57 protein-coding genes and 1 tRNA gene (1 of these 58 running past the window's edge) are annotated in these 54,998 nt (G+C 55.0%); 25 read left to right on the top strand and 33 right to left on the bottom strand.

Annotation, left to right across the window (positions count from 1 at the left end):
- From sufS to AB6T85_RS15165, 3 genes are all read left to right on the top strand, one after another.
- Positions 1 to 322: the final stretch of a cysteine desulfurase SufS gene (sufS, locus tag AB6T85_RS15175; RefSeq protein ID WP_369896026.1), read on the top strand. Its footprint begins 902 nt before the window's first position; 322 of the gene's 1,224 nt are visible here — the last part of the coding sequence; its start codon lies off the left edge, out of view; it ends in the stop codon at positions 320 to 322.
- 24 nt (positions 323 to 346) lie between these two features.
- The gene (gene sufE / locus AB6T85_RS15170) at positions 347 to 769 is read left to right on the top strand and encodes a cysteine desulfuration protein SufE (protein WP_253454447.1); all 423 of its coding nucleotides are present in this window, start codon (positions 347 to 349) and stop codon (positions 767 to 769) included.
- Between the two features lie 70 nt (positions 770 to 839).
- Positions 840 to 1,781 (top strand): L,D-transpeptidase family protein, encoded by a 942-nt coding sequence (locus tag AB6T85_RS15165; RefSeq protein WP_369896024.1) that lies wholly within the window; start codon positions 840 to 842, stop codon positions 1,779 to 1,781.
- Positions 1,782 to 2,040: 259 nt separating this feature from the next.
- On the opposite strand, the gene AB6T85_RS15160 is transcribed toward AB6T85_RS15165, so the two are convergent.
- The 4 genes from AB6T85_RS15160 to AB6T85_RS15145 all read right to left on the bottom strand — a co-directional run bounded on the left by AB6T85_RS15160 (position 2,041) and on the right by AB6T85_RS15145 (position 6,096).
- Positions 2,041 to 2,277, bottom strand: coding sequence for a major outer membrane lipoprotein (locus AB6T85_RS15160; RefSeq protein WP_016169824.1), 237 nt, complete (start codon positions 2,275 to 2,277; stop codon positions 2,041 to 2,043).
- A 305-nt stretch (positions 2,278 to 2,582) separates the two neighbouring features.
- Positions 2,583 to 3,995 (bottom strand): pyruvate kinase PykF, encoded by a 1,413-nt coding sequence (gene pykF, locus AB6T85_RS15155; RefSeq protein WP_125289780.1) that lies wholly within the window; start codon positions 3,993 to 3,995, stop codon positions 2,583 to 2,585.
- A 509-nt stretch (positions 3,996 to 4,504) separates the two neighbouring features.
- Positions 4,505 to 4,581 (bottom strand) — tRNA-Val (locus AB6T85_RS15150).
- 141 nt (positions 4,582 to 4,722) lie between these two features.
- Positions 4,723 to 6,096 (bottom strand): MATE family efflux transporter, encoded by a 1,374-nt coding sequence (locus AB6T85_RS15145; RefSeq protein WP_253454445.1) that lies wholly within the window; start codon positions 6,094 to 6,096, stop codon positions 4,723 to 4,725.
- A gap of 94 nt (positions 6,097 to 6,190) precedes the next feature.
- On the opposite strand from AB6T85_RS15145, the gene AB6T85_RS15140 reads away from it, so the two are divergent.
- Positions 6,191 to 6,847, top strand: coding sequence for a riboflavin synthase subunit alpha (locus tag AB6T85_RS15140; protein ID WP_301253218.1), 657 nt, complete (start codon positions 6,191 to 6,193; stop codon positions 6,845 to 6,847).
- Between the two features lie 34 nt (positions 6,848 to 6,881).
- On the opposite strand, the gene cfa is transcribed toward AB6T85_RS15140, so the two are convergent.
- Together cfa and punC are read right to left on the bottom strand one after the other, a co-directional pair.
- A complete protein-coding gene (cfa, locus tag AB6T85_RS15135) occupies positions 6,882 to 8,030 on the bottom strand; it encodes a cyclopropane fatty acyl phospholipid synthase (protein WP_301253219.1) in 1,149 nt (382 codons plus the stop codon).
- Between the two features lie 298 nt (positions 8,031 to 8,328).
- Positions 8,329 to 9,516 (bottom strand): purine nucleoside transporter PunC, encoded by a 1,188-nt coding sequence (gene punC, locus AB6T85_RS15130; protein ID WP_253454442.1) that lies wholly within the window; start codon positions 9,514 to 9,516, stop codon positions 8,329 to 8,331.
- Between the two features lie 114 nt (positions 9,517 to 9,630).
- Between punC and punR the strand changes: the two genes are divergently transcribed.
- A complete protein-coding gene (gene punR / locus AB6T85_RS15125) occupies positions 9,631 to 10,539 on the top strand; it encodes a DNA-binding transcriptional activator PunR (protein WP_253454441.1) in 909 nt (302 codons plus the stop codon).
- A gap of 30 nt (positions 10,540 to 10,569) precedes the next feature.
- On the opposite strand, the gene purR is transcribed toward punR, so the two are convergent.
- Both purR and AB6T85_RS15115 read right to left on the bottom strand, forming a co-directional pair.
- On the bottom strand, positions 10,570 to 11,595 hold the full coding sequence (gene purR, locus AB6T85_RS15120) for an HTH-type transcriptional repressor PurR (protein ID WP_253454440.1): 1,026 nt from the start codon (positions 11,593 to 11,595) through the stop codon (positions 10,570 to 10,572).
- Positions 11,596 to 11,914: 319 nt separating this feature from the next.
- On the bottom strand, positions 11,915 to 12,697 hold the full coding sequence (locus AB6T85_RS15115) for a C40 family peptidase (RefSeq protein ID WP_301253223.1): 783 nt from the start codon (positions 12,695 to 12,697) through the stop codon (positions 11,915 to 11,917).
- 360 nt (positions 12,698 to 13,057) lie between these two features.
- Between AB6T85_RS15115 and AB6T85_RS15110 the strand changes: the two genes are divergently transcribed.
- The gene (locus AB6T85_RS15110; protein ID WP_253454438.1) at positions 13,058 to 13,396 is read left to right on the top strand and encodes a Grx4 family monothiol glutaredoxin; all 339 of its coding nucleotides are present in this window, start codon (positions 13,058 to 13,060) and stop codon (positions 13,394 to 13,396) included.
- A 61-nt stretch (positions 13,397 to 13,457) separates the two neighbouring features.
- Here AB6T85_RS15110 and rnt read toward each other — a convergent pair whose 3' ends face one another.
- The 4 genes from rnt to eptA form a co-directional block, all read right to left on the bottom strand.
- Positions 13,458 to 14,108, bottom strand: a complete 651-nt coding sequence (gene rnt / locus AB6T85_RS15105) for a ribonuclease T (RefSeq protein WP_253454437.1) — start codon at positions 14,106 to 14,108, stop codon at positions 13,458 to 13,460.
- 103 nt (positions 14,109 to 14,211) lie between these two features.
- Positions 14,212 to 14,619, bottom strand: a complete 408-nt coding sequence (gene gloA, locus AB6T85_RS15100) for a lactoylglutathione lyase (protein WP_253454436.1) — start codon at positions 14,617 to 14,619, stop codon at positions 14,212 to 14,214.
- 210 nt (positions 14,620 to 14,829) lie between these two features.
- A complete protein-coding gene (locus tag AB6T85_RS15095; RefSeq protein WP_253454435.1) occupies positions 14,830 to 15,927 on the bottom strand; it encodes an alkene reductase in 1,098 nt (365 codons plus the stop codon).
- Between the two features lie 60 nt (positions 15,928 to 15,987).
- Entirely contained in the window at positions 15,988 to 17,655 is a 1,668-nt protein-coding gene (gene eptA / locus AB6T85_RS15090; RefSeq protein WP_369896021.1) for a phosphoethanolamine transferase EptA, read from the bottom strand.
- Positions 17,656 to 17,786: 131 nt separating this feature from the next.
- Here eptA and AB6T85_RS15085 point away from each other — a divergent pair, with 131 nt between their 5' ends.
- Complete coding sequence (locus AB6T85_RS15085) at positions 17,787 to 18,026, top strand: DUF1289 domain-containing protein (protein WP_253454433.1); 240 nt, start codon at positions 17,787 to 17,789, stop codon at positions 18,024 to 18,026.
- Between the two features lie 74 nt (positions 18,027 to 18,100).
- Positions 18,101 to 18,619 (top strand): superoxide dismutase [Cu-Zn] SodC, encoded by a 519-nt coding sequence (sodC, locus tag AB6T85_RS15080; RefSeq protein ID WP_253454432.1) that lies wholly within the window; start codon positions 18,101 to 18,103, stop codon positions 18,617 to 18,619.
- Between the two features lie 39 nt (positions 18,620 to 18,658).
- Here sodC and AB6T85_RS15075 read toward each other — a convergent pair whose 3' ends face one another.
- Genes AB6T85_RS15075 through AB6T85_RS15060 form a run of 4 tightly spaced genes read right to left on the bottom strand, consistent with a single transcriptional unit; the run spans position 18,659 to position 22,140 of the window.
- Positions 18,659 to 18,988 carry a NirD/YgiW/YdeI family stress tolerance protein gene (locus AB6T85_RS15075; protein ID WP_369896019.1) on the bottom strand — a complete coding sequence of 110 codons (330 nt, stop codon included), beginning with the start codon at positions 18,986 to 18,988 and terminating at the stop codon, positions 18,659 to 18,661.
- A gap of 58 nt (positions 18,989 to 19,046) precedes the next feature.
- The gene (locus AB6T85_RS15070; protein WP_369896017.1) at positions 19,047 to 21,050 is read right to left on the bottom strand and encodes an FUSC family protein; all 2,004 of its coding nucleotides are present in this window, start codon (positions 21,048 to 21,050) and stop codon (positions 19,047 to 19,049) included.
- A complete protein-coding gene (locus tag AB6T85_RS15065; RefSeq protein ID WP_253454429.1) occupies positions 21,047 to 21,904 on the bottom strand; it encodes an efflux RND transporter periplasmic adaptor subunit in 858 nt (285 codons plus the stop codon). Before AB6T85_RS15065 ends, AB6T85_RS15070 begins: the two co-directional genes overlap by 4 nt.
- Positions 21,901 to 22,140 (bottom strand): DUF1656 domain-containing protein, encoded by a 240-nt coding sequence (locus AB6T85_RS15060; protein WP_253454428.1) that lies wholly within the window; start codon positions 22,138 to 22,140, stop codon positions 21,901 to 21,903. Before AB6T85_RS15060 ends, AB6T85_RS15065 begins: the two co-directional genes overlap by 4 nt.
- A gap of 149 nt (positions 22,141 to 22,289) precedes the next feature.
- Here AB6T85_RS15060 and slyA point away from each other — a divergent pair, with 149 nt between their 5' ends.
- Positions 22,290 to 22,724 (top strand): transcriptional regulator SlyA, encoded by a 435-nt coding sequence (gene slyA, locus AB6T85_RS15055; protein ID WP_253454427.1) that lies wholly within the window; start codon positions 22,290 to 22,292, stop codon positions 22,722 to 22,724.
- Positions 22,725 to 22,751: 27 nt separating this feature from the next.
- On the opposite strand, the gene slyB is transcribed toward slyA, so the two are convergent.
- Positions 22,752 to 23,219 (bottom strand): outer membrane lipoprotein SlyB, encoded by a 468-nt coding sequence (gene slyB / locus AB6T85_RS15050; RefSeq protein WP_253461006.1) that lies wholly within the window; start codon positions 23,217 to 23,219, stop codon positions 22,752 to 22,754.
- 273 nt (positions 23,220 to 23,492) lie between these two features.
- Between slyB and anmK the strand changes: the two genes are divergently transcribed.
- The 5 genes from anmK (at position 23,493) to pdxY (ending at position 28,018) form a co-directional block, all read left to right on the top strand.
- A complete protein-coding gene (gene anmK, locus AB6T85_RS15045; protein WP_301253237.1) occupies positions 23,493 to 24,614 on the top strand; it encodes an anhydro-N-acetylmuramic acid kinase in 1,122 nt (373 codons plus the stop codon).
- 20 nt (positions 24,615 to 24,634) lie between these two features.
- Positions 24,635 to 24,940: an MliC family protein gene (locus AB6T85_RS15040; protein ID WP_253454425.1), complete on the top strand. Its 306-nt coding sequence runs from the start codon at positions 24,635 to 24,637 to the stop codon at positions 24,938 to 24,940.
- A gap of 60 nt (positions 24,941 to 25,000) precedes the next feature.
- Complete coding sequence (gene pdxH / locus AB6T85_RS15035) at positions 25,001 to 25,654, top strand: pyridoxamine 5'-phosphate oxidase (RefSeq protein WP_253454424.1); 654 nt, start codon at positions 25,001 to 25,003, stop codon at positions 25,652 to 25,654.
- Positions 25,655 to 25,788: 134 nt separating this feature from the next.
- Positions 25,789 to 27,063 (top strand): tyrosine--tRNA ligase, encoded by a 1,275-nt coding sequence (gene tyrS, locus AB6T85_RS15030; RefSeq protein ID WP_369896016.1) that lies wholly within the window; start codon positions 25,789 to 25,791, stop codon positions 27,061 to 27,063.
- 94 nt (positions 27,064 to 27,157) lie between these two features.
- Positions 27,158 to 28,018 (top strand): pyridoxal kinase PdxY, encoded by an 861-nt coding sequence (gene pdxY / locus AB6T85_RS15025; RefSeq protein WP_125289802.1) that lies wholly within the window; start codon positions 27,158 to 27,160, stop codon positions 28,016 to 28,018.
- A 33-nt stretch (positions 28,019 to 28,051) separates the two neighbouring features.
- On the opposite strand, the gene AB6T85_RS15020 is transcribed toward pdxY, so the two are convergent.
- The 3 genes from AB6T85_RS15020 to AB6T85_RS15010 all read right to left on the bottom strand — a co-directional run bounded on the left by AB6T85_RS15020 (position 28,052) and on the right by AB6T85_RS15010 (position 30,494).
- The gene (locus tag AB6T85_RS15020) at positions 28,052 to 28,792 is read right to left on the bottom strand and encodes an NADPH-dependent oxidoreductase (protein ID WP_369896015.1); all 741 of its coding nucleotides are present in this window, start codon (positions 28,790 to 28,792) and stop codon (positions 28,052 to 28,054) included.
- Between the two features lie 86 nt (positions 28,793 to 28,878).
- Positions 28,879 to 29,484 carry a glutathione transferase GstA gene (gene gstA / locus AB6T85_RS15015; protein ID WP_253454421.1) on the bottom strand — a complete coding sequence of 202 codons (606 nt, stop codon included), beginning with the start codon at positions 29,482 to 29,484 and terminating at the stop codon, positions 28,879 to 28,881.
- A gap of 86 nt (positions 29,485 to 29,570) precedes the next feature.
- Positions 29,571 to 30,494, bottom strand: coding sequence for a LysR family transcriptional regulator (locus AB6T85_RS15010; protein WP_301253240.1), 924 nt, complete (start codon positions 30,492 to 30,494; stop codon positions 29,571 to 29,573).
- A gap of 94 nt (positions 30,495 to 30,588) precedes the next feature.
- Here AB6T85_RS15010 and AB6T85_RS15005 point away from each other — a divergent pair, with 94 nt between their 5' ends.
- Together AB6T85_RS15005 and AB6T85_RS15000 are read left to right on the top strand one after the other, a co-directional pair.
- A complete protein-coding gene (locus tag AB6T85_RS15005) occupies positions 30,589 to 31,206 on the top strand; it encodes a glutathione S-transferase family protein (protein ID WP_253454419.1) in 618 nt (205 codons plus the stop codon).
- A 2-nt stretch (positions 31,207 to 31,208) separates the two neighbouring features.
- Positions 31,209 to 32,084: a pyridoxamine 5'-phosphate oxidase family protein gene (locus AB6T85_RS15000; protein ID WP_369896013.1), complete on the top strand. Its 876-nt coding sequence runs from the start codon at positions 31,209 to 31,211 to the stop codon at positions 32,082 to 32,084.
- 33 nt (positions 32,085 to 32,117) lie between these two features.
- Here the strand turns inward: AB6T85_RS15000 and dtpA are convergent, their stop codons facing one another.
- The gene (gene dtpA, locus AB6T85_RS14995; protein WP_253454417.1) at positions 32,118 to 33,581 is read right to left on the bottom strand and encodes a dipeptide/tripeptide permease DtpA; all 1,464 of its coding nucleotides are present in this window, start codon (positions 33,579 to 33,581) and stop codon (positions 32,118 to 32,120) included.
- 606 nt (positions 33,582 to 34,187) lie between these two features.
- On the opposite strand from dtpA, the gene AB6T85_RS14990 reads away from it, so the two are divergent.
- Positions 34,188 to 35,639, top strand: coding sequence for a flagellin N-terminal helical domain-containing protein (locus AB6T85_RS14990; protein WP_301253243.1), 1,452 nt, complete (start codon positions 34,188 to 34,190; stop codon positions 35,637 to 35,639).
- A gap of 102 nt (positions 35,640 to 35,741) precedes the next feature.
- Here AB6T85_RS14990 and AB6T85_RS14985 read toward each other — a convergent pair whose 3' ends face one another.
- Entirely contained in the window at positions 35,742 to 36,122 is a 381-nt protein-coding gene (locus tag AB6T85_RS14985; RefSeq protein ID WP_253454415.1) for a winged helix-turn-helix transcriptional regulator, read from the bottom strand.
- Positions 36,123 to 36,221: 99 nt separating this feature from the next.
- Between AB6T85_RS14985 and AB6T85_RS14980 the strand changes: the two genes are divergently transcribed.
- Entirely contained in the window at positions 36,222 to 36,953 is a 732-nt protein-coding gene (locus tag AB6T85_RS14980) for an SDR family NAD(P)-dependent oxidoreductase (RefSeq protein ID WP_301253246.1), read from the top strand.
- Between the two features lie 200 nt (positions 36,954 to 37,153).
- On the opposite strand, the gene AB6T85_RS14975 is transcribed toward AB6T85_RS14980, so the two are convergent.
- Complete coding sequence (locus AB6T85_RS14975; RefSeq protein WP_369896011.1) at positions 37,154 to 37,741, bottom strand: CGNR zinc finger domain-containing protein; 588 nt, start codon at positions 37,739 to 37,741, stop codon at positions 37,154 to 37,156.
- A gap of 88 nt (positions 37,742 to 37,829) precedes the next feature.
- Here AB6T85_RS14975 and AB6T85_RS14970 point away from each other — a divergent pair, with 88 nt between their 5' ends.
- Positions 37,830 to 38,750 carry an alpha/beta fold hydrolase gene (locus tag AB6T85_RS14970; protein WP_369896010.1) on the top strand — a complete coding sequence of 307 codons (921 nt, stop codon included), beginning with the start codon at positions 37,830 to 37,832 and terminating at the stop codon, positions 38,748 to 38,750.
- Between the two features lie 64 nt (positions 38,751 to 38,814).
- On the opposite strand, the gene AB6T85_RS14965 is transcribed toward AB6T85_RS14970, so the two are convergent.
- Positions 38,815 to 39,429: a TetR/AcrR family transcriptional regulator gene (locus tag AB6T85_RS14965; protein ID WP_369896008.1), complete on the bottom strand. Its 615-nt coding sequence runs from the start codon at positions 39,427 to 39,429 to the stop codon at positions 38,815 to 38,817.
- Positions 39,430 to 39,528: 99 nt separating this feature from the next.
- On the opposite strand from AB6T85_RS14965, the gene AB6T85_RS14960 reads away from it, so the two are divergent.
- Positions 39,529 to 40,536 (top strand): NAD(P)-dependent oxidoreductase, encoded by a 1,008-nt coding sequence (locus AB6T85_RS14960; protein ID WP_253454388.1) that lies wholly within the window; start codon positions 39,529 to 39,531, stop codon positions 40,534 to 40,536.
- 362 nt (positions 40,537 to 40,898) lie between these two features.
- Positions 40,899 to 41,597, top strand: coding sequence for an aspartate/glutamate racemase family protein (locus AB6T85_RS14955; RefSeq protein WP_301729636.1), 699 nt, complete (start codon positions 40,899 to 40,901; stop codon positions 41,595 to 41,597).
- Positions 41,598 to 41,702: 105 nt separating this feature from the next.
- On the opposite strand, the gene AB6T85_RS14950 is transcribed toward AB6T85_RS14955, so the two are convergent.
- Entirely contained in the window at positions 41,703 to 42,314 is a 612-nt protein-coding gene (locus AB6T85_RS14950; RefSeq protein WP_253454385.1) for a TetR/AcrR family transcriptional regulator, read from the bottom strand.
- A gap of 150 nt (positions 42,315 to 42,464) precedes the next feature.
- On the opposite strand from AB6T85_RS14950, the gene AB6T85_RS14945 reads away from it, so the two are divergent.
- On the top strand, positions 42,465 to 42,866 hold the full coding sequence (locus AB6T85_RS14945; RefSeq protein WP_301253262.1) for a RidA family protein: 402 nt from the start codon (positions 42,465 to 42,467) through the stop codon (positions 42,864 to 42,866).
- Between the two features lie 168 nt (positions 42,867 to 43,034).
- Here the strand turns inward: AB6T85_RS14945 and AB6T85_RS14940 are convergent, their stop codons facing one another.
- The gene (locus AB6T85_RS14940; protein ID WP_369896006.1) at positions 43,035 to 43,937 is read right to left on the bottom strand and encodes a LysR family transcriptional regulator; all 903 of its coding nucleotides are present in this window, start codon (positions 43,935 to 43,937) and stop codon (positions 43,035 to 43,037) included.
- Positions 43,938 to 44,037: 100 nt separating this feature from the next.
- On the opposite strand from AB6T85_RS14940, the gene AB6T85_RS14935 reads away from it, so the two are divergent.
- Positions 44,038 to 44,868: an SDR family oxidoreductase gene (locus AB6T85_RS14935; protein WP_301729635.1), complete on the top strand. Its 831-nt coding sequence runs from the start codon at positions 44,038 to 44,040 to the stop codon at positions 44,866 to 44,868.
- Between the two features lie 175 nt (positions 44,869 to 45,043).
- Here the strand turns inward: AB6T85_RS14935 and AB6T85_RS14930 are convergent, their stop codons facing one another.
- The gene (locus tag AB6T85_RS14930; RefSeq protein WP_369896004.1) at positions 45,044 to 45,379 is read right to left on the bottom strand and encodes an EthD domain-containing protein; all 336 of its coding nucleotides are present in this window, start codon (positions 45,377 to 45,379) and stop codon (positions 45,044 to 45,046) included.
- Here AB6T85_RS14930 and AB6T85_RS14925 point away from each other — a divergent pair.
- A complete protein-coding gene (locus AB6T85_RS14925; protein ID WP_369896003.1) occupies positions 45,366 to 46,427 on the top strand; it encodes an AraC family transcriptional regulator in 1,062 nt (353 codons plus the stop codon). The two genes, AB6T85_RS14930 and AB6T85_RS14925, sit on opposite strands and share 14 nt — an antisense overlap.
- A gap of 129 nt (positions 46,428 to 46,556) precedes the next feature.
- On the opposite strand, the gene AB6T85_RS14920 is transcribed toward AB6T85_RS14925, so the two are convergent.
- A complete protein-coding gene (locus tag AB6T85_RS14920; RefSeq protein ID WP_301253264.1) occupies positions 46,557 to 46,937 on the bottom strand; it encodes an ArsR/SmtB family transcription factor in 381 nt (126 codons plus the stop codon).
- Between the two features lie 130 nt (positions 46,938 to 47,067).
- On the opposite strand from AB6T85_RS14920, the gene AB6T85_RS14915 reads away from it, so the two are divergent.
- A complete protein-coding gene (locus AB6T85_RS14915; RefSeq protein WP_301253259.1) occupies positions 47,068 to 48,501 on the top strand; it encodes an MFS transporter in 1,434 nt (477 codons plus the stop codon).
- Positions 48,502 to 48,820: 319 nt separating this feature from the next.
- Here AB6T85_RS14915 and AB6T85_RS14910 read toward each other — a convergent pair.
- The 5 genes from AB6T85_RS14910 to AB6T85_RS14890 form a co-directional block, all read right to left on the bottom strand.
- A protein-coding gene (locus AB6T85_RS14910) for an IS3 family transposase (protein WP_369896001.1) occupies positions 48,821 to 49,968 on the bottom strand; the annotation gives its coding sequence in 2 pieces (ribosomal slippage) (positions 48,821 to 49,731 and positions 49,731 to 49,968; 1,149 coding nt in all).
- Positions 49,969 to 50,178: 210 nt separating this feature from the next.
- Positions 50,179 to 52,299 carry a peptidase domain-containing ABC transporter gene (locus tag AB6T85_RS14905; RefSeq protein ID WP_253454401.1) on the bottom strand — a complete coding sequence of 707 codons (2,121 nt, stop codon included), beginning with the start codon at positions 52,297 to 52,299 and terminating at the stop codon, positions 50,179 to 50,181.
- Complete coding sequence (locus AB6T85_RS14900; RefSeq protein WP_369895999.1) at positions 52,292 to 53,578, bottom strand: HlyD family secretion protein; 1,287 nt, start codon at positions 53,576 to 53,578, stop codon at positions 52,292 to 52,294. Before AB6T85_RS14900 ends, AB6T85_RS14905 begins: the two co-directional genes overlap by 8 nt.
- Before the next feature lie 101 nt (positions 53,579 to 53,679).
- Positions 53,680 to 53,925 (bottom strand): hypothetical protein, encoded by a 246-nt coding sequence (locus AB6T85_RS14895; protein WP_253454399.1) that lies wholly within the window; start codon positions 53,923 to 53,925, stop codon positions 53,680 to 53,682.
- 2 nt (positions 53,926 to 53,927) lie between these two features.
- Positions 53,928 to 54,686: a hypothetical protein gene (locus AB6T85_RS14890; RefSeq protein ID WP_369895998.1), complete on the bottom strand. Its 759-nt coding sequence runs from the start codon at positions 54,684 to 54,686 to the stop codon at positions 53,928 to 53,930.
- Positions 54,687 to 54,998 lie beyond the last annotated feature (312 nt).

Below are 54,998 nucleotides of genomic sequence, written 5' to 3'. Positions count from 1 at the left end.
CATTGCGCAGCGCGAGCAGGCGCTGATGCGCTACGCGATGGACAAGCTGGCCTCCGTGCCGGATCTGGTCATTTACGGCCCGCAGCATCGCGCAGGCGTGATCGCCTTTAATCTGGGCAAGCATCACGCCTATGACGTGGGCAGCTTCCTGGATCGCTACGGTATTGCCATTCGTACCGGTCACCACTGCGCCATGCCGCTGATGCATCACTACGACGTCCCGGCGATGTGTCGTGCTTCCTTTGTTTTGTATAATAGCGAGGAAGAGGTCGACCGCCTGGCGGCAGGCCTGACACGTATACATATGCTGCTGGGCGGTTAAACCGCCCAGGCAAAGGAGAACTGCATGGCAACACTGCCCGATAAAGAGAGACTGGTTCGCAACTTTTCCCGCTGCGCCAACTGGGAAGAGAAGTATCTCTATGTGATTGAACTGGGCGCGAAACTGCCTGCGCTGCCGGACTCGCTGCACCAGCCGGAGAATACCATTTCCGGCTGCCAGAGCCAGGTCTGGATCGTGATGGAACTGGACGAGCAGGGCCGCGTGCTGCTGCAGGGCGACAGCGACGCCGCTATCGTTAAAGGGTTGATTGCCCTGGTGTTTGTGCTTTACCAGCAGATGACCCCGGCGGAAATTCTCGATTTTGACGTGCGGCCGTGGTTCAGCGAGCTGGCGCTTACCCAGCACCTGACGCCGTCGCGCTCGCAGGGTCTGGAAGCGATGATCCGTGCTATTCGCCAGAAAGCGCAGGACAGTATCAGCCGCTAAGTTGCTACACTTCTCGACAGGCTTCCCGTCATGATGACGGGAAGTGTTGTTTACCTGGCGAGAAATAAAAATGAAAACTCTACTCCTCTCTTCGTTATTTTTTTTCTTCTCTCTGGCGCGTGCGGCCGATTATCCGCTTCCCGCCGCCGACAGCCGTTTAATTGGCGAAAACCAGCTTTATACCGTGCCGGATGACGGGCGCTCGCTGGAAAGCATTGCCGCGCACTTCCAGACGGGCCTGTTAGGGATGCTGGAAGCCAACCCCGGCACCGATCCCTGGCTGCCGAAAGCGGGATCGAAACTGGTTATCCCTACGCAGATGCTGCTGCCCGATACTAAAAGGGAAGGGATCGTGGTCAACGTGGCCGAGCTACGGCTCTACTATTATCCAAAAGATGAAGATAAGGTGGTCGTTTACCCGATAGGCATTGGCCAGCTTGGCGCCAACACGCCTGCGATGGTGACGCGCATCAGTCAGAAGATCCCTAACCCCAGCTGGACGCCCACGCCGAATATCCGCAAGCGCTACGCGGCGGAAGGCAAAACCTTGCCAACGACCATACCCGCCGGGCCGGATAACCCAATGGGGCTGTATGCGCTGCGCCTGGCTTACGGCAAAGGCCACTATCTGATCCACGGCACCAACGCGGATTTCGGCATTGGGATGCGGGTCAGCTCCGGCTGTATCCGCCTGCGGCCTGACGATATCGAAAACCTGTTTAACAGCGTGCCTGAAGGCACCCGCGTGCAGATTATCAATCAGCCCGTTAAGTACGCCACAGAGCCGGACGGCAAGCGCTATATCGAAGTCCATCAGCCGCTGTCCCACAGGGAGAAGGACGATCCACAAACGATGCCGATTGCGCTGACCGCGCAAACCAAAAAATTTGTAGGCAGCGCGCTGAGCGATAGTCAGGTTATTAAGGAAGCATTAAAAAGACGTGCGGGATTGCCGGTGCTGGTGAATAAGGGCGAAACGTCGGCGTCTGAGAGCGTCCCAGAAGCGCTTTAAGCGATTATCTTCGTGAAGCGAGGGCGGAAGTGGGCAGAAAGCCATAAAAGGGCTGCAACGCATTCTGAAGCCTTCGCGCTTTCAGCGCTAACGCAAAGCGATGGCCAGAGCTGGGGGCAGGGCCCGTAACGCACTCTGCAGCCGCGAAGCGAGGCTGGACGGGGAACAGTTATAAACGGCCCGGAACGCTTTCTGCAGCCGTGAAGGCGACAGGCAAAAAAAATGGCGCACAATGTGCGCCATTTTTAAACCAGAACTCTTACTTACGGTAAGAGTGAGCCTGGTTGTCCAGACGCTGGTTAGCGCGTGCTGCGTCGTCTTTAGCAGCCTGAACGTCAGAACGGATTGCGTTCACGTCGTTGCTCAGCTGGTCAACTTTAGCGTTCAGAGTCTGAACGTCGGTAGACAGCTGGTCGATTTTAGCGTTGCTTGAGCAACCGGCCAGCAGAGTAGAACCCAGGATTACCGCGCCCAGTACCAGTTTAGTACGATTCATTATTTATACCCTCTAGATTGAGTTAATCTCCATGTAGCGTTACAAGTATTACACAAAGTTTTTTCCAATGAGAATAAATTTTTGGTTAGAACGTGCTTAAATTTGATCGTTCGCTCAAAGAAGCACCGTCTTTACGAAAAAGCCCAAAAAATTTAGCGAAAACAGACGATTTCAATCGGACTTATCTCGCCTTACAGCGCAATTGAATAGTTAATCTCGATTGGAATTTTTAGAAAAACCTTTGAGCTAAGCTGTAAAAAAAGCGCCACTCAGGGCGCTTTTTCACTACAAGGCGTAATCTTTGATTACAGAACGTGCACAGACGCGGTATTCGTGGTTCCGCTTGGCACCAGTGCGCCAGAAACCATCACCACGACATCGCCTTTACGACCGTAGCCGCTGGCGATAGCCGCTTCTTTACCGATACGGTAAAAATCATCGGTAGAAGCGATTTCTTTTACCACGGACGCCACAATGCCTTTGCTCAGGATCAGCTGACGCGCGGTCTGTTCGTTGGTGGTTAACGCCAGGATAGTCGCGTTCGGGAAATATTTGCGTACGGACTTGGCTGACTTACCGCCTTCGGTTGCCACCACAATCAGCGGCGCTTCCAGCTTCTCGGCAGTTTCTACTGCGCCACGGCACACGGCTTCCGTGATGCGCATTTTGCGGCTGTCATGCTGAGAGTCGATACGGCTTTTCATCACGCGATCGGTACGTTCGCAGATGGTAGCCATAATGGTGACAGATTCCAGCGGGTATTTACCCTTGGCGCTTTCGCCAGAGAGCATAACCGCATCGGTGCCGTCCAGGATGGCGTTAGCCACGTCGCCCGCTTCTGCACGGGTAGGGCGTGGGTTTTTGATCATTGAGTCCAGCATCTGCGTAGCGGTAATCACCACTTTGCGTGCGCGGTTACATTTCTTGATCATCATCTTCTGCGCGAAAATCACCTCTTCAACCGGGATTTCCACACCCAGGTCGCCGCGCGCCACCATGATGCCGTCGGAAGCGTCCAGGATCTCATCAAAATTGTTCAGGCCTTCCTGATTTTCAATTTTAGAGATGATCTGAATATGCTCGCCGCCGTTCTGCTTCAGGTGCTCGCGAATTTCCAGCACGTCAGAACGCTTGCGGATAAAGGAGGCGGCAACAAAATCCACGCCCTGTTCGCAACCAAAAATCAGGTCACGCTTGTCTTTTTCGGCCAGCGCTGGCAGCTGGATAGAAACGCCAGGCAGGTTAACGCCTTTGTTTTCGCCCAGATCGCCGTTGTTCAGTACCTTACAAACCACGTGGTTTTCGGTCACTTCGGTGACTTCCATGCCGATCAGGCCATCGTCCACCAGGACGGTGTTGCCGATAGAGAGATCGGAAGTGAAGCCAGAATAGGTCACCGCCACGCGCTCGCTGTTGCCGATAACGGACTGGTCGGTGGTGAAGGTAAAGGTCTGACCGGCTTTCAACGACACGTCCGCGCCGCCTTCCAGCTTCATGGTACGAATTTCTGGCCCTTTGGTGTCCAGCAGAATAGCGGCCTGCTTGCCGGTTTTGCTCATCACCGCGCGCAGGTTAGCGATACGCTTACCGTGCTCATCGTAATCGCCGTGAGAGAAATTCAGACGCATAACGTTCATGCCCGCGTCCAGCAGGTTGGTCAACATTTCTTCCGATTCGGTTTTTGGACCGATAGTACAAACAATCTTGGTCTTTTTCATGACGAGTCATCTGTTAAGTTGTGATGGATGAAATAAAGCGTAATCCCGGTGATTGGGGGTGCGACCGCCCGAGCGGCGAACTGCGATACAGCTTAAGGATAGGTGACAGAAAAAAAGCGTGCAGAGGAAGTTTAAACGCGGTTTTGGCGCAGGCGCAAAGATCGGTTGCGCAACCAGCTATCGTTTTTGCTAAAGGGCCAACCATACGCTGAAACCATTCAAGTGAAACAACGTTTCGTATTATAGCTACTCAGCCCATTGAAAACCAATTAAAAAGTAGGCCGGAACGGGCGAAAGCTTGCACCAGATCAGATTGTTGCGCAAAAAAAGGCGGTGGCCGGGCGCAGAAACAGCCATTCGGGCGCGAGAAAGGGCAGCGCGGTGAAGCAAAGCGTTACGGGAAAAATCAGCAGACCGAAGCGAAAGATTATGGGAGATAAATAGCGCGTTGAAACAAGTGATTACACAAAACAGCGGCGTGGAAAGACGTGACGGGAGAAAGCAGAAGATGGTGCGTTCTAGAGGACTCGAACCTCCGACCCCCACCATGTCAAGGTGGTGCTCTAACCAACTGAGCTAAGAACGCATCATGCTGTCTGAGTGACAGCGGGGACGAATATTAACGACAGCCCTGGCGGCTTGCAAGCAGAAATCGCTATTTTCGGTGCGACTGCTGCGCAACTGTGCGAAGCGCAGCATTTTTAAACATCCGGTTTAAATGAAGATGTTAGCGGGCCGCGCGCGCCAGCAGCTGCGCTTCAGGCTGCCGCTGCAACCGCAGAATACGCCAGACCATCATAATCGCGCTGGAGGTCAGGCCAATAATAAAGCCTGTCCAGAAGCCCGCCGGGCCCATCGGCGCCACCACCCAGTCCGTCAACGCCAGAATGTAGCCGCTGGGCAGGCCCAGCACCCAGTAAGCGATAAAAGTGATAAAAAAGATGGCGCGCGTATCTTTATAGCCGCGCAAAATGCCGCTGCCGATAACCTGAATCGAATCGGAAAACTGATAAATTGCGGCCAACAGCATCAGCTGAGCCGCCAGCGCCACCACGGCCGGATTCTGATTATAAAGCAGCGCGATTTGCTCGCGAAACACCACCGTGAACAGCGCCGTCAGCAGCGACAGCGACATGCCCACGCCCTGCGCCGTCCATGCCGCTACGCGAGCGCCTTCGGTCGAGCCCTGACCAAGCCGGAAACCCACGCGGATAGTGGTGGCTGCGCCAAGAGAAAGCGGCAGTACAAACATCAGCGAGCTGAAGTTCAGCGCTATCTGGTGACCCGCCACCTCGACGATGCCCATCGGCGACACCAGCAGCGCGACGACGGCGAACAGCGTCACCTCAAAGAACAGCGCCAGCGCGACGGGAAGGCCGAGTTTAAAGAGGCGGGAAAGCGCCTTCGCATCGGGCGGACTGAACCGATCCGCCAGGCGGATATCGCGCATGGAAGAGGCGCGCGAAACCCATATTTTCATCGCGATAAACATTACCCAGTACACGGACGCCGTCGCCACGCCGCAGCCGACGCCGCCAAGCGCGGGCATCCCGAAATGACCGTAGATAAAAATATAGTTAACCGGAATATTCACCAGCAGCCCGAGAAAACCCATCACCATGCCCGGCTTGGTTTTGGCGAGGCCTTCGCACTGGTTGCGCGCGGTCTGGAAAAACAGATAACCTGGCGCTCCCCACAGCAGCGCATGAAGATAGCCTACGGCTTTATCCGCCATCACGGGATCGATATTTTGCATAGAACGGATAACATAGCCGGCGTTATACAGCACAACCATAACCAGCAGGGAAGCGAAGGCGGCCAGCCAGTACCCCTGACGAACCTGGAAAGCGATACGATCGCGGCGGCCCGAGCCGTTGTACTGCGCCACAACCGGCGTGAGCGAAAGCAGCAAACCGTGGCCGAACAGAATGGCGGGCAGCCAGATAGATGTGCCGACCGCAACGGCAGCCATATCCGTTGCGCTGACGTCGCCGGCCATCACCGTATCCACAAAGCCCATAGCGGTTTGCGCAACCTGCGCAAAAATTACCGGAATTGCCAGCGCCAGCAATTGACGCGCCTCGGTCAGATACTTCTGCACATATACACCTGTTTTTTAACTGAAGGGAGAAAGACTATTTGGTATAGTTTTAAGATCAGACAAGAATAGCGAAAAATCCACCGAGGTCATAATTATGTTTACCGGTATTGTGCAGGGCACCGCAGAGGTGTTGGCAATTGAAGAGAAACCGAATTTTCGCACGCATATCGTCCGCCTGCCGGACGAGCTGCTGCCGGGACTGGAGCTGGGCGCTTCCGTATCTCACAATGGCTGTTGCCTGACGGTGACCGGGGTTGACGGCAACCGCGTCAGTTTTGACCTGGTAAAAGAGACGCTGCGTATTACCAACCTGGGGGATTTAAAGCCCGGCGATATTGTTAACGTAGAGCGCGCGGCGAAATTCAGCGATGAAATCGGCGGCCATTTAATGTCCGGTCATATTATGACTACCGCCGAAATCTGCAAAATCCTGACGTCTGAAAATAACCGCGAAATATGGTTTAAGCCGCAGGACAGCGAGCAGATGAAATATATTCTGCACAAAGGCTTTATTGGGATTGACGGCATCAGCCTGACGGTTGGCGAAGTCACCAAAAGCAAATTCTGCGTGCATCTGATCCCGGAAACGCTGGCAAGAACCACGCTGGGCGGCAAGCGGCTGGGCGACAGAGTGAATATTGAAATCGATCCGCATACCCAGGCGATTGTGGAAACCGTTGAGCGCGTGCTGGCGCAGCGTGAAGCGGCGCTGCTGGCGGCGGCCGCTGCGGAAATTCAGCCGGAAGAGTAATAAACAAGGTCGGCTTAGTGGCCGACCTTGTCCGCTAGTGCGGCACCCGCAATCCGCCCTCTTTACCGTGGGTAAAGACCACCTGCCAGAGCTGAATATCCCGCGCGCGGAAAGCGCCCGCACAGGCGTTAAGGTAGTAGCTGAACATGCGCTTAAAGCGTTCGCCATATTTATCCGCCAGCTGCGGCCACGCGGCTAAAAAGCGCTGGTGCCAGGCCATCAGCGTCAGATCGTAATCCGCCCCAAAGTTGTGCCAGTCTTCCATCACAAAATGCGGTTCGTGCGCCTCGGCAATATGGCGTACGGAGGGCAGGCAGCCGTTAGGGAAAATATATTTATCGATCCACGGATCGACATTATCGTCCGTTTTGTTCGCACCAATGGTATGCAGCAAAAAGATGCCGTCCGGCTTCAGATTGCGATCGACCACGTTAAAGTAAGTGGCGTAATTTTTTGGCCCGACGTGCTCAAACATACCAACGGAAACGATGCGGTCAAACTGCTGATCGAGGTCACGGTAATCCTGTAGCAGGATGGTGACGTCCAGCCCTTCACCACGTTGCTGCGCCAGCTTCTGCTGCTCGGCGGAGATCGTCACGCCAGTCACCTTGACGTTGTAATGCCGCGCCGCATAAGCCGCCAGCCCGCCCCAGCCGCAGCCGATATCAAGCAGCGACATCCCGGGTTCCAGCTGAAGTTTCTCGCAGATCATTTTTAATTTAGCCTGCTGCGCCTGCTCCAGCGTTTCCGCCTCTTTCCAGTAGCCGCAGGAGTATTGCATGTAGGGGTCAAGCATCAGCGTAAAAAGGTCATTACCAAGGTCATAATGCTCTTTGCCGACAATCCAGGCGCGCTTGCGGGATTGCAGATTAGTGAGGCGCGCGGCGGCGATGCGCAGCGTATCTTTAAAATGGCGAGGAAGCTGCTGATCCAGCTTAGCCAGCAGCACACGGTGAAAAAACATATCCAGCTGCTCGCACTCCCACCAGCCGTCCATATAGCTTTCGCCCAGGCCCAGCGACCCTTCCTGCATCACGCGTTTAAAAAAATCGGGATGGGTCACCTGAATATCCCAGGGACGGGTGCCGTTAATTTCGATATCCGCGTTGCGTAACATTTCCTGGGCGATTCGATACCACTGATTTTCTTCCAGGCTCACTTCTTCTATACACGATGAACTCATAGCTTCTCCATCACCCTTCGTGATTGAAACCTGAGAAAAAGAATCATCAATTTCCACAGGGTTTGAGAAAACGCACGCTTAGCCGTGCGCCTGATATCCGGCGTTACAGAGGATTGAACTGAAACCTACAGAATGAGGGTGACACCTGCCACAAAAGAGAACACCCGGACAACCCTGTCAGGAATCAAAAAAATGATACAAAGTTGTTATGAATTATTGCCTGAAATTGAGTATATGCTCACCTCAGGCAATATTCAACGCCTTATCGTTAGGACGCTAACTAAATAGATTCAGCCAGTTAACGACGGCTCTGAGCGTGGGTCAGGGGAGCGTTGGCTAACGTCGTCCTTTGTAAAATATAGCCAATAATTGTCAAAAACACAGTACTGAGCATGACCAGCGACGTGGTGGCGAGCGGGTTAGCAATAAAACCGGAAACAATCATGCTGGCGACGAAGCAGAGACCAAGCTGCAGCGTGTTTTGCAGCGCGGCTGCTTTACCGCTGGCCTGCGGAAAAGGCAGCAGCGCATTCGCCACCACAATCGGATAGATAGCGCCGTTGGCCAGCGCCATACCGCAAAACGGCAGCAGCAGCGCCCAGGTCGAAGGCGTTTCCACCTGTGCGGCGATGAAAAACGCGCCCACGCTGAGGGCATACAGCGTCAGCAGCCAGGGCAGCAGCGAAGCGCCTTCGGTCTGCTTCAGCAGCGCCCGACAGCCGTAGCCGCCGGCGAGAAAGGCCAGCGTCTGCGGCACGTAGCTAAGGCCGATATCGCCCGGCGACATGCCCAGTTCGGCCAGAATAAATGGCGAACCGGTCAGCCAGGCGAAAAAGCTGGCGGAGCAGGCGGCGTAAATCAGCACGTTGCCGCTCCAGATCGGTGACTTCAGCAGCGTGAAGAAACCTACTTTCGCCTCTTCTTTATGCTCTTTTGGCGCAGGCGTCGACAGAAAAAGCGTGGCGACCAGCAGGATCAGGGCCAGCAGCAGCAGCGCCAGGAAAATCGACCGCCAGGCAAAGTGGTTCAGCAGCCAGGCACCCAGCAGCGGGGCCAGCGCCGGCGACAGCGCCACCAGCGGCATAATAGTGGCAAACACGCGGTTGGCCTGCGCGCCGGAATAGCGATCGATCACCAGCGCCTGCCAGCTGACGGCGGCGGCGCAAATGCCTACCGCCTGTAAAAAGCGCAGCGTCAGCAGCATTGTGGTGGATTCCGCCCACCACATTGCGCCGCAGCTGACGGCAAACAGCCCCAGCCCCATCAACAGCACCGGCTTGCGGCCAATGCGGTCGGAAAGCGGCCCCCAGAACAGCTGCGCGCTGGCAAACCCGGCCAGGAACAGGCTGAGGCTGGCGCTGATGACGCCCGCTTCGGTTTGCAAATCCTGCTGCATCGCCGTAAAGGCGGGCAGATACATATCGGTGGCAAGAAAACCCGCAACGCTGAGCAGCGCGAGGTAAAGTAAAAATCCTTTCGACGGCATGAGATTTTGCTCTTTTTTATCAGGTGAATAGCGGACGGCAGTGTAAAAGAGTGCGATAGCGGTTGTGAAACGGTAATATTTGCGTCTTGCGTTCAAAAATTTTGCAGGAAGAATATGTGGTCAGAACACTCGCTTGAGGTGATTGATGCGGTCGCCCGAACCGGCAGCTTTACCGCCGCCGCGGCGGAGCTGCATCGCGTTCCGTCCGCCATCAGCTATACCGTGCGCCAGCTGGAAGAGTGGCTGGCGGTGCCGCTGTTCGAACGGCGTCACCGGGACGTGGTCTTAACGGCGGCGGGCGAGGTCTTTATCCAGGAAGGGCGGAGTGTTATCAAAAAAATGCTTGCCACGCGACGCCAGTGTCAGCAGGTCGCCAACGGCTGGCGCGGCCAGCTGAATATCGCCGTCGATCGTATTGTTAAAACCGCGCGTACGCGCCAGCTGGTGGTGGATTTTTACCGACATTTTCCCGATATGGAACTGCATCTTTCGCCGGAAGTATTCAACGGCGTATGGGATGCGCTGGCCGACGGCCGGGTCGACGTGGCGATAGGCGCGACGCAGGCTATTCCGGTCGGCGGACGCTTCGCTTTTCGCAATATGGGAATGCTCAACTGGCGCTGCGTGGTGAAGGCGGATCATCCGCTTGCGCAACACCGGGAGAAGGTTAGCGAGGAGGCGATCCGGGAGTGGCCTTCGCTGGTGCTGGAAGATACCTCGCGCGCGCTGCCGAAAAGAACCACCTGGACGCTGGATAATCAGCGACGGCTGGTCGCGCCGGACTGGGAGAGCGCGTTTGATTGCCTGCTGGCCGGGCTGTGTGTCGGCATGGTGCCGGGGCATCTTGCGCAACCGCTGCTGCAAAACGGCTCGCTGTGCGAACTGAGGCTGGATCCGCCTTTTCCGGATAGCCCCTGCTGCGTCAGCTGGTCGGAACAGCAGGCGTCGCCAGCGCTGCGCTGGCTGCTGGATTATTTAGGCGAAACGGAAACGCTGAACAGCGAATGGCTGCGGGAGGCGTAAAAGACGGGCGGCAGATGGCCGCCCGTGCGCTTAGCGACGGTAGTCGAGGAAAGGGCCGTCCGCTACGGAGCGACGTTCAATCAGCGTCGGATGCACTTCAATCGTCTGCGGCTCTTCGCGTTTGCTGGTAATACGATCGAGCAGCATATTGAAGGCCGTTGCGCCCAGACGCTCTTTCGGCTGGTGGACGGTAGTCAGCGCGGGGGTAAAGTAGCGCGAGTTGCGCACGTTATCATACCCGATCACCGAAATATCCTGCGGTACGCGCAGGCCCATCTCGTCTGCGGCGCAAATCGCGCCCATTGCCATTACATCGCCGCCGCAGAATACCGCGGTAGGACGCTGTTTTTGCGCCAGCAGCTGCTGCATAGCGCGATAGCCCGATTCCGGCTCAAAATCGCCCTGAACCAGCCACTCTTCGCGCAGCGTAATCCCCGCTTCGTTCAGCGCCTTGAGGAAGCCGGCATGACGACCGCCGCCGGTATTGCGCTCCATATGGCCCGGGATCACGCCGATATCGCGGTGGCCGCGATCGATCAGATAGCGGCCTGCCAGATAACCGCCTTCAAAAGCGTTATCGAGAATAGTGTCGGTAAAATCGCCGCGCGACTCGCCCCAGTCCATGACGACCATCGGGATGTTGCGGTGATCTTCCAGCATCTTAATCAGCTCATCCGGGTACTCGGCGCACATAACCAGCAGGCCATCGACGCGTTTTTGCGCCATCATCGACAGATAGGCCTGCTGCTTTTCCAGTTCGTTATGCGCGTTGCCCAAAATCAGCGTATAGCCTTTGGCAAAACAGCTGTGTTCGACCGCCTCAATAATTTCGGCGAAATAGGGCGCCTCGCTGGAGGTCGCCAGCAGGCCAATGGTTTTGGTGTTATTGACCTTCAGGCTGCGGGCCACGGCGCTGGGCGAATAGTGCAGCGCTTTGATCGCTGCCCAGACGGCTTCCCGCGTGTCTTCAGCGACAAAGCGGGTTTTATTAATGACGTGGGACACCGTGGTGGTTGAGACACCGGCGCGTTTGGCCACATCTTTTATGGTTGCCATGGAAAAAGACTCCTGCGCTGTTCAATAAGTCACTGAAAAGCGGTTTGTTAAACGATTGCCTGGAATGATGATAATCCTGATATAAGTTGCGCATAATTTGTTGCGGAATGGTTATACCAGGAGGGAGTTCAGGGTGGCGAAACAGACTTGAGCAGAGCGTCATGTCGGCTAAATGCCTGTTGCGCAACAAACCGTGGATTCTAACAAGAGCAGGCGCAGAACACGAGGGTTTTAGGGCAACAGGCGAACATTTTGCGCAAATAAGAGTAAACCGGCCCGGATCGTTTGCGCGATTCGGGCCTCCAGCCTGCTGAGTGGGCTAGCGGATAGTTTTCGGCGTCATGACGCGGCGAGCGCCGACGTAGTGCTGCTCCCAGTAATCTTCGCTGAGCATACTCACCTGGATATCCTTGCCGGTACGCGGCGACTGGATAAACTTGCCGTTGCCCAGGTAAACGCCAACGTGATCCGCCGAGGCGCGGCCGTTGATGCTGAAAAATACCAGATCGCCTTTTTCCAGCTCGTTGCGCTTGATCGAAGCCGCATCCCGCAGATGGTACATTTCGTTAGCGGTGCGAGGGATCTTAAACTTCACCAGATCTTTATAGGCATACCAGACCAGACCGCTACAGTCGAAACCGGTCTTGGGCGAGGTGCCGCCCCAGAGATAGGGCTTGCCCAGCTGGTTCATCAGCTTGCTCATCGCCGTTTCGCGGGCTTTCTGATAGCGGGCGCGATGCGCTTTGCTGAGCTTAAGCGGGGCCGAGGCCGAGCCGCTGGTTAAGGCTTCCGTCTCTTCGTTGCGCAAGCGATGACGACCATAGCGTTTCTTGGGCGGCAGCGCAGCGGCGACGGTCTGCGTTTTTTTGCGCAGCTTAAACTTTTTAGCAAGGGGCGAACGGCTTTTGGTTGGGCTGGCTTCTTTTACTTTACGTGTAGAGGTTTTCACCGGGCGGCGCTTGCGGCGATCGTCTTCACGAGCAGGCGTGGCGCTGTCTGCTTTGTGGTGGTCCGCTTTAACGGCAGCGTGTGGCGATGCGTGCGCCACAGACATAAACAGCTGGGCAAAGGCCAGCATCAGCAACGTGATGAGTAAACGCATCTTTACCATTAACAGTTTGTGCTCCCGCCAGTGGCAAGAGCATGGCTAAATAAGGAGATCTGCGCCTGGGCAGTCAGTCAGGACGATTCTAATCGAACTCTTTACTAAAAAGTAAGGCCTTTTTTGTTTCAATCGTCGCAAAGCGGTAAAAGCTGTAAAATTTAGCCTGTTCAAACATTTATCTGCGCAAATTTGCCGCTGATATTTACAGTTAACGCAGCACCGCCGGACCGAAAATGGTATTTTAACATTTTGTTTTCCGACCGTAGCGTCAGCGGGCGACTGAAAATGACATTTTCATCACGCTCGCAGACTCGCTACACTATACAGACACGAAGTAGCCGATTGAGGAAGGCATTTATGAGCACCATTGAGAAGATTGAGCGCCAGATCGCAGAAAACCCGATTCTGCTGTATATGAAAGGTTCCCCAAAACTGCCAAGCTGCGGCTTTTCCGCGCAGGCCGTACAGGCGCTGTCCGCCTGCGGCGAGCGTTTCGCCTATGTCGATATCCTGCAGAATCCGGAAATTCGTGCTGAGCTGCCTAAATACGCCAACTGGCCGACTTTTCCACAGCTGTGGGTAGACGGCGAGCTGGTCGGCGGCTGTGACATCATTATTCAGATGTTTCAGGCGGGCGAACTGCAGCAGCTGATCAAAGAGACGGCGCAGAAATATCCTTCCGACGCAACAGAATAAAACGTTGCGCTAAGCGAAGAGACTATCGGACAGGCCTGACAATGCGTCAGGCCTGTTTTTTTTAGTCGAGGTTCGCCGTTTCCGCCAGCGGCCAGCCGCCCAGACGTTTCCAGCGATTAACCAGCTCACAGAACAGATCGGCCGTCTGCACGGTATCATACAGCGCGGAATGCGCCTGAGAACTGTCGAAAGGCATTCCGGCGGCCGTACAGGCTTTCGCCAGCACAGTTTGCCCCAGCACCAGGCCGCTCAGCGCGGCGGTATCAAAGGTGACAAACGGGTGGAAAGGATTACGCTTCAGCCCGGCTCTTTCCGCCGCGGCATTCATAAAATTCAGATCGAAAGTGGCGTTATGAGCCACCATGACGGCACGATTGCAGCCCTGATCTTTGATACCTTTGCGAACGGCTTTAAAGATGGCGTGCAGCGCTTCGTACTCGCTGACCGCGCCGCGCAGCGGATTGGCAGGATCGATGCCGTTAAAGGCCAGCGCTTCGGGTTGCAGAACAGACCCTTCGAACGGCTCAACGTGAAAATGGAGCGTTTCGTCTTTCTCCAGCCAGCCATCGTCGTTCATTTTCAGCGTGACGGCGGCCACTTCCAGTAAGGCGTTGGTTTTGGCGTCGAAACCGGCGGTTTCAACATCGATCACTACCGGATAAAAACCGCGAAAACGGCTGCTGAGGGCGTTAAGTTCGTTCGATTCGGACATCAGGATCTCACAGGCGAAAATTGAGCGCGTATTATGGCAAATTTCGGCATGGGTTGCAGCAGGGGAAGGGGAAAGAAGGGTGCCGGGAAGGCACCCCGACGCGTTACGCGCCCAGGCCGTGGCCCGCGTGTTTGTTTTCGATCAGTTCGATTTTATAGCCGTCCGGATCTTCCACAAAGGCGATAATGGTGGTGCCGCCTTTAACCGGGCCGGCTTCACGAGTTACGTTGCCGCCTTCGTTGCGGATACGGTCGCAGGTAGCCGCCACGTCGTCCACGCCCAGCGCGATATGGCCGTAGGCATCGCCCAGGTCATATTTATCCACGCCCCAGTTATAGGTCAGCTCAATCACCGCGCCTTCGCTCTCTTCGGTATAGCCTACGAAAGCCAGCGTGTATTTATATTCGGTGTTTTCACTGGTGCGCAGCAGGCGCATGCCCAGAACTTTAGTATAGAAATCAACGGAGCGTTGCAGATCGCCAACGCGCAGCATGGTGTGAAGTAAGCGCATAACATCCTCTTTGAACAAACGTTATCATCCGATAACAAGCATAGCCTGAATTCCTGCCGTTACGGGAACCAGCAGGCATTCCCGGCGGTAAAACGGCCTTCAGGCCGTTTTACCCGCGTGAGAGAATAGCAGCTATAGCCTGGCGGAAACCAGGAAATGCGTGCTTTCTCGCGCCGTCAGACGTCGGACGGCGATAAAACCCGCAGGCGCTTACAGGAACGGATAGTCCGTGTAGCCTTCCGCGCCGCCGCCGTAAAAGAGTTCCGGGCGTTGCTCGTTCAGCGGCGCGTTCTGCCGCAGGCGCTCGACCAGATCCGGATTGGCGATGTAGTCGCGGCCAAAGGCTACGGCGTCGATCAGGCCTTGTTCAATCAGTGCTTCCGCTTTCTCAGCGCTGTAGCCGCCTGCGCCCACAATCACGCCGGGATAAGCGGCGCGGATCGCCTCGCGGAAGGCATCGCTGTAAGGCTTGCCGCCCGCCCAGTCCGGTTCTGAAATATGCAGATAGGCCAGATTGCGCTTCGCCAGCTCGCCGATGTAGTAAAGCGCGGCGGCTTCCTGATCTTCGCCGTTATCCAGACCGTTAAACGGCCCGAGCGGCGAAATACGAATGCCGATCCGGTCGGCGCGCCAGCCGTCAATGGCCGCATCCACCACTTCCAGCGCAAAGCGCGTGCGATTTTCCACGCTGCCGCCGTAGGCATCCGTGCGCTGGTTAGACGCGGGCGAAATAAACTGATGCATCAGGTAACCATGCGCGGAATGCAGCTCCACCAGGTCAAAATCCGCTTCGCGCGCGTTGATCGTGGCCTGACGGAAATCGTTGATCACGTCGTCGATCTCATCCAGACGCAGCTCGCGCGGCGTGGAGGTCGCTTCACGGATCGTCCGGCCCTGGTCATCGCGCAGAGAGGTGCGGGTTTCGGCATTAATGGCGGAAGCCGAAACGGGCGCTTTACCTTCCGGTTGCAGGCTGCTGTGGGAGATGCGTCCGGTATGCCAAAGCTGTACCGAACTGTGGCCGCCTTCCTGATGGATACCGGCATTAATCGCTTTCCACGCGGCGATCTGCTCGGCGGTATGCAGGCCTGGCGCGCCGGCGTAGCCTTTTGCCTGGAAGGAGATCTGCGTGGCTTCGGTGATCACCAGCCCGGCGCTGGCGCGCTGGCGGTAATATTCACCCATCAGCGGCGTAGGAATATCGCCCGGTTCGATGCTGCGCAGGCGCGTCAGCGGCGCCATAAAGATGCGGTTAGGCACCACAATCGCGCCAAGTTTTAAAGGGGTAAAAAGTTTTTTCAGCTGCATTTATCGCTCCTGGGAAACCGGCTGCCAACCGCCGATACGGCGGTGGCAAAGCCAAAATTTTCAGTGACTATTGAGCGTAGTAGAGAAATTGCCGCTACCTGCAACGGTACGGCACGATCGGATCATATCCAGCGCGGGCTGGTACTCTTTGGTTTCAATATTCATCATTCCCAGCAGCGTATGGAAAACGTTGTCCTGCGACACCGCCGCGCCGGAAGCCTGCCGCAGGCAGGTACTATTGATGCCAAAGGCGCTGGCGTAGCCGTCAGAAAGCCACAGCAGAAAGGGAATATGCGTCTGCTGAGTGGGCGCAATCAGATAAGGCGCGCCGTGCAGATACATCCCACGCTCGCCCAGCGATTCACCGTGATCGGAAAGATAAATCAGCGCGACGTTGTAGCGGCTGCTGTAGGTCTTCAGCAGGCCAATGGTGTCATCCAGCATCGAATCGGTATAGACGAGCGTATTGTCATAGGTATTGACCAGCGCCTGGCTGTCACAGTCCTGGATCTGGTTACTGTCGCAGGTCGGAGTAAAGGGCCGCTTGTCTGCCGGATAGCGCCGGTAGTAAGCCGGGCCGTGGCTGCCCATCTGATGCAGCACAACTACCGTGTCGTTTTTCATGCTGTCCAGATAGCGATCCAGCCGCCACAACAGCACGTCGTCAAGGCAGTAATCGTCACGGCAAAAGTTCTTCAGCTGCCAGCGCGTCATGTCGGTATGCGGCACGCGGTCACAGGCGCCCTTACAGCCGCCGTCGTTTTCCCGCCACAGCACGCTGACGCCCGCATGGGCCATTACGTCCAGTAGCCCTTCCTGATGGCGCGCCAGGCTGGCATCGTAATGCTCGCGCGGCATATTGGAAAACATACAGGGTACGGAAATGGCCGTTTCCGTTCCGCACGAAGTGGCGTTGGGATAATAGATGACGTTATCTTTTGCCAGCTTCGGATTAGTGTTGCGCACATAGCCGCCGAGTGAAAAATTTTCCGCCCGCGCCGTTTCGCCCAGCACAAACACCACCAGCGTTTTTTTCTGCTGCGCTAAAATCTGCGGGCCTTTGCGTGCATCCTGGCCGATGCTAATCAGCGTGCGATCGCCGTCAAACCAGCGATTATCAATATAGTGGCCAATGCCGCTGACGATATTGACCGGCGTAATCATCTTCACCAGGCCTTTATTGTTACGGATAAGCGAGGCGTAATCTTTATAAAACAGCGCGGCGACCAGCAGGATCGCCAGCAGCGCAGCCAGGGCCGTGCCGGTGCGAAAAGCGATATTCATCCACCATGGACGCCGCGTTACAATCCTGACTCGCCAGATAAGCAGCGCGGGTAGCAGGCCCAGCAGAAGCAGCCAGAGGATATAGCGCAGGCTGAACAGGGCGGTCGCTTCCTGCAGATCCGTTTCAAACACGTTCTGGATCATATTGGTGTCGATAACGGTGCCAAAGCTGTAAATAAAATAGTTGGCCGCCGCGCTGACGATAGCCAGAAAAATTAACAGGGGTTTTCTGATCCACGGCAGGGCGGCCACGCTAAAAATAAACAGAAATCCGCAGAACAGCACCAGCGGCATGGTGGCAGCGAAAAAATAATCCTTCAGCTCGCTGTAAGGGATACGCTCCCACGCGTGAAAAAAGAACAGCGCATTCGGGATAAGCGTAAAAAACAAGGCAGCATAAAAGTTAAAACTGATTTCATTGCAGCGTAAAGCAGTCAGCTTCATAAAGGTTCATCAGCAGTAAGCGGTGAATGAGCATAGCTTTGTTAGCACAATTAAACATTAACTGAGGCTAAACGATGTTAAAAGACTAACATTAATATTACATTTAAATTTTCCCTGCATAAGGAGCGACGTTGGCCGAACAACTGGAGTTTTTCCCCGTTCCCAGCCCGTGCCGGGGGATCTGTCAGAGCGACGATCGCGGCTACTGCCGTGGCTGCCTGCGTAGCCGCGAGGAGCGCTTTAACTGGATGAAGTTCAGCGATGCGCAAAAACGCGAGGTGCTGCGGCTTTGTCGTCTGCGCTGGCAACGACTGTATCGTGTCGGCAAACCGGCCGAGCCGGACGAACCGGAACAGCCTTCTTTGTTTTAGTAGACAGATTCTTATGCAGTTCTGCAAATAGCGGCCAGGCTTATAGCTTCCACAGCAAAATGTGAGGAAGTGTAATGAGACGTATAAACCTGCTTATGGTATCGCTGGCCTTTTGCGGCCTGGCCCAGGCCGCCAGCGAAAAAGTCGATATCAGGCTTGCCACCCCTGAAGGCGCGGGCGACAGTATTGGCCAGGTAACGATAGCAGAAACGGCCTATGGCCTGAGCTTTACGCCGCAGCTGAAAGATTTACCTGCGGGTATTCACGGCTTTCACGTACACGCCAACGGCAGCTGCGATCCAAAAACCACCGACGGGAAAGCGGTTGCCGCAGGCGCGGCGGGCGGCCATCTCGATCCGCAAAAAACCGGCAAGCATCTGGGACCGTGGCAGGATGGCCATCTGGGCGATTTACCGGCCCTTTATGTGAGCGCCGACGGCACGGCGACCTATCCGGTGCTGGCGCCGCGCATTAAAAAACTGTCGGATATTAAAGGCAAAGCGCTGATGGTGCATGCCGGCGGCGATAACCATGCCGATCATCCTGCGCCGTTGGGCGGCGGAGGCGGCCGTTTCGCCTGCGGGGTGATCTAACCAAACCGCCGCCGCTCGTCGCGGCGGCAGGTTTATTGCTTAACGCACCACGCTAATATGATCGACTTCGATTTCGGTATGCCCGCCATTTTTATCCACGTCGCCGACCACGCGCACGGTTTTGCCAATCGCTAGGTGATTGTCTTCCCACTCGTCATCATCAATGTCGATGCGGATTTTCCCGGTGCTGTCCTGCAGCCAGTAAAGATCGTCGTCGCCTGCATGTCCGGTGATTTTGCCTGTCAGCACCACGCGAGTATCATCGCGCAGCGTTTTCGCCTCTTTAACCGTGACGGTTTTTGCCGCGTGAGCATAAGCCGGCAGAGAACAGGCGAGCAGAAGAACGGTAGCCAGAATTTTTTTCATCATGATCCCTCATTCGTTAAACTCCATGTAAGCGTGGCCAGTATAAATGAAAAATTCGGTGTTATGTCAATGTCGAAGCCTGCTGAAGCTGTGAGAGCGAGCAGTAAAGCCGCCAGGCAATACCCGCCAGTTCCGTTTCGCTTTTTGTTTTGCCCGCCGCCAGCAGATCCAGATTTTCCTGCAGTTCCTTTAGCGTCTCTTCCAGCGCGGGCTGCTGTACGCCTTTACCGCTGATAATACGATGCAGATTGCTCAGCATGGCGTCCCGCACCGCCAGCAGCGCGGGCGAATCGCATTGCCAGTCGCGCAGCTGCCAGACAATATGCGAACAGTTCAGCAGCACCACGCCCCAGCGCAGCAGCCACAGCCTGGCCGGCTCGTCACGGCTGGCGTTCAGCTGGTTGACCCGATAGTAAATCAGCGACTCAAAGCGGCTCTGGCTAAGGTGCGGCCTGCGGCTGAGCTGATCGAGAAACTCGCGGCGCAGCGCCCGGATATGGCGGCGGCTGCGCCGCTTGTCGGAACTGGGCCGCAAAATAAGAAAAGCCAGCCACGCAAGCAGCACGCCGCACACCTTGGCGATATTATTGTTAATAAAGCTTTGATAGTCATAGGTGGGCGGATTGGTAACGGCAAGAAACGAGCCGCCAAACACAATCAGCTGGCCCCACAGCGCGGCGCGCTTTTTCTGCTGCACCTTGAAAAGCTGTAGCGTGACCAGCAGCGGAAACAGCAGCAGCAAAAACTGCCACAGCACGCTGATTTGCACCATCAGGCCGAACTTGATGATAAAGCTGAACACGGAAAGCAGCAGCAGCGTTTTCAGCAGCAGCGACACGCTGCTGACGGGCGAAGGCACGGAGGAGTAGAGCACGCAGCTGATGGCGGCCAGCGTTAACGCTGCCGAGCCCGCATCCCACTGGGTGGCGATGGTAAAAGCGCAGCCCAGCACGATCACGCTAAAGGTGCGCAGGGCGCTCCAGCTGGCTTCCGCGCTGTCGCTGTGCCTGGCGAGCGCCGGGGCGGCGGGCGGTGCGAGGCGGGTATCGTCGTCGGCCTGTTCAAACAGCCGCAGCCAGCGGCGGATATTCAGCCACAGCCAGCAGAAATAGCGCAGACGATGCCAGAAAGCCTGATAGCGATAGTCGCTTTGATCCTGCGGCGCGGCGCTGGCGAGCAGTCGCGCCAGACGATATTTATCGCAGTCGGCGCTCGCCAGCTCATCCAGCAGCTGCTGTACAACGGTATAGAGGCCTTCCGGCGCGTCGGGCCAGTTCAGCAGCATTCGGCGCAGGCTGGAGATCACGCTGGTGAGGCGCAGCTGCTGATGCAGGATATAGTTCAGCACGTTGTTTTGCCGACGAAAGCGATAATGGCTCCAGAACGCCTGAATACGCAGCAGATTAAGCGTGAGGATCTGCCCAATAACGTTTTCATGCGCGCTACGCACATTATCGGTGCTTTCGCGTTGCAGCAGCAGTCGTCCATGATCCAGCAGGCGAAGATGCATCTCTTTCAGCGAGTTAATCAACGTCTCGCCGTCCGAGGTGCTGGGCAGGATCATCATCATCAGGCCGCCGCACAGGATGCCGGTAATCACTTCGCAAACGCGCGCCTGGGTAATCTCCCACAGATCGCCGATTTCCGTAATATTAACCGTGGTAAACACAATAATGGCGGCGGTGTAGCCCGCCAGGGAAAACGCATAGGCAACGTTATTTTGATAATGGTTCTGGATCCAGGTGCAGAGCGCCAGCCAGCCCGCGATAGCCAGCGCAAACAGCCAGGGTTCGTTCAGCGTATAGCCCGCGATCAGCAGCGCCGCGCCCGCGCCCAGCAGGCTGCCCGCAATCCTGCCCAAACTTTTGCTGATTACGCCGCCGACGGTCGGAAAACTCACCACAGCGGCGGAAGTCATCGCCCAGTAAGGCTCGTCCAGCGCCAGCGCATAGGCGATGCTCAGCGCCAGACACATCGCGAGGGCATTGCGCAACGCGTAGCGCCACTGGCCTCGGGTCGCTTTGATCCACGGCAGGTTTTGCCACTCCAGCCACTGCCAGTTCATGGCGCAACGGTGATGGTGCAGGTGGTGCCCGCTACCAGCGGCAAATCTTTTGGCCACGCGGCCAGGCGAATACGCACCGGCACGCGCTGCGCAAGGCGCACCCAGGGCACGTTCGGTTTGATATCGGGAATGAGTGAACTGTCGCTTTCCACGCTTTGATCGTAAATAGCGCGGCCAATGCTTTCGACCTCGCCGTGCAGCACGCGGTTATCGCTGTAAAGCCGCACGGTCGCGCGATAGCCGGGACGAATATGGCGCAGCTTGGTCTCTTCAAAATAGCCCATCACATAAAAAGAGTGGCTGTCGACCAGCGCGAAGACCGGCGTTCCGCTGGTGGCATAGTTACCGGGCCGCACCACCAGATTGCTGATCCAGCCGTCGGTTGGCGCGGCGATTTGCGTCTGGGTCAGGTTCCAGCGCGCCTGTTCCAGCTGCGCCTGAGCGGCCTTTGCCGCCGCCGCCAGCGACTTCGCGTTCAGCTCGGCCGCATCCAAATCTTCTGCGGAAATCACGTTGCGTGGCAGGCTCTGACGCCGCCGCGACTCATGCTGAGCCTTCAGCAGATCGGCCTGTGCCTTCGTCAGCTGCGCCTCGGCGTTCAGCACCGCGATGCGATAAGGCTCGGCGTCCAGCGTCAGCAGCGGCGTGCCTTTGGTCACGAACTGGTTATCTTTTACCAGCAGCGTTTCAATGCGCCCGGAAACCTGCGGCGTGATATTAACCAGCTCGGCGCGCACCTTACCGTCCCGCGTCCACGGTGACTGCATATAAAAATTCCATAGCCACCAGCCTGCGCAAAGCGCGGCGGCGAAGAAGATCAGCGTTGAAAAATATTTTAGCGAGTTGAATTTCATACGAATGCCATCAGTAGCCACAGCGAAGCGCTGACGCAGAGAATAAACAGGGAAAGGTCGAGCAGGGTGGGATGCCAAATCTCGCCGGAATAGATCCAGCTGCGCAACACGGGGTGGATCAGCAGCCAGAGGAAAAACCCGGCCAGCACGGCTTTAAACAGCGGCGGAAAATAGAGCGACGCGCCGAAAACCAGGTCGGTTAGCGGCGAAACAGCCGCCGTAAAAGCATTGTTCACTTAAAGCACTCCTTGTTACCCAGGTCACAGCATAGCTGTAGATTGGCATTACGCTTAATGTGAATGATATTTGTATTCTGTCCTGTAAACTCGCAGAATAGCCTGGAATGAGGCTTGATAGCTAGCAAGCTAATTATAAGGAGAGGAAATTGGATACCCCATTAGGAACGGATCTCGCAAGACTGGTGCGCATCTGGCGATCGCTAATCGACCAGCGCCTGAAACCCCTGGAGCTGACGCAGACGCACTGGGTCACGCTGCACAATATTCATCAGCTGCCGCCGGAGCAGTCGCAGATCCAGCTGGCCAAAGCCATCGGCATTGAACAGCCTTCGCTGGTACGCACGCTGGATCAGCTGGAAGAAAAAGGGCTGATTACCCGCACCACCTGCGCCAGCGATCGTCGCGCCAAGCGCATCAAGCTGACCGAGGAAGCGGCGCCGATCATTAGCGAAGTCGAGCATGTTATCGACGCCACGCGGGATGATATTTTGGCTGGTATCTCCCAACAGGAGATCGACCAGCTGGTGACGCTAATCGCCAGGCTGGAAAAGAATATTCTGGATCTGCAAAACCGCGAATAAAAGAACCGGCGATTGCCGGTTCCTCGGTTAGCGTGGCGAAACGGTGATCTGGCTGCCGTTGGAAGCCAGCGCGACACGCTGTCCTACAGCGAAACGGCTGTTGCCCTGTTTCTGCACGACCATAATGGTGTTGCCGTCATCCTTACGGATCTCCAGCTCCACGCCCTGAGTTTTGTTTATGGATCCCTGTACGCCCTGACCGGCCACGCCGCCGGCAATTGCGCCTGCCGCCGTCGCCAGGCTGCGGCCCGTGCCGCCGCCAACGGTATTACCCAGGAAGCCGCCGAGCACCGCGCCGCCGAGCGCGCCGATCACATTGCTGTCGTCGCCGCCCTGGATCTGGACGGGACGGACGCCAACCAGCGTGCCGTAAGTGACGCTCTGCACCTGTTTCGCTTCCGAGGCGGTGTAAACGTCGCCGGAAAGCGAGCTGTCATTGGCGCAGCCTGCTAAAGTCACACCGGTCAGTGCTACGATCATCATGCGCTTCAACATCATCAAACTCCTTTCTTTTCCATGTGCTGCAGTCAATTGCGCAGCGATCAATAACCTAATTATATGGTACAGGCAATGCCTGCTGTGTGGTTACGTCAAAAAATTGCTTTAAGCATAGCGCAGTGCGGGTAAACCTGAAATCAATGCCGGCGCGGAAAGCGCAGTAAAAAGTCTGTCATCATGTAAAAATGCACAGTTAATCATAGAATTGCTGCACCGTTTTTGCGACGCTGTACCCAGGTTTGATATTCCCACAGCGGGTAAGGGACTTTGATGAGATCGGGACGTTATATAGGCGTAATGTCAGGAACCAGTCTGGACGGCGTGGACGTGGTGCTGGCCGCAATTGACCCGCAGATGGTGGCGCAGCAGGCCAGCTACTGCCATCCCATGCCGCTGGCGCTGCGCCAGGAGATCCTGGCGGTCAGCCAGGGGCAGTCGCTGACGCTTTCCCGGCTGGGGCAGCTGGATACGCGGCTGGGCCGGCTGTTTGCCGAAGCGGTACAGGCATTGATCGAGCGCGAAGGGCTGGAGAAAGAGGATATCGCCGCCATCGGCTGCCACGGGCAGACCGTCTGGCACGAGCCGCTGGGCGACGCGCCTAATACGCTGCAAATCGGCGACAATAACCAGATAGCCGCGCTGACCGGCATTACGGTGGTGGGGGATTTTCGCCGCCGGGATATGGCGTTAGGCGGACAGGGCGCGCCGCTGGTGCCCGCTTTTCATCAGGCAGTGTTGATGCATCCTGAAGAGCGGCGGATGGTGCTGAATATCGGCGGCATTGCCAACCTCTCGCTGCTGCTCCCCGGCCAGCCGGTGGGCGGCTACGATACCGGGCCGGGCAATATGCTGCTGGACGCGTGGATCTGGCGTCACCAGGGTCAGCCCTACGATCGGGACGGCGCCTGGGGCAGCAGCGGCCAGGTAGTGTATCCTTTATTGCAGCAAATGCTGGCGGATCCCTGGTTTGCGCTGGCCGCGCCCAAGTCTACCGGCAGAGAATATTTCAATCCGGCCTGGATCGACCGGCAGCTGGTTAACTTCCCCGGTCTGCCGCCGCAGGACGTGCAGGCCACGCTGGTCGAGCTGACCGCATCCACTATTGCGCAGCAGGTGATGCTGAGCGGCGGCTGCGAGCGGCTGCTGGTGTGCGGTGGCGGCGGTAAAAACCCGCTGCTGATGGCGCGGTTGAAAGCACTGCTGCCGGGCATTGAAGTCAACGCCACCGATGAGGTCGGCATTCGCGGTGACGATATGGAAGCGCTGGCTTTCGCCTGGCTGGCCTGCCGTACGCTCTCATCGCAGCCGGGCAATCTGCCTTCCGTGACCGGCGCGCGCGAAGCCTCCGTGATCGGTGCAATCTTTCCCGCTAATGTTCAGCGCTGCCGCTGAGTTATCTGAATGGAGCAAAGATGAAAAAATGTTTATTGCTGATGGCCGCGCTGCTGCTGAGCGGGTGTCTACATCAGACGCCTGAAAAAATCAGCCGGCTGCACTATCGCTGCGGCACGCTGCCGCTGTCGGTGCTGCTGGATAACGATCGTGAGGAAGTGAATCTGATTCTGGACGGCAATCCGCTGACGCTGAAGCAGCAGCCCGCCGCTTCCGGCACGCGCTATGCCGATGAAAACTACGTTTTCTGGTCAAAAGGCGACGGCGCTTTTGTGGAGCGCAACGGCAAAATCATCATTGACGACTGCCGGCTCGAAAACCGTTAACTCGTTGAAATTGATTGTGATGAGGCGCACAATGCCTCAACTCTGATAGCGGAAAATCCCATGAATGACGACAGCCTACAGCAGATTGCTCATCTGCGCCGTGAATATACTCGTGGCGGCCTGCGCCGCAAGGATCTGCCTGACGACCCGCTGGTGCTGTTTGAACAGTGGCTGAGCCAGGCGGTTGCCGCGCAGCTGCCGGATCCTACTGCCATGAGCGTGGCGACCGTGGACGAGCACGGGCAGCCTTACCAACGCATCGTGCTGCTGAAGCATTTTGATTCGCGCGGCATGGTGTTTTACACCAATCTGGGCAGCCGCAAAGCGCAGCATCTGGAAAAAAATCCGCGTATCAGCCTGCTGTTTCCGTGGCATATGCTGGAGCGCCAGGTGATGGTGCTGGGCCGCGTTGAAAAACTGTCAATGATCGACGTGATAAAGTACTTCCACAGCCGCCCGCGCGAAAGCCAGATAGGCGCATGGGTATCGAAACAGTCGAGCCGCATTTCCGCGCGCGGCGTGCTGGAAGGCAAGTTTCTGGAACTGAAGCAGAAATTTCAGCAGGGCGAGGTGCCGCTGCCGAGCTTTTGGGGCGGCTATCGCATTACCATAGACTCAATGGAGTTCTGGCAGGGCGGCGAACATCGTCTGCATGACCGCTTTTTCTACCAGCGCGACAACGAGGCGTGGAAAATCGATCGTCTGGCGCCCTGATTGCGCGAAATAATCCGTTAAGCGCTGGCACAGAGCCCGTCGGCGCTTTATTCTATACCCCTTTTTTTCATCCGCTAGCCAGCGGAGAGCTGTGTACCAGCAAAGGTGCAGACTTTTTTTACACGGAGTCACAGATGGGCAGCAGTAACCTGATTAAACAATTGCAAGAGCGTGGCCTGGTCGCCCAGGTAACGGATGAGGAAGCGTTAGCAGAGCGGCTGGCGCAAGGGCCAATCGCGCTCTATTGCGGCTTCGATCCGACCGCGGACAGCTTGCATTTGGGCCATCTGGTCCCGCTTCTCTGCCTGAAGCGCTTCCAGGATGCCGGTCACCGTCCGGTGGCGCTGGTGGGCGGCGCGACCGGTCTGATCGGCGATCCGAGCTTTAAGGCGGCCGAGCGCAAGCTGAACACCGCGGATACCGTTAACGAGTGGGTGGAAAAGATCCGCGGCCAGGTCGCGCCTTTCCTGAACTTCGACTGCGGCAACAACAGCGCCGTAGCGGCCAATAACTACGACTGGTTCGGCAGCATGAACGTGCTGACTTTCCTGCGCGATATCGGTAAGCACTTCTCCGTTAATCAGATGATTAATAAAGAAGCGGTGAAGCAGCGTCTGAACCGTGACGACCAGGGCATCTCCTTTACCGAGTTCTCCTACAATCTGCTACAGGGCTACGACTTCGCCTGCCTGAACGAGCGCTACGGCGTGGCGTTGCAGATTGGCGGCTCCGATCAGTGGGGCAATATCACCTCCGGTATCGATCTGACTCGTCGTCTGCATCAGAACCAGGTGTTTGGCCTGACCGTTCCGCTGATCACTAAATCCGACGGCACCAAGTTCGGTAAAACCGAAGGTGGCGCGGTGTGGCTGGACGCGAAGAAAACCAGCCCGTACAAATTCTACCAGTTCTGGATCAATACCGCGGACGCCGACGTTTACCGCTTCCTGAAGTTCTTTACCTTTATGAGCATTGAAGAGATCAATGCGCTGGAAGAAGAAGACAAAAACAGCGGTAAAGCGCCTCGCGCCCAGTATGTGCTGGCGGAGCAGGTCACGAAGCTGGTGCACGGCGAAGAAGGCCTGACCGCCGCGCAGCGCATTACCAAAAGCCTCTTTTCCGGCAGCCTGGCGGAAATGACCGAAGCGGACTTTGAGCAGCTGGCGCAGGACGGAATGCCGTTTGTTGAGCTGGAAGCCGGTCAGGATCTGCAACAGGCGATGGTCGACGGCGATTTAGCGCCGTCTCGCGGCCAGGCGCGTAAGCTGATCGAATCGAAAGCGGTAAGTATCAACGGTGACGTGCAGCTCAGCGCGGAATACGCGTTTGCACCGGCAGATCGCCTGTTTAATCGCTTTACGCTGCTGCGCCGTGGTAAAAAGAACTACTGTCTGATCGTCTGGAAATAATGCTTCAGGCGTGAACAGACAAAGGCGCGTCCTGAAGCAGGGGCGCGCCAGCCCGCTTTTAAGCATCCCGTCCCTTTTTTCCGGCAAGGTTTCCATGAAAAACATTCTCTCCGTCCAGTCGCACACCGTTTTCGGCCATGCCGGCAACAGCGCCTCGGAATTCCCGATGCGCCGCATGGGCGCAAACGTTTGGCCCCTGAATACCGTACAGTTTTCTAATCATACCCAGTACGGCCAGTGGACCGGCGTGGTCATGCCTGCCAGCCACCTGACCGATATCGTCAGCGGCATTGCGGCTATCGACCGGCTGAAAACCTGTGATGCCGTGCTCAGCGGCTATCTTGGCTCCGCAGAGCAGGGCGAGCAGATCCTCGAAATCGTTCGTCAGGTGAAAGCGGCTAATCCCGACGCCTGGTACTTCTGCGATCCGGTAATGGGTCATCCTGAAAAGGGCTGCATCGTTGCGCCCGGCGTGGCGGAGTTTCATGCCCGCAGCGCGCTGCCCGCCAGCGATATTATTGCGCCGAACCTGCTGGAGCTGGAGCTGCTCAGCGGTCATGAGGTCAACAGCGTGGAGCAGGCTATCGCCACCGCGCGCGAGCTGATCGCCAAAGGGCCGAAAATCGTGCTGGTGAAGCATCTGGCGCGGGCAGGCCAGCGCAGCGATCGCTTTGAGATGCTGCTGGTCACGGCGGATGAGGCCTGGCATATCAGCCGTCCGCTGGTGGATTTTGGCGTGCGTCAGCCGGTAGGCGTCGGCGATCTGACCAGCGGGCTGCTGCTGGTGGATCTGCTGCACGGTCTGGGGCTGAAAGAGGCGTTAGAGCACATTACGGCGGCGGTCTATGAAGTGATGCTGAAAACCCATGAGATGGGAGAGTACGAGCTTCAACTGGTGGCGGCTCAGGACAGTATCGCCAATCCCCAGCAGCATTTTGATGCGGTAAAACTCTGATATTGCCGGGCTGAAAGCAGCCCGGCAACCTCATTATTTCTCGTTGCCGAAGCCCTGCTTAAGCAGCGCGGACAGCACGTGCGGGAAATAGATATTTTGATAGTAGCCGGAAACGCTCTCGCTCCAGCTTTCGCCGTCCTGGCGGCCGATATTCTGCCAGTGCTGCACCATCTCCTGATTATAAGCCGCGATATTTTCCTTCAGGCCTTCGGTGCTGTAGCGCTCTTCGTGACGGAAAGTGCTCAGCGGCAGGCGCGGTTTCTGATGCGCCGGCTCATCCACATAGCCAAGCGCCAGCCCGACCACGGGGAAAGTCAGCTCGGGAAGATGCAGCAGCTCAATCATCGCCTGCGGATCGCGACGGATGCCGCCAATCGGCACAATGCCCAGGCCTTCAGCCCGCGCGGCCGTCATCACGGCGCCCAGCGCAATGCCGACGTCGGTCGCGCCGGAGACCACGCTTTCAATACTCTGCTGGGCAATCTGCTCTTTATCGATGGCCGCCATCGCCTGCTGGCTTTTATGCATATCCAGCACAAAGGTGATAAACAGCGGCGCTTTGGCAATCCACGGCTGGCCGCCGGCAATAGCGGAAATCTTGCCGCGAGCTTCGGCATTGCGCGTAATAACCAGCGACACCTGCTGTGAGTTCACCGAGGTTGGCGCACGGTAGGCGGACGCAACAAGACGATCGAGGATAGCGTCATCAATCGGACGATCGGTAAAGCTGCGCTCGCTTTTATGGGCGGTAAGGATATCAATTACGGAACTCATAGTACCTCCAGATGTAATAGCCGCAGAGTATAAGGCATTGCCGCTACGCGGTTTAACACCTTATGCGCTGGCTCATCCGCAGGCCTTCAGTTCAGTCCTTCCGCCTCTAAGGCCTCAATTACGGATGGTCGTGCCGCAACGCGCTGAAACCAGCCTTCCAGCGCCGACAGGCTGGCTATATTCAGCTTCAGCAATTTCGCCCAACGCATTACGGTAAACAGATAGGCATCTGCGGCGCTGAAATGCAGGCCAGACAGCCACTGTTTGTCTTTCAGCTCGCCATCGATCCAGGTGAATTTTTCCTCCAGCTGCTGGCGCAACACGGCTTTATAGTCGTCCGGCGCGGCATCGCTGAACAGCGGCGAAAAGCCTTTATGCAGCTCCGATGAGATAAAGCTCAGCCATTCCAGCGTCTGATAGCGCGCCAGCGTGCCGGTCGGCGCCAGCAGCTGACGGTCGGGTTTCAGATCCGCCAGATACTGGACAATCGCTACGCCTTCGGTCAGCACGGTGCCGTCGTCAAACTGTAGCGCGGGGACTTTTCCTTTTGGGTTTATCCGGCGGTAATCTTCCTGTTGCTCGGTGATCCCGGCGGCGGTATCGACCCTGACCAGCGTGAAATCCAGGCCCGTTTCCAGCATCACGATATGCGGCGAAAGCGAACAGGCACCGGGTTTAAAGAACAGTTTCATGGCGTACTCCCTGACTCAGAGGAAAAGATGTTCTTAGCTTAGTGCCGTCTGCTCAAAAAGTCAGCGGCTTTGCGTACGCGGCTGGCTTAATCGATCTCTTTTTCGGGCTGGCCCGGCTTATTGGTCTGAAAACAGGCAAGCTCGGGCAGCGCGGCGCGAGCCAGCTCCCAGAATGCCCGCACGCGGGCGGGCATATATTTGACATTCTGCGTCACCAGCTGCACCGGAACGGCGGCGCAACGAAACGCGGGCAGCACTTCGCACAGCGTTCCCGCCTGTAGATCCTCGTAAACCTGATAGGAGAGCAGGCGGGCGATGCCTTTTCCCGCGCGGGCGGCGATCAGCTGGGTTTCCACCTCGTTAACGGTTAGCCTGGGCGTGATGCGAACGCGCTCCTGCAAGCCAGCGGCGGTAAAGCGCCACGTTTTACTGGCTGTCACACCGGCAATCAGATGGTGATCCGCCAGCGCGGCAGGCGATAAAGGCTCGCCCATGCGGGCCAGATAGTCCGGGCTTGCGACCAGCAGGCGCCGCACGCGGCCGACCTCGACGGCAACCAGCGAAGAGTCGCGCAGCTGCCCAATGCGCACCGCCATATCCAGCCCTTGCTCAATCAGATCCTGATAGCCGTCGTTGAGCTGTAAATCGATTTGGATATCCGGATAGCGCTCCAGAAACGTCAGCACCAGCGGGGCGACATGCCTGCGGCCAAACTGCACCGGCGCGGTCAGGCTAAGCTGGCCGCTGAGCGGATTGCCGTCGCTGGCGGAAAGCGCCTGTTGATAAGCGTCCAGCACGCCTTTTGCCCGTTCAAACAGCGCAACGCCTGCGGGCGTCGGCGCCAGGCGACGCGTGGTACGCTCTATCAGCGTACAGGCCAGGCGCTGCTCCAGCGCGGCCAGCGTGCGGGTTATCGCCGCCGGAGAACGCCGCAGCATGCGGGCCGCCGCCGCCAGGCTTCCCTGCTGCACCACGGCGACAAAGACCGCCAGCTCGTCGAGTTTATCCATCACCGTTTCACTTTATGAAATTATGAATTGCTATCTTTGCCGGTTTACGCCGTTTTCAGCAAGAGTATGCTGGAAAAAACAGAGGAGAAACGTCATGACTACCTTAACGCTTTATGGAACGGAACTTTCGGGGCACGTGCATCGCGTCCGGCTGCTGCTGGCTATGCTGAACCTGCCGACCACCCTGAAAGAGGCTGGTGCCGATGTCAGAAAAAGCGCCGCTTTTCTGGCGCTGAATCCGCTGGGACAGGTGCCGGTGCTGGTGGATGGCGAGCACGTCATTACCGACAGCAACGCGATACTGATCTGGCTGGTAAAACGCTATGCGCCGGACAGCCAGTGGCTGCCGCAGGATCTGCATCAGCAAGCCCAGGTGCAGCAATGGCTGGGCAAGGCCGCAGGCGAAATTCGCTACGGGGTTGCCTCGGCGCGGCTGATTAAACAGTTCGGCACGCCAGAGAATTATGACTCGGCAGTGGCGACAGCGCGTAAATTTTTACCGCAGATGGAGGCGCATTTAGGCGGCAAAAGCTGGCTGGTGGGCGACAGCGCGACGCTTGCCGATTTGGCCTGCTATGCCTACGTGGCCTGCGCACCGGAAGGCGGCATTTCGCTGCGCGACTATCCGGCTATTCGCCAATGGCTGCAAAACGTTGAGGCGCTGCCGGGATTTATTGCGCTGCCGCCGCTGCCGCATCCACAGGAAGCGTAACCATGTTCCACTCCGGCGAACGTCTGGCGCAGCAAAAGGCGGGCTTTAGCCCCGAAAGCGCCGCCATCTATACGGCAATGCCGCAGCAGCACCAGCTGTTTTACGCCGGGCTGAGCCAGTTTTATTTCAGCACGATCGATGCCGCTGGCTATCCGGTTGCGGCCGTTTTGCAGGGCGAGCCGGGATTTGTGCAGGCAACGGATGAGAACCATCTGCGCATAGCCACCGCTTCCTTAACGACCTTTCCCGGCCTGCCGGCTTTAAGACCCGGCATGACGGCGGGCGGCCTGGGCCTCGATTTTTCCAACCGGCAACGCAATCGGGTCAACGGCACGATCGCCAGCGTTACGCCAGATTTTGTGACGCTCGCCGTGCAGGAAAGCTTTGGCAACTGCCCAAAATATATTCAGCGGCGGATTTTGCCTGAGCACCAGCCGCTGCGACAGCCGGAGCGGGAGCTGCTGGCCGCGCTGGATGCCGATGCGCGCTACCTGATCGCCGCCGCGGATACCTGCTTTATCGCCAGCCGCGCGCCGCAGCAGGGCGCGGATATTTCCCATCGCGGCGGGCCGCCGGGTTTTATCGGGATGACGCAGGGGAAGCTGGCGATCGTTGACTACGCGGGCAACCGTTATATGAATACGCTGGGGAATCTGCTGCTGGCGCCTCGCTGCGCGCTGCTGATTATGGATTTTCATCAGGGCGCGGCGCTGCATATTCAGGGAACGGCGGAGCTTGTCTGGCCACAAAAGGAGGGGGAAGAACGTTGCCTGCTGATCGCGCCGGAAAAAATAGTGCGTTTTCGCCAGCTGCTGCCCGCCGCCGGGCTGGCGGTGGAGTTTGCCGCCTCGACGTTGGCCGTCAATAAAAAAGGGTGACGTGGCGTCACCCTTTTCAGCACTAAGTCGATATCAGTTCTGCGTCATGCGGTTCAGTTTAGGCGCGGTCAGCATCATCAGAACAGCAATAACGCCGGTCACGATACCGATCTGCAAAAAGACGTCGCCATAAACGTGCAGCGACTGCAGCGGATCGGTGATGTTTTCCGGCACCGCCATCATGTTGGCAACTTTACCGGCCACCATGGCAGCGCCTGCCGTGGTCAGGAACCAGGAGCCCATAATAAAGCCCATCAGACGCTGCGGCACCAGCTGGGCGACCATCGCCAGGCCCAGCCCGGAGATCATCAGCTCGCCCACGCTTTGCAGCGCATAGCTCAGGATCAGCCAGCCCACCGACACGATACCCAGATCGTTGGCGAATTTCGCACCCAGCGGCAGCACGAGGAAAGCGATGGAGCAAAGCACCATGCCCAGCGCAAACTTGTGCGGCATCGGCAGGCGGTCGCCCATCTTGTTATAGATTGCCGCCAGCAGCGGGCTGAAAATCATGATCCAGAAAGGATTCAGCGCCTGATACTGCTCGGGCTGGAAGGTCAGGCCCAGGATGCTGTGCTCGACGTTGCGGATGGCGAAGAAGTTCAGCGAGGTCGGCATCTGCATATAGAGCACGAAGAACACGATGGCTTCCACCATCAGCAGAAACGCGACGATCATCTTGCGGCGCGGCGCGCCCTGTAAGGCAAAAGTTTCTTTAGCGAACAGCAGCACGATGCCGATAGCGACCACTGCCAGCAGCAGACGCGCGACGCCCTGATTGTGTAGCATCCAGGTTGCAATGACGATCAGCACCGCGATACCGACTATCGTTGCCAGCAGCTTGCCTACCTGCAACGGCTGGAAGTCAGGCTTAGAACCGTGATCTTTCACCCAGCGGCGGCAAATCATAAAGTTCACCAGGGTGATCAGCATGCCGACAAAAGAGAGTGAGAAGGCGACGTTCCAGCCATAGTGCGCGGCCAGCCAGGGCGTGGCCAGCATGGAGAAAAAGGAGCCGATATTGATCGCCATGTAATACATGGTGAAGGCGCCGTCCAGGCGGGGATCGTCTTTTTCATAACAGGTAGAGAGCAGCGAAGAGGGATTCGCTTTAAACAGGCCGTTACCGACGGCAATCGTTGCCATGCCGATATAGACCATGCTGACGTCATGGCCTGACCAGGCCACCAGCGCGTAGCCCAGCGCCAGCACCAGCGTGCCTAGCACGATAACGCGTTTGGTGCCGAGCACCTTATCGCCCAGCCAGCCGCCAACGGCTATCAGGCCGTAAACCAGCGCGCTGAAAGAGGCGAACAGCGTAATAGACTGCTCTTCGGACATGCCCAGCATCTTGACGAGATAAACCGCCATGATGCCCTGTAGGCCGTAGTAACCAAATCGTTCCCAGAGCTCAATCGAAAAAATTAAATAAAAGGATCGGGGCTGTTTAAACGCGTTGAGACTGGTGTTCTCAGGATGTTTGTTTGCAGTTGACACGGATACCTCTGGAGTCAATCGCCTGATTTGAAGCGAAAATTAAGTCGGTTTTCATCAGGACGGGCTTTAGCCGCATAGTTATAAATTCGGAAAATCGGCGGTTAATTTCGCCGATTGCGTGCTGTCAGGCAAGCCTTTTTTCAAATAAGGTCAAGCGCAGTTTTATTAGTGTTTATTACATTTGAAAAGCCCGTGCCTGCTATAAACTGCTTTTTTTACATAAATGTTAAACATATTGCTCTGTATCAAGGTTAAGGGTTGCGCAAAAAGCCCTATTAATAACCTGTCTGTAACAGCTGGATATTTCTCTTACCGCAGCAAACTTAAGCAATATTATGCGTGGTTTATGCACGCCATTTCACAAAAAATAGAGGATTATCACGTTTCTGCCGTCATCTGGCGCGACTTAACGAGCTAAAACCGCGCAGTTAAGTGCATCATAAGTTATTAATGAGTGAAAAATAACTTATCCAACCGTGCGCCATGTTGGCCTCTGGCGCGGAAAGGCGGGATTTATTTGGGTTGTGTAAAGATTAATCGTGCCGTCTAAAGCCGTCCTGGCCGCAGCCGATAACTTCACTACCTCAATAATTGTGCAGAGTGATAATGCTAACGATTTACAACAATGAAACTGCGCTGGCCACGGGCAATGCCCGAGCGGCGAACAGCTCGCTGCTGGCGCAATCTATTGAGCGGCTTTCCTCTGGTTTGCGCATTAATGGCGCGCGCGACGACGCGGCGGGGCAGGCTATCGCCAACCGTATGCAGGCGAACGTCAACGCCGACAGCGCGGTAACACGCGGCCTTAACGACGCTATCAGCTACGCGCAGACGGCGGAAAGCGCGCTGGGCAACATTGGCGATATGCTGATCAAGGCAAAAAGCCTTGCGGTACGCGCGGCCAACGGCACTATGTCAGTGTCCGACCGCCAGAGCTATAACGCGGAATATCAACAGCTGCTGGCAAGCATCAACGGCATCGCCAGCGGCACGGAAATTTTTGGGCAGTTTCCTCTGGCGACCGATAAGCCGGAGCTGCCGCCGGTGCTGTTGGGCAACGTTGCGCCTATCGGCACTAAATTCCCGATAGCCGGACAGAACTACTCCTTTAACTCCGGCGTGATTTCGCTGGCGTATATTCCGGCCGGCACCACGAATATTTCTATTACCGTTGATTCCTTGAGCATGGATGACGATGTGCAGCTGTTCACGCGCGACGGCAAGCATCTGGCCGGCACGCCGATCGAAGGCGGCACGCCCGACTTTACGTGGGCCAGTAAAGGCGTCACCGATGCCGCCTCCGCGACCAGCAAGCTGATGAGCGTCAGCAACGGTTTCAGCAGCGGCGCCAGCTACGACGCTTCAGGTCTGAATGAAGGCGGCCCGGCGTGGGCGTTGAACGGCAGCGAAACCTCCAGCTATAACGGGATGAGCATCACCTATAGCGGCGACGGCGATCGCTATGAAGATGCGGCCACGGGCGCGGCGAACGACGGCACGGTAACCAGCAATACCCTGGAACGGGTCAGCATTGATAACGTCAGCGAAGATCTTATCGTGGTGGTGGTGGGCAACGGTTCGTTTAACAGCAACCTGACGTGGGGCTCGTTGCCGCAGCCGACCGCCACGCCAGCGGTGCCGCCGAAACAGAGCCAGCCTTTAGAGGTGATCACCAGCGCCAACTATGGTCAGCCGATCCAGTCGGATACCCTGGGGCCGACGCCGTCCGATACCAAAACGCTGGGTCTGGACAACACCAGCCTGCTGACCGATGGTGCCATTCGTACGGCGATGGGCGCGCTGGATGCGGCATTGAACAAAGTCAGCAGCTACCGTTCCGATTATGGCTCGAAGATCAACCGTTACGAGTCCAACAAATCGGTGCTGTCACAGCAGAGTATCGCGACGCAGGCGGCACAGAGCCGCATTCAGGACGCCGACTACGCGCAGGAAGCCAGCAAGCTGGCTATGGCGCAGATCAAAGAGCAGGGGCAAAATGCGGTCACGAAGATGGCCAACCAGCAGGCGCAAAACGTGCTGACGCTGCTGCGCGATTAATTCTTCGTAACAGAAAGCAGCGGATGCTTTCGCCTCCTTAAAGCCTGCAACAACCCGAAAGGCCAGGCGGCTCATCGCAAGGTTACCCAACGTTTCGCTGATTCAGCAAAGTTTTTCCGCATGTTTAGCGTCATATATCAACTGAGCCTGTGCCATTTCAGGGCCATATTTTAGTGCCCATTCGTACAGCGCATTAAAAGGGTCCTGGAGCGTCTGCGCGAGTGCGGTAAGACTGTACTCCACGCTCACTGGCGAACCAGACAGTACCTTTCGATGAACCAGTCCATTGCGCTCAAGCCGCTTAAGCGCATCAGCCAAAGCCTTGTGCGTAATGCCGTCCAGTCGGCGGCGCAGTTCATTAAAGCGCACTGGTTCACTACAAAGCACGGTAAGAATTAAAATCGACCATTTATTGGTTATATTCTCAAGAACCGGGCGGGTTTTTCCTATTTCTTTCAGGTCATTACAGTCAGTCTGATTCATAGCGATATACTCCGGAATACCTGGTATAAACAAAGTGCGTAATTGTTATTAAGTATAAAAATTATATCATCTGTTTTCCATCCCGACAGGAGTGAGCAGATGAGTAGGTTAAATAATAAAGTTGCCCTGATACTCGGCGGCGCCAAAGGCATTGGTCTTGCTATCAGCCAGCGATTTGCCAGTGAAGGGGCAACAACCTGGTTCACCTCGCGCCGCAACGAGGAATTAGCAGCAGCCAGCCACACCATAGCCGGCGATGGCAGGCCGCTACGTGCCGATGTCAGTCAGATAAGCGAACTAACGCGTATAGCTGAGCTGATTAAGACGGAGTCCGGCCAGATAGATGTGCTGGTGATCAATGCCGGCATGTCGACATACTCGACCCTTGATGAAGTCACCCCAGCGCATTTTGATACTACTTTCGGTTTGAACGTGCGCTCACCGCTGTTTGCTCTCCAGGCCGCACTTCCCCTGATGAAAGCGGGCGCGAGCGTAGTATTGATAGGTTCTGTCGCCGATGTCCTTGGCACTCAGGGATATGGCGTATACGGTGCCAGTAAGGCGGCGCTTCGTTCTTTTGCCCGCACATGGACACGTGAACTCTCCGAGCGGGGCATTCGCATTAATGTTGTCGCCCCTGGCCCTGTTGATACGGAGATGATGCAGGCAGCCTCTGAAGAGCTACGCAACGGGATAATCAGCGCCATTCCTTTAGCAAGAATGGGCAGGCCTGAAGAAGTTGCCAATGCAGCATTATTCCTCGCGAGTGACGAAAGCAGCTATATAGCCGGAGCGGAAATTTGTGTGGATGGTGGGCTGACACAAGTTTGAGCGAGGTAGTTTAAGTTTCACCAGGCTCTGACGTTAACGGCTGATTGCGGCCGGTTGAGTTGACCATACGGCCCCCCTGGGAACCCACGTCTGCTTTTCGCACGGAGCGCCCTGACGTGCAGGCCGATGTCCACTTTGAGCAAGAGGCGGAGATGCTGCCACAGCTGACGGGAACGCAGTGCAGGCCCGGAAGATCTGCCTTATCCGGGTTTCTTTCTGGCACGAAATGCCGCCACTTTCATGCGATTACCGCAGGTTGTCATGCTGCACCAGCGGCGGCGATGAGATTTACTCAGGTCATGGAACCACAAAATGCAGTCATGGGCCTCACACTGACGAACGAATTCGAACTTATCGCTGGTGACCAGATTGATCAGAGCCTCGGCAATCGGCCAGAGCAGGCCGGACGGGCTGGTGGCATTTTGATACACGGCGATGCGAAATTGCTGCAAATCGCCGTCCCATTCCAGCTTCCTGACAGGGCGGCCCAGCTCAAGCACCCGATTAATCACAGCCAGATCCACCGGAACACTGTTAATGGCGGCGTTCACCACGATCTTTGCCGCGTCGCGAAGTTCACGAGCCTCAGTAAGCAGTCCATCCGGGACCTGCCGATCGTTGATGTCGGACAAGAGTCCGGCTCTCATCAGCCAGCTTGCGACGCTGCGATCGTCGATAAGCGTGTCATGACGTTTACCCTCCACAACATACTCGCTGTTAATAAAATCGAGGGCCAGGTTATCACCCAGAAACGGGGCGTCGGAAAAAGCGTTGTCAGAATCCAGCATGCTATGTAACCCACAAATTTAATTTGGCAGGTTACCAAAAATGCATGTAACCTTCAAATTCTAACTTTAAAGGTTACAGGAGACGATCGTGACTGCTTCTAAATCAGCATCTGCTGCCCCTTTGCTTAACGACACGGCATCCGCCGTGGCGAGCCAGGTTCATTACCGCTACGAGCAGGTGGATAACGTAAGGATTTTCTACCGTGAAGCTGGTAATCCAGAAGCGCCCGCCCTATTGCTGCTTCACGGCTTTGCTGCCTCATCATTTATGTTCCGCGACCTGATACCTGAACTTGCCGGACGCTATCACGTCATTGCGCCAGATCTGCCGGCGTTCGGCTTTACCGAAGCCCCTGCAAGAGGCGAGTACGCCTATACGTTCAGCCAGCTGGCAAAGACCATCGGACAGTTCACCGAACAGCTTAAGCTCAATAGCTACGCACTTATGGTTCACGACTACGGCGCCCCGGTAGGCTGGCGTCTCGCTGTCGCGCATCCGGAGCGCGTGACCGCCATCATTTCCCAGAACGGCAACGCTTATGAGGAGGGACTGGGCGAGAGCTGGGCGCCTATCCAGAGATACTGGCATGACCCTGGACAGCAGAACCGGAATGCGCTGCAGGATTTTCCGACACCGGCCTCAATTAAATGGCAATATCTTGAAGGGGTGACCGACAAGAGTTTGATTTCGCCAGATGGATATACGCTGGAGGGGCTGCAAATCTCACGGCCGGGCAATGCGGATATTCAGCTCGATCTGGTGCTGGATTACGCCTCGAATGTGGCAATGTATCCTGATTTTCAGCAGTACTTCCGTGATTATCAGCCACCTTTGCTGGCAGTTTGGGGGCAGAACGATCCGTTTTTCCTTCCGGCTGGCGCAGAGGCATGGAAACGCGACCTTCCCAATGCGGAGATTCGCTTCTATGACACCGGACACTTTGCACTGGAAACCCACGGCAAGGAAATCATTCCTGCTATTCGTGATTTTCTGGAAGAGAATATGTAAACAACACGTCCGCCCCCGGGCCAGGCGAAAAGCTGATATCCTGGCCTGTTATCTGCGCAGACCTTCAGCCTTCGCCCGTCTGTATGAGTCCGCCAATCAGCGAGGCGAAGGCTGTAACCGCTTCCGTTTCCTTCAGTCGCCCACGGGTAAGGGCCACGGACAGCGCTTCTCCCGCGCCGACCAGGCCGATGCAGCATTGCTGTAGTGATTGGGGCGTCATATTGACATGGGGTGTCAGAATTGACGCAAACATGGCGACACAATTGTCCAGAAGTTCCTGGAAAACGACCGCCTTTTCTTCACTCCCCGCCAGCGCCGCTCCCACTGCGTGAAACTCGTCCGTTTTGTCTGCGGCGCAGTGTATATAGGCGCTCGCCAGCATCTGTACCGTTTCCTGCTGGCTTCGGGGAGTCGCGCTCATGGCCTCAGTAAACGTCCTTACCCGTTCCATATCTATCCACCTGTACAGCTGGATCAGTAACGTCGAACGAGTCGCGAAATGATCGTAAACCACAGGTTTCGAGACGCCTGCACGCACGGCCAGATGGCCCAGCGTGAGGCGATCCGCATTTTCCTCGCGCACGATCAGAAGCGCGGTATCGAGAAGCTGTTGTCGCCGTTCTGCCTTCGACAGGCGCCGGGCAGGCGACCCGGTAGCCGGAGCCTTGTGTTCTTTCATTCTCTCTTTCTCATTAAACCTACTAAAAGTAGCTTATGTTGCTGTGGAGTGCTATCTTTCCTACCAATAGTAGCTTATCACACACAAGGAACCTCGCTTATGTCATTTGCTCCTGTCTTACTGCTGGGCGGCTCCGGATCTATTGGTGGTCAGACTGCCCGGGCAATACGCGCTGCTTATCCCGATCTTCCCTTGCTGATAGGGGGGCGCGACCTTGCCAGGGCGCAGCACGCCGCCGCAAAAATGGGAGGTGCGGAAGGTATAGCGATTGACACCGCCCGTGCAGACCTTGGCCTCGGCGAGCGAAAAATCAGTGCGGTGGTCGTCCTCTATAAAGACCATACGCTTGCTGCACTCCGCTTTGCTCAGTCACGAGGCGTACCCCATCTGAGTATTTCTTCTGGCGTGTTCGAGATTGCTCCGGAAATCGCAAGCTTTATGCACGCTCCGGGCGCGTCGGCAGTGGTGCTCGGCTATGAGTGGCTGGTCGGTGCCACGACGGTGCCTGCGCTTCATCTGAGCAAAGCGTTTGGCCAGGTTCATGAAATCCGCATTGGGGCGTTAGTCGATGAACAGGATGTTGGCGGGCCTGCGGTCGCCGCTGATTTCGACCATCTGCACCACCTGTTGCCCGCAGCGCTCACGCGGCGGGCCGGCGTCTATCTGTGGCGCGAGGGCGATGAGGCTAAGGGCACCTTCTCAGCGCTCGACGGCACCAAAATCCCCGCCACGGGCTTCTCGTCGATTGACGTGGTTGGGCTGGCAACTGCTACGGGTGCGCACAGCGTCCTGTTCGATCTCGGCATGGGTATCAGCTCAAGCCGGCGCAAAGGAGGAACATTCTCCACCGAAATCATTATTGAGATTTCAGGCCTGGATCAGGCCGGGCAGGCTCTTCGTACCCGCAATGCGGTCGTTCATCCGGGGGGAGCAGCACCGTTGACAGGCATGAGCATTGCCCTGCTTCTTGAACGACTGATCGGGCTGGATGGCAAACCACCGGTGGCGCCGGGTCTCTACTTTCCTTATCAGATTCTGGAAGCGTCGCACTATTTAACGCGGCTTGCGGAAGAGGGAGGGCAGCTTCTGGAACTGCCGCTGTTATAACTGTCGGGTGGCGTACTAAAAGTGCGCCACTTTCCCCTTAGTATCGGGCAGGCTCCGGGCGAAAAGGCCTGATCCTTAAAAAGGATGCCGGGAAAGGCGCTCGCTGGCAGACCTGCATGATTATTTGCCACAGGCCGGGCGACATACATTTTCAGGTAAGTATGCTATTGCTTTACTGCGCTTTGGTATCACCCGGATTACGGCTTAAAATAAGGATCCCAAGGCTATGGCAGTAAACGATGGGCTTACGTGCTCAGGCCTGCTTTAGTTCCAAAACAGATATGAACTGGCGCACTCTGCCCGCTATCAGCGATAAGCTGGAGTAACCACCCTGAACAGGTAAAAAAATTTAAGGAAACGCAATGCAAACGATTGGGATCCTGGGAGGGATGTCAGCAGCCTCAACACAAATTTATTATCGGAAAATGTGTGAGTTGGTTCGTCAGCGTCTGGGCGGTTTACACTCGCCTGAATTGCTTATCCGTTCGCTGGATTTTGCCAACATTGAACATTTGCAGGCCAGCGGAAAATGGGACGACGCCGCAACCCTTTTAAATAAGGAGGCGCTGGCGCTGGCGCGCGGCGGGGCCGACTTTATCGTACTGGCGACAAATACCATGCATAAACTGGCGGACCAAATGATGAGCGGCGTTTCCATTCCGCTGCTGCACATTGCTGATGCAACGGCGGCTCGGATCCTTGCAGCGGGCCTTAAAGCGCCAGGCCTGATGGCAACCGCATTTACGATGGAACAAGCTTTTTATCTTGATCGGCTCAGGGCGGTAAAACTTCAGCCCGTTATACCGAATGATGCCGATCGGGCTGAGGTTCATCGCATCATTTATCAGGAGCTGTGCCAGGACGTTATAAACCCGGCCAGTCGCGCTGTTTATGAAAATATCGCACAGCGTTTAGCTGACAACGGCGCTGACTGTGTGATCCTTGGCTGTACCGAAGTCGGCATGTTGCTTAACAGGGATAACGTTTCCGTCCCTGTCTTCGATACCACGCTGATCCACTGCGAAGCTGCCGTTGATAAAGCGCTGGGTGCGAGTGTCTGAAGCGGGAAGTTTGCTTCAATATCACCTCTGGGCTGCAGGAGAAATTATCGCTTTGCTCCTGCGGCTATCTTTCTGCATGCAAAAGCCTGAACCGGCGACAGCGTTCTAATCAGACTCCTCTTTACCCGAGCGGGTGAGTAAGCTACTTGCCAGTAGCCTGAATACCTCAATAACTTTTGGCAGCGCCTGCTGCGGATCGTCGCTGGCTGCTATCCACAAGGCCGCATTGAGCGCGGCACCATTTAAAAGATGTGCGGCGGCATCGGCATCGACGGGTTTTATGACGCCGCTTGCGCTCATTTTTATAATGCTCTGGCGAGTGGATTCCAGGCAGCTATTTTGACCAGGCCACTGAGAAGGGTTGCCAAGAAAGGCCGGACCATCAAGCAGCACGATGCGCCGTACTTCTGCGTCCATCGCCATTTCGATATAGGCGATGCCCTCAGCTATTAACTTTTCCCAGTCATTGCCAGCCGTAGCCGCCGCAGCTTTAGCACGTTGCGCCATTTCACCATCTAACTGTTCGACAACCGCCGCAAGCAGCCCCTTTTTATCGCCAAAATTGGGGTAAAGCGCGCCACGCGTCAGGCCCACGCTGGCAGTAAGCTCATCCATTGATGCGCCTGCGAACCCTTTTTCAGCAAATGCTTTTCGTGCCGCCGCAATCAGTTTTATGCGGTTTTCTTTCATCAGTTCGGCGCGGCTCTTGGTGGCCATACGATATCCTTGTGCCATACGCGGCGTATGTTATTTGACATACGACGCGTATGTGTGATTAATTGTACATACGCAGCGTATATTAGATCATTCCTGTGCGCTGCGCATCCCGCATTCCAACCCGACCTAATCAAAGGAAATCGTATGGCCATCGCCCATCGTGAACCGGTTTTCCCAGCTAGTCGACATGCTCTTTATGAGGAACATGGTTATTCTGCCGCAATCCGTTCTGGTGATATGCTGTTTGTTTCCGGCCAGGTCGGTAGCCGCGCCGACGGTACGCCGGAGCCTGATTTCGCCGCGCAGGTGCAGCTTGCGTTTGATAATTTGGCCGCCACGCTTGCCGCAGCGGGGTGTACTTTTGACGATCTGATTGATGTCACGACTTATCATACCGATCCGGAAAATCAGTTTTCGACAATTATGCAGGTGAAGAAATCGATTTTTCCCCATCCCCCTTATCCAAACTGGACTGCCGTTGGCGTGACATGGCTTGCGGGATTCGACTTTGAAATTAAGGTCATTGCCCGCATTCCAACCCATCAGATATGAAAAATCATATCTGAACAGGCAAAAAATATTTCCCTGAATTCACGGGCCAGAGGCATAAATTAAGGTGGCTCTACCGACTGTTAAATGAGTAATTCGATTACTCAACCCACCTTTCTTATTCTCTGGCCCGTGCCTGGCCTCTTTTCTGAATAAAATAAAGCGATTAGGCTATGCCCGGTCGCGCATAACGGCTTTTACCGTGTCGATAAACAGGCGTAATGCGACAGACATATGGCGATGTTGCGGAAAGTAGAGCGCGATGCCCTGTGACGCAATCGTCCAGTCGTCCAACAACGTCACCAGCCGCTGCGTGTCCAGCCACTGTCGGGCGTAGCGCTCCGGGACATAGGCCACACCCAGCCCGGCGACAGCCGCTTCCACCATTAAAGCGCTGCTGTCGAGGGTCAGGCTGCCCGGCACATCCAGCGCAAACTGCTGCTCATGCTGCTGATATTCCCAGTGATACCGTTTACCGCCCGGCAAGCGCTGGCGCAAACAGGTATGCTGCATCAGATCCTGCGGATGCATGATTTTGGGCCGCCCGGCTAAGTAACCGGGCGAGGCCACGGTAATAAAGCGCAGCGGCCCGCTCAGAGCAATGGCAACCATGTCTTTAGGCACATCTTCAATCAGCCGAATGCCCGCATCAAACCCTTGCGCCACGATGTCTATGAGTTGCCCCTGCGCCACTAAATCAATTTCAATCCCCGGCTTTTGCTGGATAAATGTCGGCAGCACCTTTTCCAGCATAAGGCTAATCGCTGCATCGCTGGCACTGATGCGCAGCGTGCCATAAGGCTGCTGACCGCTGGCGGTAACGTCGTTCAGCAGGTCATCCATTTCCGCCAGTAACGGCGCCAGGCGCGCGATCAGTATTTCACCCGCTTCTGTCAGCGCAACGCTGCGCGTTGTGCGATGGAACAGCTGCACGCCAAGTGTTGCCTCCAGTCCTTTGACAGTATGGCTAAGCGTCGAGCGTTTAAGTCCCAGCACCTCAGCAGCGCGACGAAAACTGCGCTGCCCGGCAATGGTTTTCACCGCCTGCAATTCATTCCAGGAAGGTCGTTTCATTGTTGAATATTTCCCACCACCTCATGCTGATTTGCGGAGATTATGCCACCAATTATTCGGTTTATGCTGTCCTTCGGTTCACTGAATGGAGAAGACCCTAATGAAAACCTGGCTAATAACCGGTGCATCCAGCGGCCTGGGCCGCCTGATGTGTGAAACGCTGCTGGCCCGAGGCGACAGAGTATTTGCCAGCGTCCGCGATCGAGCAGTATTAGACGGTCTGTCAGCAATATACGGCGATCGTTTGCAGGTAACGGTGCTTGATCTCAGTATGGCAGCGACGATAAAACCCACCGTTGAGGCGGCGTTCGCTCAGGCGGGAAGCATTGATATTGTGGTCAGCAACGCGGCTTACGGCCTGTTTGGCGCAGCGGAAGAGCTAAGCGATAGGCAAATTGAGCGTCAGATTGCCACCAATCTTACCGGGTCGATTCAGCTTATCCGCGCGGCGATTCCCTTTTTGCGGCAGCAGGGTGGCGGGCGCATTATGCAGGTGTCGTCGGAAGGCGGCCAGGTCGCCTATCCTGATTTCAGTTTGTATCATGCCACTAAATGGGGAATTGAAGGTTTTGTCGAAGCGGTGCGGCAGGAAGTAGCGGCGTTTGGCATTGATTTTTTGCTGGTCGAGCCGGGGCCGACGGCGACGCGGTTTGGTGCGGGGCTGGATATCGCTGATGCCTTACCGGCCTACCGTGATACGGCAGCGGGGAAACTGCGGGCGGCACTGATGTCCGGAGAGTTTGTGATTAAAGGCGATGCTGAAAAATGCGTGACGGCTATGATCGCGGCGGCAGATGCTGCCAGCCCTCCATTACGTCTGCCGCTGGGCAGCACAGCCTACGACAATATTGAAGCCGCGTTAAAAATGCGTCTGCACGCGCTGCAAGCAATGAAAGCCGTGGCATATGGCGCAGATCGCCAGGAAGGGTAGGCAGCCAGGCCCGATGAGGTGGAAGACCAAACAGCTATGAGGCGTTCCACTTCGGTTCTAACCTAAAGCACCGCTAGCTGCTTTTGGCACGAGGCGGACATGATTTATCCCTGATAAGGCCGGGGCGATCGCCGTTCCAGACCACGCTTTTCGTCCTGCGTCCCCGGCGGGGTCGTTATTCAACGACGATGAGTTCTTCGGTCACGAGCCGGACTACGGAACTCAGGTCGATAAAGTTTACGTGGTCCGGATCCACCCGGGTTGCAAAGTTGTCTGACAGAAAGAGTTTATCCATCTCTTCAGCGTTGTCGAACCACGCCTCCACCATGGCGTCAAACCGGGGTAGCTCTGAAGACGCATAATCCATGGGGTATGAAATAACAAAGCGGCGGATCTTCTTTGCTTCAGGAATGGCAAAAAGCAGTGGAGCATGAACGTCGCGACGATAATTCCTGAATTCCTCTATGCTCATACCTTGCCGACGCTTGAAAGCGATAATGACTTTGATCATGAAAATATCCTTTGACGGGGAGCAGCCGGTGCGTCTGCTTCGAAATAAGGATAACCATGGAAGTCGAAACAAACTATGTTTGAATATCCCTATTACTTTCGAGATTGTCCCCATGATTGCTGATCCTTTATCCGATATCATCTCGCTATTGACGCCGAAAACCTACATCGCGGGTGGATTTGACTTCGGGGGGGAATGGGCGCTTCAGTTCGGGAAGCATTCTGGCCTCAAGTATTTTGCGCTCGTATCGGGTAGCGCCTGGCTGGCCGTCGATGATGGGCAGGATCCGATAAAGCTTAAGGCGGGTGATTGCGTCCTGCTGCCTAACGGACGTCGGTTCCTGATTGCCCAAGACCTCGCCTTCGAGCCGATCGGCATTGCTACCATACCTGAAGAAGACTGGAACGGCGGGATCGCAACGGTGAACGGCGGGGGAGAAACGACAATGCTCGGCGGCCATTTCGGCTTCGCTGGTGACCATGTCGATATGCTTCTCGGCTCAATGCCAGCCATCATTCGGCTCCGCGATGAAGACGACAAGACAGGTCTGCGATGGGCCCTCGATCGTATGCGCCAGGAACTGTTCGGAGCACAGCCGGGCGCCAGGCTTATCGTGCAGCATCTCGCGCATCTGATGCTGGTCCAGGCGCTGCGGCTTTATCTGGATCACGGCTTGGGAAAAGACGTCGGCTGGCTGTTTGCACTTGGTGATAAGCGGATCGCGGCTGCCATTGGCGCAATTCATGCCAGCCCGGGCAGACGATGGACCTTGCCGGCACTTGCGCAGGAGGCCGGGATGTCTCGATCCAAATTCGCTCTCAGGTTTAAAAGTCTATCCGGCGCGTCGCCAATCGAATATCTGACACGATGGCGGATGATGATTGCATGCCACCGGCTCACCAGTGGCACTGAATCTGTCTCTGCAATCGCGCACTCACTAGGTTATGAATCAGAAGCTGCGTTCAGTACGGCGTTTCGACGACTCAATGGATGTTCGCCACGACGGTACTCGTTGAAAAATCCGTTACTAACCGAAACTGATAAGTAGTATTTTTCCGGCTGATGAAGTGACCTGGCTCTATTAACTGGCATAAGCCAACGTCCGCTTATGGCACTGAGCGGACTGACACGTATGCTGATGTCCGCTATGAGCGAAAAGCGGACATATACACTCAGTTCACTTCATCTTTGCATGTGCCTGTTGTTCCGGGGATGACGGCGGCAGATTCTTTGTCGTTGATTCCTGAGTTAGTGCATCGTTTTTCACCACCCCTAACAGGACATCAAGCAATCCGGGGAAGCGGGCATCTAGGTCTTCCCGACGTAGCGACAATAAATTTTCGCGGCCAAAGGGACGCTGCCAGATAACGCCACTGTCTCGTAGTACACGCCAGTGGTGAGTCAGAGTTGATTTGGGTATACCGCTTAGCACGGCGCTACAGGCATGCTCACCCCCCCCAGCCAGTACGCGTACCACAGTCAGACGTAGCGGATTTCCTAAAGCCGTCAGCACATTCTCAAAGCGTATTTGTTCCTTATCAGGATGCCCAGCAAGCATTAGTTTTCTCATCAGGTTAGCAACATACCAACACTCTACTTTAAATTTTATCTGTTGACTAATGTACGAGTACATACATACATTAATTGTACGTATGTACTCGTACATTAGTCTATATGGAGATTATCAGATGGCTATAGCCTTACCGGATTCAGATACCCCTCGCTTACAGCACTGGAGCCTTGCGCTGCTTGCTTTTGCCCAGCTTATGTACTCCCTGGATATCAATATTGTGTTTGTCGCTCTGCCGGAAATTGGCGCGGGACTGGGCTTTTCAGAGCATACACTTCAGTGGGTGGTCAGTGCTTATACGGTATGTTGCGGAGGATTTTTACTGTTCGGTGGGCGTGCTGCCGATCTTATGGGGCAGCGTCGCGTGTTTATCGGTGCGTTATGGCTGTATGCGCTATCCTCGCTTGCCGGTGGGTTAGCGTGGAGTCCTGTGGTCATCGTCATTGCGCGAGCCATACAGGGCATCGGCGCAGCATTACTGTTTCCAGCCACACTTTCGCTTATAAACAGACTCTTTGAGGAAGGGCCGTCACGCAACCGGGCACTGGCTGTCTGGGGCGGCGCAGGCGCAAGTGGGCTTACCCTGGGATCGCTCGCCGGGGGGGTACTCACCAGTACCTGTGGCTGGCCGGCGGTATTTTTCGTCAACGTTGTGCTGGCGGCCGTCGCTATTTTTGCCGCTTTTTTTGTCTTACCGAAAGACAGCTTTCGGAACGAACGCCGCAACTTCGATTTACCCGGCGCCGTAACAGTAACCGTGGGATCAACCCTGCTGGTTTATGCACTGATTCAGGGGCCGGAAGAGGGCTGGTTGACGGCACATGTTCTTTTATCGCTGGGTCTGGCAGCGGCATGCCTGCTGGCGTTTATTGCTATTGAATTTCGCAGTCACGATCCCCTGATGCCGGTACGCTTATTCAGAAACCGCAGTCTGGTCACAGGCATGGTGATCACGTTTATTTATATGGGAACCTTTGGTGCTCTGCCTTATTTCCTGACGGTTATGTTTCAAAGCATTATTGGTTACAGCGCTTTGCAGACCGGCCTTGCGTTTATTATTCCTTCGCTGGCCATTTTTGCCGGAACGCAACTTGGAGCCCGACTTGCAAATGGCCTGCCAGTGCGCACGGTATTACTGACCGGATTTGTCACAGGAATTGCGGGTACGCTGGCACTGGTACCAGCAGCCTTTTCAGTTGCATCCTATGCGACCATAATGCCCGGGCTGGTTATTTCAGGAACAGGCCAGGGGATTGTCTGGACGGCAATGTGGATAGCTTCTGGTTCAGGGGTAAAGCTTAACGAACAAGGGATCGCTTCGGGTATGGCTTCTACAACGCTGAATGTGGGTAATGCTGTTGGTATTGCTTTGCTGATAGCTCTATCCGGAAGCGGGGCTGAAAATCTGCAGCAGGAAACGTCTGTGAGCAGTCTCGAAAATGCCTTACAGCTCGCTTTTTATCTGGCTGCAGCCGGGCAGGTTGTAGGCCTTCTTGTTTCCCGACTGTTACCTCGAAAAGCAACAACTGGTTTATCAGCAGAAATAACGTAACTGAAAATCAGTTTTCTATGTAAATCCTTCTGGATGAAAAATAAGCGCATAAAGATCTGCTGAAAAGAGGATCTTGTCGTTGCCGGCCGGAATTAAGGGGGGCATAAGAATCTTAACGTCTTGCTGTGCCGGCCTGTATATGAATGTCGACTTTTGGCACAGGGCTGCTGTTGCAGCCCTCACCGGTTAGACTTCAATTGACTCCGATATCTCCAGAGCATCATCTACTTCAATGCTAAGGTAACGTACTGTGCTTTCGAGTTTTTTGTGACCCAACAGTAGCTGGATCACTCGAAGTTTTTGAATCGCCACGGATAATCTAGACACTTCCGAGCCGTTGATAATACTGGTTTTCATATTCTGTCGGTGACATTTGATCGCTAGAACCATGCCGACGCTTACTGTTATAAAACATTTCGATGTAATCAAAAATATCGCCGCGGGCTTCTTCCCGCGTTCCGTAGATCTTTTTCTTTATCCGTTCGCGTTTCAACAACTGGAAAAAGCTTTCTGCAACCGCATTATCATGGCAGTTACCGCGACGGCTCATGCTGCCCTCCAGGCCGTGTGATTTCAGGAACGACTGCCACTCATGGCTTGTGTACTGACTGCCCTGATCCGAATGAACCAGCACCTGTTTTTGGGGATTACGCCGCCATACAGCCATCAGCAGTGCGTTCAGGACAATGTCCTTTGTCATCCGGGATTGCATGGACCAGCCGATAATTTTGCGTGAGAACAGATCAACAACCACGGCAAGATACAGCCAGCCTTCGTGGGTCCTGATGTAGGTTATGTCCGTTACCCAACGCTCATCCGGAGCATCCGGATTGAACTGTCGCTGGAGCCTGTTGGGCGACACGATACTGGCCTCGCCTTTACGTGCCCGCGGGCTCCGGTATCCGACCTGAGCCTTTATCCCGACACGTTTCATCAGTCGCCAGACTCTGTTCACTCCGCACTGTTGCCCGCTGTCCCGCAGATCCAAATGGATCTTGCGATAACCATAGACGCATCCCGATTCCAGCCAGAACTGTTTAATCTGTCCTGTCAGTCCCAGGTCTGCCTGATGGCGTTGTGAATGCGGCTGCTGAAGCCAGGCGTAAAAACCACTGGGATGAACATCCAGCACCCGACAGAGCAGGCGAACAGGCCAGCAACAGGTGTTGTCACGGATAAAGGCGTACCTCAGTCGGACAGCTTTGCGAAGTACGCCGCGGCTTTTTTTAATATGTCCCGTTCGTCGGTAACCCGCTTCAGCTCTTTCTGGAGACGGCGGATCTCGGCCTGAGCATCTGACTGTTCTTTATTAGTGGAAGAATCCGGACCGTACTTCTTTATCCATGCGTAAAGGCTGTGGGTAGTGATATCGAGACGTGTTGCAACGCTGGAAACAGAATGGCCACGATCGACAACCTGTTTGACTGCTTCAATTTTAAACTCTTCTGGATAACGCTTACCGCTCATGGGCACCTCTCTTTCAGCCATCTTAAATGACTCTGAGGTGTCTGTTAAACCCGTGGCGATTCAAAACAGAGTGAATAACGTTTGTGGACATATATAGTCAAAGCAACGGGGCCGGGTTATGGCTGAGGCGCACCGCAGCAGGGTGAGGAGCGAACAGCCAAAACCTGGCCCCGGTATATGAAGCCAGGCGGGCTTATGGCAGCCCCGGCATTAGATGCGTTTATGAACAACTGAAAGATTGATTACCCGATCGGCAGAGGCGATGGTGGAAGGCCGATGAGCGATGATGACACGGGTAATATTCAGGCCACGTATAGCCATATTGATCAGCGCTTCATTATGCTCGTCCAGATGACTTGTTGCCTCATCCATAAACAGTATGCCGGGCCGTCGATATAAAGCCCGGGCAATAAATATGCGCTGCCGTTGTCCGCCTGATAATCCTTCGCCAAGCTCCCCGGTTAGCGTATCGTAGCCCATAGGCAATGCCATAATGTCATCGTGAATGTGGCTGAGACGGGCGCACGCTTCAAGCCAGGCCTCATCAGGCATGTCACCGAACCCGGTAATATTTTCCCGCATTGACCCTGCGAACAAACGATCCTCCTGGAGAATGCAGGATACAGCCCGACGATAGCTTTCCACACCGCCTGCATAGATATCTTTACCATCAGCCAGAACGTTTCCTCCGGAAGGTGGCACAAGTCCACATAATATTTTCATAAGCGTGGTCTTACCACAACCTGAAGGTCCGGTAATAGCAACACTTTCTCCTGCACAAAGAGTAAGATTTAAATCCTGTAGCACAGGCGAAGACTGGGCATCATGACGGAACAAAAGTTCTTTCGCTTCCAGCACGATAGCTTTTCCAGGTTTAAATTGTTCCGTTAAGGGTGATATGGGTTCGGGCGTAGTATGCGCAATATCTGCGATCCGCTCGCCATGTAATGAAAGCATTCCTAATCGCAGGAACATCTCAGTGAGGGAAAGCGCCCGTCCCGTAAACATTTCTCTGAAGACGCCAAACGCTACAAATGCGCCTAATGAAAGACTGTGCGTCATCACGGCGCTGATACCCAGCCAGAGGATGACAATATTATCCAGGGCTCCGGTCAGCCCGCTAACTGCATTAAATAAAATATCAAAGCGGCGTCGGTTAACGCCGGCATTTGCAGCTTCAACTTCCAGCGTCAGCCAGTTGCGCCCACGCTGCGACGCCAGACCCTGTGCCCGGAGTGTGGCGATGCCCCAAAGCGACTCGCTAAAATGCGAAGCAGCCGTTGCATTTTTTATCAGTTGTTCCTCAGCCAGCTGGCGATAGCGGGGAAAAGTTATTAAACGCATTAAAACCGCTATCAGCACAAAGCCAACCACCACGCAACAAAGCAGAGGCCCCCCGTAAACCGCCAGCAAGATCAGTGAGCCAATCAACATAATGCCGTCAATGATGCTACCGGTAATATCGTGAACAAAGCTGTCCCGCAGAATGCCAAGTGAGGCAAAACGGGACTGTATATCCCCCATTCTCCTTTTTGAAAACCAGGGCAGGGGAAGCGACAATAAATGTCTTAATAATCCTTCTTTCCACTGTATGTCTGTCAAAGTGTCCGTAATCATCACAGTCCAGGAACGAAGCAAATTAAGACCTGTTTGCAGCAGAATTAGCATCCCTAAAGACAAACAAACCAGCTCCAGGAGCCCGCGATCGGAAGAGGGAACAACATGGTCGAGGGCAATCTGGGTACCTACCGGTAACAGCAGACTGATACATTCAGTCATAACAGACAGACAAAATACTTTAATCAACGCCGGGCCAAAACCGGTAATACCACGTATCAACTCTGTAGGTCTGACACGTGATGACTTTTTCTGGCGGCTAAAATTACGATCGGGCCATAACTCCAGCGCAGCACCAGTAAAGCTTTGCGACAGTGTCTGACTACTGACCGTTCGTCGGCCATATGCAGGATCATGGATAACAGCCTTGTCACCTTTGAGACTGACCAACACGATGAAATGACTGAAATCCCAGTGGAGCACACACGGCAATCGCAGTGCTGAAAGTTCTTCCAGATCCAGTGACAGTGCCCGCCCGGCCAGTCCAAGGTTGCCAGCAATGGCATGCAGGGTGCCCAGCGTTGCCCCACGTGAAGAGAGGCCGCTTTCACTGCGCAATGTAAACAAATCTGTATGATGACCATGCCAGCCTGCGATCATGGCCATACAGGCAAGTCCACACTCCGCAGCCTCGGTCTGAAGGATGAGGGGCACCCGACGACGAGGAGAAAAATTTAGACGTCTTTGAAGCCAGGCAAGTTTTTCGTTATCCATTAATTGCTCCGCGCGTGCTGTCCCGCATTTCATAAAGCGGCGACAGAACCCACTGCCATAGCCGGCGCTTTTCCAAAAAAAGCGTGCAGTCTGCCCGAAGCCCGTTGCCCGCTTTAAGACGTTGCCCCTGCCATACAAAATGTGTCACGTCAGGTGTGATGGTTAGTCTGTACCAGGTTTGTGGTATACCTGTATCAGCGCCGGGTGCGCTGGCCCAGTGCGAACGTTCCTGCATACCGGCAGGTGTGACCGAGACCTCTGCAATGCGGCCGGGAAATAACCCGAATTTTTCCGATGGAAAAGCGCTATAGCGAATATTGACCGGCGCGTCGGTTTTTATAAAGGGCAGGGCACTGTCCGGGATCCACATCACCAGTTCCCAGTGTGGTTTAACATCCGGAATAATTTGTGCCAGCGTATCGCCCGAACGGGTGCTTTGCCCCAATGTAAGACTGACCGTATCTACCCGACCATTAACCGGAGAGGTAATTAAAAGCGTGCCGGAAGCATCATCTTCTGTATTCTGACGAGCCAGTACACTCCGCTGCATTTCCATGCGAAATATTTCATTGTCAAAATCAGCTGCACGTGTGCGTATATCACCCTCAAGCGCAAGAACCTGTAATGCATTCTGCTCACGTTGACCGCTCAAAGTGAGATGATCATTTTGCTGCTGATAAAAAAGAGAGGTCTGCTGAGAAAGTTGATCGCGATTTATTAATCCTGCCTGCTGATAGCGCCGATAGCTTTCCATGTTTTGTTTCATCTCTTTCAGGCCTGAAGCTGCCTGTTTAAGAATTTTAGTGGAATGTTCAAATGCCGCAGCATAACTTGCCTTTTCCTGTTCAAGCGTGGCAAGAGTAATACGCCGGTTTTCACGAAGGCGCCCTATAATATCATCGACGATTCTAAGTTGTTCTTGTGTACTTTGTCTGTGTTGCACGCTGACCACACCCGAACGTGTTGTACGACTAATATCAATCTCATACAGCGGCTGTCCTTTTTTGGCATTATCGCCTGGGCTAACAAATTTGTTTATAACAAAGCCCTGATCCGGAGACGCGACAGTAACAGGGCGAGGTACGGATGCAAGCTCACCACTTACGGTTACACGATGTGTATAACTACCAAAAGTAAGAAGGAGAGTAAGTGAGATAAGAAAAATGGCGGTAATAAGCAGATGTACCCATACTGGAAGTCCACGCACCAGCAGGGCTTTTCCTTTCCATACGTTAGTTCTGTGTGTAATAGCCGACTGCCGATAGAGAGATGAGTTCATGTTACCCTGCATGCCCCGAAAATCAGAGGGGTTTCCTGTCAGTAACAAACCGTATTATGCGGCAACCGGTACCTGAAGCCGCATTAAACTGAGGCTAAGAATTAATGCTTGCCGCCACGGTCGCTTTTGCTATTGCCGTTGCGGCCAGAGTGTGATTTGCCGGAGTTACCGCTGTTACCTCTGCCTGCATCCGGTGCGTTAATGCCGCAGCCTGCATGAACGCTCACTGATGTTGAAGAGCCACCGTGACCGTCATGCGTGGAAGAGTAGGAACCGCCAATTGAGCAGCTACCAATTGAAAAACCACCAGCAACCACATCCATTTCATTCAAAGAAAGTTCACGCATTGTTACTTCTCCTGATTACAATAATGGGCAAAGATGACGTGTTTTTTTCTCATTGACATAAGCCATTGAGAAGGTGTAATGGCAAAAGAGATATTCTTTATGCCAAATCTGTTCATATCTTCCGGAGAATATGAAAACCATTTTTCCGGGAAAGTATCGTGATAGTTATTTTTTAGCTGTGGGCAATAACATATCTCATTTCTTACCCCTGCCTCCTTGTAAAAGAGTGCTTCCTTTTTCTTTATCTGTTGAACGGATTCAAGCCTGAAAAATTCTGCGCGGGTTATATCCCCAGAAATTTCAACTTCTTGCTCTGGTCCGTTGGCGCCACCGTGCCACAGGATGTATGAATCATTATTAATTAATTTACGGTTACCTGCCACAAATAGATAGTTAGCACACGCAGAGGCACAGACGCTGCGAACTTCTATATCCATATTATTTTTTTTAATGTAACTGGCTATGGATAAAGCATTTTCCACATCTCCACCAATGCTGTTAACAGAGACGGTTTTGATTCTGGAGTTGCCGATTTCTTTTAAGAATAATACATAGGCCTCATTTGTTATTTGGCCGTCAAAGTAAAGAACATCCCCTTTCTTAACTATTTCAGGAGGATTATTCAAAACCCGTTCATCCTGGATGTCTATCTTTTGACTGGCCGGTAAAACGCCCGAACTTATAAAAATGCTACTAACGGAAATAAAAATTTTTATTACTTTTTTAAGGTTTTTTTTCTGCAAAAGAAAAGGGTTAATCATTTTCTCTCTGATATATAATTAATTTTCCGGAAAAGCGGCGGTCATCAATGCTTTGTAAGGTATGTCATTATTAAGTTTATTTTAAGTCAATAAAAGTAACATAATGTAAATTATTGGTCTTTTTTTTCAATTTTACTGAATGAAAAGATATGGAATTGGTGAATTTATTACAAAAAACTGACCAGGCACCAGCTTTCATCACTTGCAGTGTGTCCACCTTAAGATTAAGGCCAAACAGATAGCTGAAAAAAAATGAATAAATAATGAATCGTCCCTACTAAAAATAGTGCTTGTCATCATGAAAAAACGCTA

It is taken from the genome of Erwinia aeris, from assembly GCF_041224955.1.
In the GTDB taxonomy this organism is placed as follows: domain Bacteria; phylum Pseudomonadota; class Gammaproteobacteria; order Enterobacterales; family Enterobacteriaceae; genus Erwinia; species Erwinia aeris.
This window is presented reverse-complemented; position numbering and strand designations above follow the sequence as displayed.

Excerpts from the sequence above, each read along its gene's own strand:
- sufE (WP_253454447.1), top strand. The coding sequence starts at position 347 with ATGGCAACACTGCCCGATAAAGAGAGACTGGTTCGCAACTTTTCCCGC.
- AB6T85_RS15165 (WP_369896024.1), top strand. The coding sequence starts at position 840 with ATGAAAACTCTACTCCTCTCTTCGTTATTTTTTTTCTTCTCTCTGGCG.
- AB6T85_RS15160 (WP_016169824.1), bottom strand. The coding sequence starts at position 2,277 with ATGAATCGTACTAAACTGGTACTGGGCGCGGTAATCCTGGGTTCTACT.
- pykF (WP_125289780.1), bottom strand. The coding sequence starts at position 3,995 with ATGAAAAAGACCAAGATTGTTTGTACTATCGGTCCAAAAACCGAATCG.
- AB6T85_RS15140 (WP_301253218.1), top strand. The coding sequence starts at position 6,191 with ATGTTTACCGGTATTGTGCAGGGCACCGCAGAGGTGTTGGCAATTGAA.
- cfa (WP_301253219.1), bottom strand. The coding sequence starts at position 8,030 with ATGAGTTCATCGTGTATAGAAGAAGTGAGCCTGGAAGAAAATCAGTGG.
- punC (WP_253454442.1), bottom strand. The coding sequence starts at position 9,516 with ATGCCGTCGAAAGGATTTTTACTTTACCTCGCGCTGCTCAGCGTTGCG.
- punR (WP_253454441.1), top strand. The coding sequence starts at position 9,631 with ATGTGGTCAGAACACTCGCTTGAGGTGATTGATGCGGTCGCCCGAACC.
- purR (WP_253454440.1), bottom strand. The coding sequence starts at position 11,595 with ATGGCAACCATAAAAGATGTGGCCAAACGCGCCGGTGTCTCAACCACC.
- AB6T85_RS15115 (WP_301253223.1), bottom strand. The coding sequence starts at position 12,697 with ATGCGTTTACTCATCACGTTGCTGATGCTGGCCTTTGCCCAGCTGTTT.
- AB6T85_RS15110 (WP_253454438.1), top strand. The coding sequence starts at position 13,058 with ATGAGCACCATTGAGAAGATTGAGCGCCAGATCGCAGAAAACCCGATT.
- rnt (WP_253454437.1), bottom strand. The coding sequence starts at position 14,108 with ATGTCCGAATCGAACGAACTTAACGCCCTCAGCAGCCGTTTTCGCGGT.
- gloA (WP_253454436.1), bottom strand. The coding sequence starts at position 14,619 with ATGCGCTTACTTCACACCATGCTGCGCGTTGGCGATCTGCAACGCTCC.
- AB6T85_RS15095 (WP_253454435.1), bottom strand. The coding sequence starts at position 15,927 with ATGCAGCTGAAAAAACTTTTTACCCCTTTAAAACTTGGCGCGATTGTG.
- eptA (WP_369896021.1), bottom strand. The coding sequence starts at position 17,655 with ATGAAGCTGACTGCTTTACGCTGCAATGAAATCAGTTTTAACTTTTAT.
- sodC (WP_253454432.1), top strand. The coding sequence starts at position 18,101 with ATGAGACGTATAAACCTGCTTATGGTATCGCTGGCCTTTTGCGGCCTG.
- AB6T85_RS15075 (WP_369896019.1), bottom strand. The coding sequence starts at position 18,988 with ATGATGAAAAAAATTCTGGCTACCGTTCTTCTGCTCGCCTGTTCTCTG.
- AB6T85_RS15070 (WP_369896017.1), bottom strand. The coding sequence starts at position 21,050 with ATGAACTGGCAGTGGCTGGAGTGGCAAAACCTGCCGTGGATCAAAGCG.
- AB6T85_RS15065 (WP_253454429.1), bottom strand. The coding sequence starts at position 21,904 with ATGAAATTCAACTCGCTAAAATATTTTTCAACGCTGATCTTCTTCGCC.
- slyB (WP_253461006.1), bottom strand. The coding sequence starts at position 23,219 with ATGTTGAAGCGCATGATGATCGTAGCACTGACCGGTGTGACTTTAGCA.
- anmK (WP_301253237.1), top strand. The coding sequence starts at position 23,493 with ATGAGATCGGGACGTTATATAGGCGTAATGTCAGGAACCAGTCTGGAC.
- AB6T85_RS15040 (WP_253454425.1), top strand. The coding sequence starts at position 24,635 with ATGAAAAAATGTTTATTGCTGATGGCCGCGCTGCTGCTGAGCGGGTGT.
- pdxH (WP_253454424.1), top strand. The coding sequence starts at position 25,001 with ATGAATGACGACAGCCTACAGCAGATTGCTCATCTGCGCCGTGAATAT.
- tyrS (WP_369896016.1), top strand. The coding sequence starts at position 25,789 with ATGGGCAGCAGTAACCTGATTAAACAATTGCAAGAGCGTGGCCTGGTC.
- pdxY (WP_125289802.1), top strand. The coding sequence starts at position 27,158 with ATGAAAAACATTCTCTCCGTCCAGTCGCACACCGTTTTCGGCCATGCC.
- AB6T85_RS15020 (WP_369896015.1), bottom strand. The coding sequence starts at position 28,792 with ATGAGTTCCGTAATTGATATCCTTACCGCCCATAAAAGCGAGCGCAGC.
- gstA (WP_253454421.1), bottom strand. The coding sequence starts at position 29,484 with ATGAAACTGTTCTTTAAACCCGGTGCCTGTTCGCTTTCGCCGCATATC.
- AB6T85_RS15010 (WP_301253240.1), bottom strand. The coding sequence starts at position 30,494 with ATGGATAAACTCGACGAGCTGGCGGTCTTTGTCGCCGTGGTGCAGCAG.
- AB6T85_RS15005 (WP_253454419.1), top strand. The coding sequence starts at position 30,589 with ATGACTACCTTAACGCTTTATGGAACGGAACTTTCGGGGCACGTGCAT.
- AB6T85_RS15000 (WP_369896013.1), top strand. The coding sequence starts at position 31,209 with ATGTTCCACTCCGGCGAACGTCTGGCGCAGCAAAAGGCGGGCTTTAGC.
- AB6T85_RS14990 (WP_301253243.1), top strand. The coding sequence starts at position 34,188 with ATGCTAACGATTTACAACAATGAAACTGCGCTGGCCACGGGCAATGCC.
- AB6T85_RS14985 (WP_253454415.1), bottom strand. The coding sequence starts at position 36,122 with ATGAATCAGACTGACTGTAATGACCTGAAAGAAATAGGAAAAACCCGC.
- AB6T85_RS14980 (WP_301253246.1), top strand. The coding sequence starts at position 36,222 with ATGAGTAGGTTAAATAATAAAGTTGCCCTGATACTCGGCGGCGCCAAA.
- AB6T85_RS14975 (WP_369896011.1), bottom strand. The coding sequence starts at position 37,741 with ATGCTGGATTCTGACAACGCTTTTTCCGACGCCCCGTTTCTGGGTGAT.
- AB6T85_RS14965 (WP_369896008.1), bottom strand. The coding sequence starts at position 39,429 with ATGAAAGAACACAAGGCTCCGGCTACCGGGTCGCCTGCCCGGCGCCTG.
- AB6T85_RS14960 (WP_253454388.1), top strand. The coding sequence starts at position 39,529 with ATGTCATTTGCTCCTGTCTTACTGCTGGGCGGCTCCGGATCTATTGGT.
- AB6T85_RS14955 (WP_301729636.1), top strand. The coding sequence starts at position 40,899 with ATGCAAACGATTGGGATCCTGGGAGGGATGTCAGCAGCCTCAACACAA.
- AB6T85_RS14950 (WP_253454385.1), bottom strand. The coding sequence starts at position 42,314 with ATGGCCACCAAGAGCCGCGCCGAACTGATGAAAGAAAACCGCATAAAA.
- AB6T85_RS14940 (WP_369896006.1), bottom strand. The coding sequence starts at position 43,937 with ATGAAACGACCTTCCTGGAATGAATTGCAGGCGGTGAAAACCATTGCC.
- AB6T85_RS14935 (WP_301729635.1), top strand. The coding sequence starts at position 44,038 with ATGAAAACCTGGCTAATAACCGGTGCATCCAGCGGCCTGGGCCGCCTG.
- AB6T85_RS14925 (WP_369896003.1), top strand. The coding sequence starts at position 45,366 with ATGACTTTGATCATGAAAATATCCTTTGACGGGGAGCAGCCGGTGCGT.
- AB6T85_RS14930 (WP_369896004.1), bottom strand. The coding sequence starts at position 45,379 with ATGATCAAAGTCATTATCGCTTTCAAGCGTCGGCAAGGTATGAGCATA.
- AB6T85_RS14920 (WP_301253264.1), bottom strand. The coding sequence starts at position 46,937 with ATGCTTGCTGGGCATCCTGATAAGGAACAAATACGCTTTGAGAATGTG.
- AB6T85_RS14915 (WP_301253259.1), top strand. The coding sequence starts at position 47,068 with ATGGCTATAGCCTTACCGGATTCAGATACCCCTCGCTTACAGCACTGG.
- AB6T85_RS14905 (WP_253454401.1), bottom strand. The coding sequence starts at position 52,299 with ATGGATAACGAAAAACTTGCCTGGCTTCAAAGACGTCTAAATTTTTCT.
- AB6T85_RS14900 (WP_369895999.1), bottom strand. The coding sequence starts at position 53,578 with ATGAACTCATCTCTCTATCGGCAGTCGGCTATTACACACAGAACTAAC.
- AB6T85_RS14895 (WP_253454399.1), bottom strand. The coding sequence starts at position 53,925 with ATGCGTGAACTTTCTTTGAATGAAATGGATGTGGTTGCTGGTGGTTTT.
- AB6T85_RS14890 (WP_369895998.1), bottom strand. The coding sequence starts at position 54,686 with ATGATTAACCCTTTTCTTTTGCAGAAAAAAAACCTTAAAAAAGTAATA.